The sequence below is a fragment of the Roseofilum sp. genome, assembly GCF_982964205.1.
The window spans coordinates 11,203-68,873 of the sequence record NZ_CEZBFX010000002.1 but is presented as its reverse complement, the minus strand read 5'-3'; the positions used below and the strand labels follow the sequence as shown (position 1 = coordinate 68,873).

Sequence of the window (57,671 nt, the reverse complement as noted above, 5' to 3'; positions counted from 1 at the left end):
TTAGAACCCATGGCCCTAAAGCTATTGTAAGTCCTTACGATCGCAGGTATTGGCTTTGAATCGGATGAGCAGAAGGCAGGAGTCACCGTTCCTGTCTATAGGAAAGGAAAAGCCAAGGGGTTGACAAGGGTAGGTGAGTTTTAAGCTAAACTAATGGCAATGGGCAATCAACCTTTAATCATCCCTTAAAAAGGCTAGACCCTACCCGAGTATGCCCTGCCCCAATGAGCTGCTCGATCATACTGCATCTGAGCTTGGGAGAGTAAACCATTCACCCAAACAGTAATAAATTTTGTAAAGTGGGTTGGGGCTGAAATCAGGATAGGGATTGAATCAAAAGCCAGGTTCAATGGACTGTATAAGATGGCTAAATACCTAAATCTGATGCTCAGTTCAGGTGCGATCGGTAAAACTAACCCAGGTAGGGGTTTCCCTAAATTGCCTAGAGCAGTCAAAATAAAATAAAGATCAGGGAGAGTTTACCCCAGGATCGGTTGATTGATGGACGCATAAACGAGGACTATCAGCGTGCTTTATCTAGCGGAAGTACAAATCCAGAAGGGGTTCATGGGCAATAAAGCCATGATTAAACTGCTGGCGTGTCAGCGCAGTGAACAAAATTGGAGTTCGGTCTCAGAAGAACTGATTGAATTGGCAGAACCAGGAACCTTAAAAGATGGAGCGCTGGTTTTGGTTGAGGTTTCCAATAAGAAGATTCAACGACCCCCTCAAGATGCGGCTCGTCCTTTGATTGGGATTTTGCAGAAGTTTTCCACCCTTCAGGGAAAATTTGAAGGCCAAGAAGAGGAAATTGAACAATGGAAACAGTCCTTGACGTTTCAGGCTCAAGAGTTGAATCGTCGGGAAATGGAGTTGGTGGCGCGAGAAGATGAATTGGCCCAGTTAGAGGAAGAGGCGGAGAAATTAGAGGAGAAGCGGCAAGAAATTGAGTCGTTGTCGGGGGAAGCTCAACGACAACGGGAAGAGTTTGAGCGCAAAAGCCAGGAGTTGGAAGGAGCTTGGGCCCATTTACGGGGTGAGCAACAACGACTAGAGGAGCAACAGGGGGAACTCTCGGCAGCAACGGTGCTTGATGAGGAGAAAGCGGGCCAAATTCGACAGTCTTTGCAGTCTTTGTCGGAGGCTCTAGCGCCTACGGAAACTCTCCGAGAAGCGGTGGAGCAAATGTCTGGGACAATTTCTGAAGAGCAAAAAGTTCTTGACCAACATTGGCAAAAACTTGAGGAGTCGAGAGGGCAAACGAGTCAACAGGAAGGGGAGATTAACCAATTAAAGACGACGATTAATAGCCGTTGGCAAGAGTGGAATGAGGCGCAAGGGGTTCTGGAAAAGGCGCAGATTGATTTGAAAACTCAAGAGAGTCTTTTACAAGTCAAGCAAGATTTACTGCAACCGATGCAAAGTCATTTGAGTCAGACGGAGCAGTTGTGTCAACAGCTTCAGGAGTTGGCGGAAGGCTCGGGAAAACCTACGGTGAGTATCGATCGCCAGGCTTTGGAAAATCTGCCGATTGATGAGCTACAACAACAGGTTGGCCAATTGGAAGAAGACTTGAAACGCGCCTCGGGGTTTGTGAAGGATCAGGAAGAGGAATTAGGGTATCAGTTAGAGGCGATCGAGGAACTTAAGCAGAAGATTGAACAAGCAAGTGAATACGATCGCCTCAGTTTAGAAACGGAATTATCAAGTGAGCAAGAAAGTTATGATTTCTTGAATGAATCGCTGGTGGGTTCTCGCCGGAATTTAGCTGAACGAGAATTTGTGTTTAAAGTCCATGAAAGTATTCTTCGCCAACGGCAAGGCTATCCAGCCGAACCGGGACAGGAGGGACTGCTCGATTTTGGGCCAGTTCTAGAAGCGGCTGAGAGCCAACGGCACTTGCAAAGCGAACAAGTGCAACGGATGGAAGCGGAAATTAGCCAGATCCAGGCGGCGATTGGGCAAGCTCAGGAATTGGTCAATAGCCAAATGTCCGCTCAAGAAACAAAGCGCAATGAAATTAAGCAGTTGGAAGAAACCTTCGCTCAACAAGAGCAACAGTGGGTTGAAGCCAGAGGTAAACTTGGGGTTTATGAGCAGATGCTCCAACCCCTGCAAGACCAATTAGCCCAATATCGGGAGAAAATAGAGCAACTCCAACAGGGAATTGTGGGGATTCAATCAACCAACGATCGGCAGTTACAGGCGATCGCTCAACTTCAGCAAACTGTTACGGAATTAACTCAGTAAGTCTAGCCTTTAACCTTGTCTCCTTTTTATCTCCACCTCTTAGCCTTCCCAAGAGGTCGCCCAATACCACCAACAAAACCTCCATGAACTTATGGCCAATAAACTCCTTTGCTATGTCCAAGGTTTACAGCACTGAAGATTTAATTGCCATATTGGCCCAAGAGCGTCAAGCTTGTATGAGAGGAGAGCGTCTAAATCTAAATAGCCAGCTCTCTGGTCATCCCATTATTGACCAATTTGTAGCTGTTGAAGGGGTTCAGAACTTTATTGCCTACAAAGATTTTCAATCCACCATTCATCAGTATCAGAGAGAGTACCAAGTTTCAGGAATTATCTGGCAAGAAATCCTCATTCATCAACAAACGTTGCACTATCCAACAATTCACGACCAACTGATTGCCTTACCCCAAGATTTAGATATCCTGCAACAGGCCAAATCTAACATTCTCAATTTTTGGCATCAAGTAACAGTTGCTATGGATATCTTTATTGCTGATGGTCGCCGATATCAAAAGATTACCCATCAAGATATTGAGCCGATTTCCCAGCGCACCCAATGGGCCCTCATTTACAAATGGGAAAATCCTTCCTATTTAGAGATAGTGTTGCAACTCGGTTGGGGACAACCTACAGAAGCATCCTATCAACGTAGTCTACCCCACTCTGGAAGTCGCTCTATTCATGCCGTTTATCCTGGAACTCACCCCATTGGTTGAAAGGCTTGAATAAATTTTAAATTTAGAGTTTAACTTAACTTGCTTCTTCCCGATGAACAGGGATTTGAATGGTAAATTGACTGCCCCCCTCAGGTAATGCAGAATAAGTCAGTTGCCCTTGATGTTGCTCTACAATAATTTGATAACAAATAGAAAGACCTAATCCACTGCCTTGTCCCACAGATTTAGTAGTAAAAAATGGATTAAAAATTTGGTTTTTTATATCATCAATAATGCCAACTCCATTATCTTGGAAACAAACGATGACTTGACGATCGTCAGTAGATTCTGTATGAATTTCTATCGTTGGAATGAAGTCCTCAGAAAATGAGGGATCAAAACTTTTATCTTCTATCGCATCAATGGCATTTTCGATCAGATGAAGAAAAACTTGATGAATTTGCCCGGAATAGCAGGTAACACTAGGTAATTCACCATAGTGTTTAAGCACTTGAATAGGAGGATGACGATCTGTCTCTTGCAATCGATGTTGCACAATCAATAAGGTACTCTCAATTCCTTCATGTAAATCTACAGATTTAATGTCTGCTTCATCGAGTCGAGAAAACGTCCGCAACCCCAAAACAATAGCATGAATTCTTTCTACACCGGTTTTCATAGAATCCATCATACTCTTGAGATCATCAATAACAAAATCCAGATCAATATCTTCCGTAAAGTCTTTAATATTCTCAGTCGGATTTGGATAATTTTTTTGATACATTTTAATCGTACTGACTAAATTATCCAAATAATCATTCACATAATGAACATTACCGTAAATGAAGCTAATTGGATTATTTATTTCATGGGCAATTCCGGCAACAAGCTGTCCCAAACTTGCCATTTTTTCACTTTGAATCAGTTGCAATTGAGTGTTTTGTATTTTGGTCAAAGCAGCTTCTAATCGTTCGGTTTGTTGTTTGAGCTGCATTTCGCGCTCTTCCAGGGAACTCTGAATTTTTTTGCGATCGCAGATTTCCTGCTCTAAAACCACATTCTGCTCGGCCAGCATTTGTTGGGCTTTGCGAAGCTGTAGCTGATTTTGTACCCGCACAATCACTTCTTCAATTTGAAAGGGTTTAGTAATATAATCCGATCCACCGACACGGAAGGCTTTGACCTTATCAAGAACATCATCCAGGGCACTCAAAAAAATTACCGGTATTTCCTGAGTCACTTCATGGGCTTTGAGTTTTGTACACACTTCATAGCCATTGAGATCGGGCATATTAATATCGAGTAAAATTAAATCGGGTGGTTTAGCTTGAGCTGCTTTTAATCCCATGGCTCCATTAATCACACTTCTGACTTTATACCCTTGCTTGGTTAACAAACTCGACAGCAAGCGGAGATTGTTGGGCATATCATCAATTAGCAAAATATTGGCGGGTTCTGGATGATCAGTAGGGTGATTCATTGGAGGGCAAGGAAGTTAGGCGGCACGATGAACTTGAAAAACTGTATAAATTAGCGAGCAATAAACTGGTTACTTTCTTGGAGAATGCACTCTTCTGTTATCTCACAAATTACTTCAAACTGGAAATTATCAACCCAAGCAACTAACTGTTGTCTTAATTGTAATTGAGAGGTTGACAGTTGGTCGATCAAGGGCAACATCAGATCGGCATCGGCTTCAGTGGCTGCTTTCTGTAAGGCGGCAATCCATTCTATGGGCTGTTGAGCCATGGCATCTGAGAGAAGGGATCTGGGGTTTTCAGAGGAAAGGGGAGGGGGTTTAGAGAGAGGATAATCTTCGGTATCATTGAGGGAATCATAGGGCTGATTGTTGAGGCGATCGCGTTCAGATTCTGATTCATAAGTATATTCCAATTCTAAATACTGGGCAATTTTCTCTAAAATCACGGCTTCGAGAAAGGGTTTATGCACTAAGTCATTACATCCTGTGGCTAACATCTGTTGGCGCTCTTCTTCAAAGGTACTGGCAGTGGTGACAATGATCGGTACATGGGGAATACCACGTTGTTGTTCTCGTTCACGGATACTGATTGTCATGCTATAACCATCCCGGACCGGCATCCGAATATCCGTTAAAATCAGATTGATTGTTTCTTGTTCCCAGAGAGTCAGGGCTTCTTCCCCTTGGGTGGCTTCTAGCACTTCAAACCCCAAAGGGGTGAGTAAAGAGCGGAGAATTTCACGGTTTTCCCATTTATCATCGACCACTAAAATACGGTAGGTTTTCTCTGTGGAGGCAATTCCAGTCACCCTACGCTCAACCTCAGATAGCGCTTCTGCTTCTCTTGGGACAGGGAGCAGGGGTAGGTCAAAGGTAAACATACTCCCTTGGTTGACTTCACTCGATACACTCAGCGCTCCACCCAGAAGATTGACTAACTGTTGGCTAATGGTTAATCCGAGTCCAGTGCCTTCCTGAGATTGTTTGCCACTTTGGGTTTGTTCAAAGGGCTGAAAGAGTTGGTCTAATTCTTCGCTGGCTATACCGATACCGGTATCGGTGACGGTAAATTGTAGAGTGTCGGGTCGATCCGCAACCGTGATGGTTAGGGAAACATTGCCTTGACGGGTGAATTTGATGGCATTACTGAGTAAATTAAGTAAGATTTGGCGCAGTTTTTGTTCGTCGGTGTAGAGGGACTGGGGAACATTTTCTTGCACTTCCATGCTCAGATGGAGGCCTTTCTTTTTGGCTTTGAACTCTACCATGCTTTCTAAATGATGAACGAAGGTGAGTAAATTAAAGTCTTGGGGTAAAAGTTCGGATTTTCCAGCTTCGATTTTGGATAAATCTAAAATGTCATTAATTAGGCCGAGCAAATGTTGGCTACTGCTGTAGATGATCTGGAGTTGTTCCTGGTGTTTATCGGTTAAAGTATTGTCCTTGACCATAATTTGCGTAAATCCGAGAATGGCATGTAGAGGGGTACGCAATTCATGGCTCATTTTGGCTAGGAATGTGCTTTTAGCTTGATTAGCCCGTTCTGCGGATTCTTTGGCTTCCAAGAGCTGATCGGTACGTTGGTGAACTCGTTCCATGAGGGAGTTGAGAGTTTTACTTAAAGAGGCGATTTCGTCTTGGGTACTGATGGGCATTCGCAGTTGCCAATTTTCTTCTTCGGTAACGGTGGCAGCTAGGTCGGTGAGTTGTTCTAGGGGGCCGATAATATCTTCGGTTGTGCCCAGGGCAATCCAACCGGCGATCGCTACAGCGAATAAACTACTGAAAATAATGATACCTTTTTCTAGACCTTGGGCATTTTCCAACTCGACTTCTGCTTGTCGAGCTTGTTGTTGAGCTGTGGCTAGGATTTGATCGAGAGTTGCCCCTAATTGGTCTAATTCTCGTTGTCTCTCGGATAGCACCAGGGATCTGAGTTGATTTTGCTGTTCTTCTAAGCCAATATTCGGTTGATTAATAATCTGTTGGATACGATCGCTATATTCAACTAAGGCTTGAGTATAGCGATCTAGAAATGGCTCGAAGGTGTCTACAGAAATGGCTAACCAGGCTGGATTTCCTGTGATAAAAGTTTGTAGATCTTCTTGGGTCGCTTTGATCTCAACCAGGTTATCATCAAGCTTCTTTTGATACAATTGTGAAGCTTGGCGATCGCCAACGACTGTCCCTAGCACAACGCCCAATCGTTCCGCTCGTTCGATCTCCACCTGAAAGTGAACCAACAATTGAGCTTGAATATTGGCATCCGCTAATTGGACAATACCCTGTCCTTGATAATAATCAGCCACGACCAACCCGATCAACGAACCCGCCAAGCCCGTACCAATAGCGAATGCATAACCCGATCCAATTTTGTGTCGGATACGCCCCGATCGAATTCGTTCCCACCCTTTCTTGATCTTATGAGTTATGTGGCCCAGTTTCATCATCAATTAACCTTTTCAGAGAGTTTCTCACTAATTAATTGATGCACTCGATCGAATTGAAAATCATGAACCCATTCTGTGAGACACTCTCGCATTCGCGAATTAGAGGGAAAAACTTCGTCAATCAGTTTGAGCAGTAATTCCTCTTCCGCAGCTAGGGTTGCCTGTTGAAGTTTGACCCAATCTGAGGACTGAACATAGCTGAGATCTTCCGGTTCAACGTCTTGCGGTTTAATGGCTAACGGAGCATTTAGGAGTTTTAGATCCGCTGGTATAGTATATTGCCTTGATTCTGAAGTCAGAGTAGGCTGAGAACCAACGTCTAGCTTTACGGGTAAGGTAAACTGGAACTTACTCCCTTTACCTACCTCTGATTCTACCATTAGCTTACCTCCCATTAGTTCTACAACTTGTTGACTAATGGGTAAGCCTAAACCTGTACCTTCTTGAAACCCGCGATCGCTCGCACTTTGCACAAACGGTTCAAACAAGCGAGACAATTCATTGGGGGCAATCCCAATTCCGGTATCCTGAACTTCACAGATTAAAGTCGCATTATTTTCTGACCAGTGATTAGCACAATCAACCTGAACTTGAATTCCCCCTTGGGGGGTAAACTTTAAGGCATTTCCTAATAAATTAATAAAAACTTGGCGTAATTTCCCCGAATCCGCTTCAATAAAAGGGGGAACCTTGGCAGAAACATCAAAAGATAGACTTAATCCTTGATGCTCTGCTTTGAGCTTGAACATTTGATAGAGGCTACTGAGCATATCGTACAGATTAAAGCGATTCTGATGGAGTTCCATTTTTCCGGCCTCTATTTTTGACCAATTCAACAAATCGTTAATCAGATCTAATAGATGTTCGCCACTATGATGAATCACTTTCAGATAACCAAAATGCTCTTCAATTTGAGCTGGAGTTACAGAGGAAGACGTATCGCTCAGATGGCGGATCATCACCTGAGTAAAGCCTAGAATAGCGTTGAGAGGAGTACGCAGTTCATGGCTCATTTTGGCTAAAAAAGTACTTTTGGCCTGATTCGCATTTTCTGCGGCTTCCTTAGCCGCAGAGAGGGCTTCCATTGCCTCTTTACGCTCCGTAATATCACGGGCAATCCAAATCACAGAATCTCCCATTCCAGACACATCCGTAATGGGGGCAATGGTAGCAGCAAACCAAAAACTCTGATCCTCTATGGTGAGTTGATATTCTGTTTGTAGGGTTGTTTGAGTATTGAGGCTTTGCCAGATCAAATGGATAAAGGTTGTGGATTGCTCGGGTTCAAAGATGTCTTGTACACTTTTACCAATCAACTCTGATGGCATCTGGTAGAGGGGTTTGGGGGTAGTGGGTGCAATATTGACAATGTAGCCTTGGGCATCAAAGATCAGAATCAGATCGGAGATCGCACTAAAGAGCGTTTTAAATTCTGTGGTCACTTGTTTTTGATGCAGAATTCGACCAAAGTCAAGGGCGCGATAGGAGAGTTGTTGTACCCAGTATTGATCTTGAACGGAAGAATAATGGGTAAAGAAGACTAAAATCCCCAAGCTGGCTGAACGTCTCGGAATTAGGTTAGGGGTTAAGGATTCTTCGGCGGGGATGGGGATGGGTAGCCCAAAGGCAGCCCCTAGATCAACTTTATGAGCTAGAGTTCCCCTGGAAAAAATATCGTTGTCTTGGGCAAGGTTACCAAACCACTGAGGTTTGTTGCTATACCAGACTCGTCCAGGGATATCTTCGTCAGGTAGGAGGATGAGTCCTTCGGTGTAGTGGCGGAAGTCTTGTAGCGCACTCATCTGCTCTGGGGAAAGAGTTTGGGAATTTTTATACCAGATGGGACTACATTGGAGGGCACTTTTGTCAGCAGTGGGAATCCAGGCTTCTGCATAACTCCAACCCGTCAGTTGACAAATTTGCTCTAGGATCAGGTGCAGGGCACTGGAGAAGTCAGAGGTTGTATTTAAGGCCTGTTCTAGGGCTAGAAGGAGGTTAGGAGAGGGATCGGGGAGCTGATAGTTTAGGAAGGGTTGTTCGGTTGGCTCGCTTTCAGGGAGTGTTTGAGATTTCTGGCGAAGTTGACGGTGAAGACTATAGGCGCTTTTAATTCCCAAAGTTGTCGTTAAGAGTAAGACGATCCAGATGAAGCCGATGACGGGAGGGATGGGGAGTCCAGTTCTTGAATACACCCATGCGGTTACTCCGATGGCGATCGCACTTGAGGCGCATAACGGAGTGACTAAAAGAATGGGTAAGAAGGAAGATCTGGACATGCTTTTAGGGAATTCACGCTAGGAATGAGGGGGCATGATTACGGTTCTAGCTTATCCTAATTTTACCATTGGGGATTGGATTGCAGGAGGGCAGTGGCTTCTCTGATGTTCAGAGGTTTGGCAAACCAATAGCCTTGGCCAAAATCACAGTTGAGCTGTCTGAGGATTTCCAATTGTTTTGGGGTTTCTATCCCTTCGGCAACCACTTGCATGTTCAGGGTTTGGCTGATTTGGATGATGGGGGGAATGAGACCGAGATCTAATGGATCTTGACTGAGAGTGTTGATAAAGGAGCGATCGATTTTGAGGATATCGATGGGTAGGGTATGGAGATAGGAGAGGGAAGAGTAGCCTGTACCAAAGTCATCTAGGGAAATGTGAATGTTTTGATCTCGGATTTGATGGAGGAGAGTGCGAGCATGTACAGGGTTTTCAATCAGGGCGCTTTCGGTAATCTCCATGGTTAAGGATTGGGGGACAACCTGGGTTTTAGCAATAGTTTCGAGGACTTTTTCCATCAGGTTCATTTGGGAGAATTGACGGACGGAAAGGTTAATGCTGATTTTGAGGCTGTCGTTTTTGAGGGTTTGTTGCCAGATTTTGAGTTGATTGCAGGCTTGCTGGAAGACCCAATAGCCAATATCGTTGATCAATCCGGTTTCTTCGCAAACGGGGATAAAGTCTGCTGGACTGACGAGTCCTCTTTGGGGATGTTGCCAGCGTACAAGGGCTTCAAATCCACTGATTTTGCCGGTTTGCAGGTTGATAATGGGTTGGTAGTGAACGAGGAATTCTTGGTGTTCTATGGCTTTGCGGAGTTCGGTTTCTAGGGTGAGTCGTTTAAGGGCGAGTTGGTGCATGGTGGGGTCAAAGACATGGTATTGTCCTTTACCCATGGATTTGGCTTTGTACATGGCAGTGTCGGCATCCCGAAGGACGTATTCGGGTTTGTGATAGTCGGGATGACTGAGGACAATACCAATGCTGGCGTTGATAAAGACTTCGTGAAGTTCGAGTTGAAAGGAATAGGAGAGGCTATTGAGGATGGTTGCTGCCAGTTTTTTGGTATCTTCTAGGTTGGCACAAGATTCTACGAGGATGGTAAATTCGTCTCCTCCTAGGCGAGCGAGGAGCATGTTTGCGTCAAGGAGAGAGTTAATGCGTTTAGCGATCGCCTTGAGCAATTGATCGCCCACGAGGTGGCCAAGGGAATCATTGATCACTTTAAAGCGATCGCAATCTAAAAAGAGGACAGCAAAGGATTCATCCGCACTAACTTTGAGCTTTTGAATAACTGATTCTAGTCGTTCCATAAATAGAGCCCTGTTGGGCAACCCGGTTAAGGAATCATGCAGGGCCATATCCAGAAGTTTTTGCTGAATTCGCTTGCGTTCTTGAATTTCTTGGGTTAAGACTTGATTGGTAGTTTGGAGTTCTTGGGTGCGTTCTTGAACTCGTGCTTCTAGTTGTAAGTTTAAATCTTTAAGTTGGGTTTGGGCAGCTTTCAGTTGTAATTGATGCTTGACGCGGGCTAAAACTTCTTCGATTTGAAAGGGTTTACTGATATAGTCACATCCCCCTACTCTAAAGGCTTTTACTTTGTCGAACACTTCATTTAATGCGCTGATAAATATAATCGGTATTTCTTGAGTTCGGTCGAGGGTTTTGAGTTCCTGACAGACTTGATAACCATTCATTTGGGGCATATTAATATCCAGTAAGATCAAGTCAGGAGGTTTAGCTTGAGATGCTTTAATAGCTGTTCTGCCATTCATAACACTGCGAACTTTATAGCCCTGCTGACTGAGCAAATCCGACAGAAGACGTAAATTTTCTGGGGTGTCATCAACCAGCAATATATTGTATTTTCCTGAAAGAGATTCAAGCATAAGCTTCGCTACTATTATTGATTGTGACTTATTATCTAGATTTAATATAACACTGAATTTAAGTTTTGAGTGATCGCTTCAAATTCAAAATTATCGACTAAATCATTTAAATGTTTTGCTAGATTTCTTTGATCGTTGGGAATTTTTTCGATCAACTCTAAAATCAGTTCAGCATCAGCTTCTAAGGCAGCTTGGTAGAGATTGTGTAACCAGGGTTTGGGCATCAACTCCCAATTGATAGAAGCCTCACCTACCAATTCTAGGGAATTAGAGATTGAGGGCGATAATGGCAAAGCCGGATCGAGATAATCACAGACATAGGTGACCCCTAAATGTTGGGTCATTTTCTCAAATAACTCTTGATCTTGGAAAGGTTTACTGAGAAAATCATCGCACCCTACAGCCAGGATTTGTTCGCGTTCTTCCGTAAAGGCACTTGCAGTTAGAGCAATAACTCGAGTGGATTGACCTTGGGGATGGGATTTAATGTATTGAGTGGCTTGAAGTCCATCCATAACAGACATCCGAATATCCATCCAGATCAAATGGGGATTCCAGGTTTCCCAAATGGAAATAGCCTCTTCTCCATTGCTGGCTTGTTTGACCTCGAAGCCGACACTGTTTAATAAGGAGTCTAAAAGCAGGCGATTATCTAATGAGTCATCAACGACTAAAATTCGGTAGTTAGGTTGATTGGGGGCTAAATGAATCACTCGACTGGAGCTTCTGATTGTTTGAGGTTGATGTAAGACTTCTTCGAGAGGCAAATCAAAGGTAAATTGAGTGCCGACATCCACTTGAGAGGACACTTGAATATCTCCTCCCATTAATTGTACAAACTGACGACTGATAGGTAATCCGAGACCGGTTCCTTGTTGAGATTGTCGGCCGACTGCGGTTTGCACAAAGGGTTCAAATAAAGTGTCTAGGTCTTCTTGGGCAATTCCCGGCCCCGTATCGCTCACTTCAAAGGCGAGTCTAAGGGTGTTGTTTTCTGGGGCAGCGATCGCCGAAATGGATAATTTGACTCCTCCTTGTTCTGTAAATTTAATGGCATTGCCTAAAAGATTTAACAAAACTTGACGTAATTTACTTTCATCTCCTTCCACATATTCTGGTACTTGGGGACTACACACCAAAGCCAAACTTAACCCTTTACTTTCTGCTTTGATTTGTAGCATTTCTTTGAGGGTATCTAACAGCATCCATAAATTAAATTCACTCTCATTAAGTGTGATCTTGCCGGCCTCAATTTTCGACATTTCTAAAATATCATTAATCAAGGATAATAAATGCTCACCACTACGATTAATGATCCCCAATTGCTCGCGATGGACAGAGTCCAGGTTAGAACTGCGGTCAATTAACTGAGTAAATCCTAAAATTGCATTTAATGGTGTTCTTAACTCATGGCTCATATTAGCTAAAAAGTTGCTTTTGGCTTGGTTGGCGGATTCAGCAGCTTCTTTAGCCTGAATTAAAGCAACTTCTGCTTCCTTTCGCACGGTAATATCCGCAATCATGGAAGCATATCCGATCACATGATTTTGTCTATCCATTAACACGGTATTATACCATTCACAGACAATTTTTTCCCCGGAGTCCCTGATATTATCACAAATGGCATAGGTGGTATCTTCTTCCGATTCCAAGGCTTGCATTAACTCATAAACTTTGTTCTTTTGAGTATCAGAAAATAAGATTTCAAAGCTATGGGGAGAAGATAAGACATCTAGGCGACGATAACCAAAAATACGTTCAGCCGCTTTATTCCATTCTACAATATTCCAATCAACCGACCATTCAATCACACCTAAAGGCGTTTGATCGACTAAAAACTCCAAGCGCTTCTGAGATTCTCTCAGTTTTTCTTCAGATTCTTTTCGCTCTGTAATATCAGTGTATGATCCAATAATCCGAATTTCTTCCCCCTGATTATCATACAAGATCTGACCTCGATCTAAAATCCACTTATAGCGACCATCTTTACAGCGCATTCGATATTCAATCGTAAATAAAGGATTATTTTGACTGTGCTGATATCGAAGATTGGTAAACATCACTTGTTCAAAGTCATCCGGATGTAAACGGGTCATCCATTCGCTGGGTTTATCACTAATTTCTGACTCCGAAAATCCCAACATTTCTTTCCATCGAGCAGAATAAAAGATCCGATTATTTTCCAAATCCCAGTCATAGATGCCATCATTATTACTTTTGAGTGCAAGTTGCCAGCGTTTTTCACTCTTTTTCAAGGCTTGTTCTGCTGAGATGCGCTCTGTAATATCAGACTGAAGGATGACATAATGAGTCAGTTCTCCGGTTCTATCTCGTAAGGGAGACAACGATAAGTGACTCCAGAAAAGCTGATTATCTTGACGATAGCTTGGACAACTAAACTGAAAGTTTTTGCCTTGACGAATGTGTCTTTTTATGGATTCATAGGGATGTTGATAAAATTTGTTTTTATAGAACCGCAACAGTCCTTGTCCTATGACTTCTTGGGGTGAATAGCCCGTAATTTTTTCAAAGGCAGGATTAACATAAATAATCGGTATATCGGCTTGTTGAGCGTCACTAATAATGATGCCGTCATCCGAGATTTCTACGGATCTCTTGAGCAGTCTGAGTTGTTCTTCATTTTGTTTTCTTTCCGTGATATCGCGAGCGACTAAAATAACTTTTTTATCTGGCATAGGAGAGAGAGTCGCTAAAAACCAAAACGTCTGTTGAGGGAGGATTAAATAGTATTCAAAATTAAGGCTTTTTTTCTGATGGATGACATTTTGTAAATGTTGCATCAATTCCGAACGATAATCTCCGTAAATAATTTGATTAATGGTTTCTCCAATGAGATCGTAGCCGTCTTGCTGATATATGGCTGGACAAGTGGGAGAAAGTTTGATCATTTCTGCTTCCCGATCCATCACTAAGACGATCTCAGTCATCGCCGCAAAAACCGATCGCAGTTCTGCTTCGGAAGTATGTAACTTTTGTTCTAAAAGTTTGCGATCGCTAATATCTTGGATAACACTGAGAAAGTATGCGGGTTCTCCAGATGGATTACGCACTAAAGATATCATTATATTTACCCAATTTTGTAGTCCAGTTTGGGTGAAATAATTGTTTTCAATGTTAATAAACGGTAATGTGCCATTGAGAAGTCGATCTAAGTAACGGCGAGTAACGTCTTGGTAATTGTGATTTTCTAAACTCTGGAGATTTTGAGGAACCATGAGTTCAAAAAAAGAGTGATTAATCAAGCCTGAACTGCAATACCCGACTAAATCACAAAATTTCTGATTGACTTGAATAAAGTTTCCTTCTAGGTCAATATGAGCCATACCAATGACCGCCTGGGCAAAGGTTTGATCGAAAGTTGTCTGAGAGGGTCGAGTTTGTTGTGTCCCGCGATCGTTACTCAGATTTTGTAATAAAGTTGACAGATGAACTAGACCAATTAATTCATGAGTTGAGGAGACTAAAGGAAGAGAAGTCAGTTGATGATGCTCGACAAATTCAAGGAGGGTTGCAAGCTTATCCTGAGTGCTGAACATTTCCCACTCAGTAATTTCTAGGGTAATACCTTCCGGTTGCATGACTTGCTCAACAGTCATCTTCTCAGCACTCTCTGGCGAAGTAAGATAAGGTAAAAAACGAGACAAATGCACGCGGCCAACTAACTGTTGCTGTTTAACAACTAATGCTAAGGAAGGCTGAACTTGCCCAGTTTGAGACTGCTGATAGAGTTGCCAGTGGGCGATCGCCTCTGACAATAGCATCTGAGGCTCTAGAGTTAGAGGATGATAATCAATCCACCGCTCCTCTGCAAGAGTCACGATTTGAGAATTAGACTGGTGCATAATAGCCAGGGAGTCCGGGGCTTACGCCACGTTTACTATTCAAAATGAATCCTATAGAATCAAGTGTTTGTGCAATTTGGCGCTTGCTTTCTGTTATATCAAATTTAAGTCAGTTTTCCTACCCAGGCTGATTTTGGGAAACCTCAGTCATTTTAACCACTCAAGAATACTGGCAACAGAAGACGATCTATGGGGGTAAAATTCCGATCTTATTCAGATACTCCAATCAAGGTAAATGCTGCCCAATTCCGAGGTTCAGGGAACTGTTTTTGGGTCAGTAACATGGCTTCACGGAGGGCACTGGCTTTATCTTGTTTTTGTTGCATTTGTTGATAAAAGTTAGTCATCACCGTCACGGTGGGTTCATCGGGAATTGCCCATAAGGAGACTAATACCCCTTCGGCTCCCGCACTGACAAAGGCTCGCGAGAGTCCAATTACACCATCACCGTTAATGTTGCCCCGTCCTGTATCACAAGCGCTCAGTACTGCCAATTCTGCTCTCAGGGAGAGTTGAGATATTTCTTTTGCCGTGAGAAAACCGGGATCGCCAGCGGTTGGAGCTAGAGCTAAAGAACTCAAAAATCCTCCTAGATCATTGAGCAGTCCATGGGTTGCCAAATGGATCGTGGGACTAGATTCCATTTGAGAGACTACCACAGCTTTAGTTGCTCGATCGCCAATTAACGGTTCTGTATTGAGTAAAGTGGCGATCGCCTCTGCTTCAAGTTCTGCTCCCGGTAAATCCTCCAGTTGCAGCGTACTTTTACCCCCTTCTAACTCAATTTCGGGCATCGTGGGATTACCCACCACTAAAGGAGGATTAACGCTAGAGCCTTGATTTTGATTGCGCTGTTGATTTTGACGAGTTAAATCTAACACTTGAATCGAAGGAGAAGTCATCAACGTATGTTTCTCGACTAAGTAAGTTCCCTGTCCATCCTGGAGAGCCGGAAACGGTACTAAAAGCAACGAGTCTTGGGGAATAAACGTTACGCGCTCCTGCGGATTGTTGGGCAGTAAATCAGCAATCGGTTCAATCAAATACTCATGCAATTCTTTCAAGGGTTCTCCTGGAGGCAGGTGGCGACGGGATAACCCCGTTAACGTAATAAAATCCCGTGCATTTTTCACCAATTGATCTAAATCAAAATTCAGAGGAACCTGGCGAAATTCAATATTTCCTTGGGGAGAAATTACCCAAACATATAATTGAGTTGCTTTTCTTTCTGATGCATGAGAAGTCAACCATTCTCCCGGCCCACTTTGATAAAACCGTCCGTATTCATATTGCACCGTATACGTGACTAAAGTCGTCTTCTCCCGTTGAGCAATTTGCTTGATCTGGTTTATATTTGGAGGTTCAGTCTCCATCGAATTGGGATTAGTCCCTAATTTACTCACCAACAAATCAACCAAGGCTCTAGCCCGACCCGCTTCCGAAAGCTCTAAGGCTTCAAGGATTTGATTTTGCTCAATTGCAATTTGCTGTAAGAGGCGATAAACATCCGTAGATTGATCGTAGCTAAATATTTTAAATTCATCTTCAGATAAGTTGGTAAAACTCAGATTCGATAGCGTCACTTTTCGCTGGCTATCATAACCTTCTATCGCTTTATAAAATCTAGATTTTGCGGCTTCTAATTGTTGGGATTGCAGGAGTAAAAAACCCAGCTTTTCTTGACCAATCGCTTGGGAAGCCACACGAGAAAATTCCAAGGATTCAGTGGCATTGGGAGACTCTTGTTGTCGTTGTTTAAATCCCTGGTCTAGAATATCGAGAGCTTCAGTCTGAAGGGCGATCGCCTGCTCTAAGTTCCCTGACCAGTAGTAAACTCTACTCAGATCTTGCAGGGCAAAAGACTCAGTTGTAAAATTACCTTGTTCCCGAATAGTATTTAAGCGTTTTTCTTGTAAGGAGATGGCTTGCTCATAGTCTTCCTGAATCGTATAATATTCACTCAGTCCGTTCAAGGCTTGATTCACTTGGAATAGATTATCCGTTGCCTCCCCCAAGGCTAAAAGCTCCTCGAGTGTTTTTAAGGCTTTTTCCTGTTGTTTGGCCCAACTGTAACTAATGCTCAGGTGAAACAAAACATCCCCTTTAAGCTGAAATTCACCAATAGAATTAGCTAAAGATAAGGCTTCTTCCTGGATTTCAATAGCTTGACGATAGTTGCGGTTAGCAAAGTAAGCTAATCCCAAATCATTTAGAACTTCAATCTCTTCGGTTTGGGTGCCAATTTCACGGACAATTTCTAGGTGATTTTGGCGCAGAAAAATCGCCTTTTCATAATCAACGGCTTGTAGATAAGCCAAGCTCAAATATTTGAGAATAACTTTACGGCCCGAAGGGGTGCGGGCTGCTTGCAACTGGGATTCTAAAAAGTCAATACCATAGGGATCTCCGAGTTGACTATGGGCAGTAGCCAAACTCCAAAGAATACTCCCTTCAAGGTCTTCATCTTGTAATTGACGGGCTAATCGAAGTGCCCGCTTATAGAGAGGTATAGCTTCCTCAAGTTGACCCAAATATTGATAGGCAATAGCTGCTTTATTGAGTACACTTAATTCAAACAACGGGTTGCCTAATTGCTGGGCTTGCTCCAACTCCTGGGGATAGGTTTGTAAAATATTTTCATAAACTGGGCGCAATTGATCCACCGGATTAGCCCAACTGACGGAAGCTAGAAAAGTTAGAGCATTGAAAAATAAAATAGTTAGGATAGATTTTATCATAGTTTATCGAATCTCTAGAAGAGAAAATTGTGTCTCAATTTGAGTTGTTCCCAGCCGTGATGATGCTACCCTGAAGAGGCAATTGGCTCTAAGCGAATTGTCAGTCAATCGTGAATTGCACAGTTTCTGAGAATTAGTATTAGAATGCAGAAGATATTGTTATCTTCACCCATCATAGATCAATGACCAATCGTTTGGCCCAATCCCGAAGTCTCTACCTCCGCAAACATGCTGAAAATCCGATAGACTGGTGGCCATGGTGTGATGAAGCACACCAAACGGCAAAAAAAGACAATAAACCGATTTTTCTCTCGATTGGCTATTCAAGCTGTCATTGGTGTACGGTGATGGAAGGGGAAGCTTTTAGTAATGCAGAAATTGCTGAATATATGAATGCTAATTTTCTGCCTATTAAAGTGGATCGAGAAGAGCGTCCCGATGTGGATAGTATTTATATGCAAGCGTTGCAAATGATGACGGGACAAGGGGGATGGCCTTTAAATATTGTCCTTACTCCAGACGATCGTATTCCCTTTTATGGCGGCACTTATTTTCCCGTGGAACCTCGGTATGGTCGGCCCGGATTTTTACAAGTGTTACAAGCCTTGCGAATGTTTTACGATCGGGAGCGGGAAAAATTAGCCAGTCGCAAACAGGCGATCGCCGAAGCTCTGCACCAAGCAGCGACTATCCCCGCAACCGGAGAATTGGGCGAAGATCTCTTGCACCAAGGCTTACAAACCAGCGTCGGTATCCTCACGGCACGGGATATGGGGCCCAATTTTCCCATGATTCCCTACGCTGAAACTGCCCTCAGAGCCACCCGTTTCACCGCGATAGATCCCCCCTACGATGCCCTGGAAAGCTGCGCTCAGAGGGGCTATGACCTGGTGCTGGGGGGCATTTTTGATCAGGTAGCTGGAGGGTTCCATCGCTATACGGTGGATGGGACTTGGACGGTTCCCCACTTTGAAAAGATGCTCTACGATAATGGTCAGATTATGGAATATCTAGCCCATTTGTGGGATGCGGGGGTACAGGATAAGGCGATAGAAAGGGCGATCGCCACCACTGTCACCTGGTTAAAGCGCGAAATGACCGATCCCAAAGGCTATTTTTGGGCGGCTCAAGATGCCGATAATTTCACCTCATCCACAGCTTTAGAACCGGAAGAAGGGGATTTTTATATCTGGGACTATGGCATATTAGAGCGTCAACTCACCCCAGAAGAATTTCAAGACCTTCAGCAACAGTTTGATATTACCGAATCCGGGAACTTTGAAGGTAAGCTTGTATTGCAGCGCACCCAAAAAGGGCAACTTCCCGATCGCTTAGAAACTGGATTAAGTAAACTTTTCACTTTGCGCTATGGCAGCGATCGCGACTCCCTCCCCACATTCCCCCCTGCTCGCAATAATCAGGAAGCAAAACAACAAACTTGGCCCGGACGAATTCCACCAGTTACCGATACTAAAATGATCTTATCCTGGAATAGTTTACTATTATCTGGGTTAGCCGCAGCCGCGAAAGTTTGGCAACGTCCCGATTATCTGGATTTAGCTATTCAGGGAGCTAATTTTATTCTAGAGAATCAATGGGTTAAGGGTCGCTATCATCGTCTCAACTATGAGGGGGAACCCGATGTTTTAGCCCAAGCTGAAGATTATGCACTGTTGATTAAGGCTCTGTTAGATATTCAGCAGGCGAGTTTGTGGTGTTCTCCGAGTTTAGAACTGCCCAATCTACAGGAAAAAGCGATCCAGATTCAAGCGGAATTTGATGAATTGCTCTGGAGTGTAGAATTAGGCGGATACTATAACAGTGTCAAAAGTGATGATTTAATTATCCAAGAACGGAGCTATTTGGATAATGCAACTCCCGCAGCCAACGGCATTGCGATGGCGAATTTAGTGCGCTTGTTTTTGTTAACTGAAAATTTGGATTATTTCGATCGCGCGGAACAAGGTTTACTGGCGTTCAGCACTATTCTATCGAAATCTCCTCAAGCCTGTCCTAGCTTGTTTGCAGCGTTAGACTGGTATCGTAATTGTACCCTAGTGCGAATTGTGGAGGGGCAACTCGAGCAGCTACGGGGGTTATATTTACCGACTGTTCTGATCCAGAAAGTTCCCGAATTACCCGAAGGAGCGATCGCCTTAGTTTGCCAAGGTCTTTCTTGCAAGAAACCGGCAACCTCTGTGGAGGAATTGCACCGTCAATTACAGCAATGTCAAACCCGAGCTTAGTGAGTAAATACCCTCTCCTTAACCCGTGCTAAAGCTCAAGTGAATTGTTCTGTCCACTCACAGTGGGAGCGCTCTGGCGGTTGGAAAAGGGTCTTGAAAAATTTTCGTTTACTGATTTAGCCGACCCTTTTGTTCGGGTCAATTGTTCCGTGGTTATATGTTGTTCCGAGTTCTTAATTTATTACGAGGATTTAATAAATTGATAAACACCGTTAATCCATTTAAATCCTTTTATCCTTCCGGATAATTAGCGAATTTCCTATTAATTGAACTCGGAAAGTGACAGAAGAGGGATAGTCTATCTTTGTGTCCCCGCGTCTCCCATTCCCTATTCCTCTTTCGCCTCTGCCAACCAAGCGTCAAATTGTGCTTGATTCTCACTCACCCATTCCTGAGCTAAACGGCGAATATCTTCTGGAGTATCAGCCCCCTCTTTAATTTTTAAACTCACTTCATTCATATCTGCTACTGGAATACTCAGCAATTCAAACCAACGTTTAGCCCTCGAATTTTTAGATGCAAACTTTCGATTTACCACAAAACGTTGCCCCACAGCCGGCCATCCCAAATTTTTTCCCTCAAACGTCGTATCCGTTTCCATTATCCCTACCATATGCTCAGGTAAAGAGGTGAAAGAAACTTCTAAAGCCATCACCTCTCGATCGGGTTTCAAAACAGCAAATATCCAATGTGGATTATAAGCGTAATAGAAAATAGGCTTTCCTTGCTCGTAACGATCTATGGTATCCGCCAAAAGTGAAGTATAATTTCCCTGCTCTTGTTCTACCGTATCCTCGAGTCCATAAACTTTGAGATGATGATTAATCACCGATTCACAAACCCAACCCGGATTACATCCAACTAAGTTTGCTTTGCCATTGGCATCCGTATCAAAGAGATTGGCAATTTTGGGATCTTTCAACTGTTCAATATTAGAAATCCCATATTCATCAGCCGTTTTTTTATCCATGTGATAGCCTTGAGAGCCGGGCGGTATCACTTTGCCAACTTTCTCTAACTCATTATTGCCATTAGCCTGATTAAATAAAGATTCATGACCCGCATCGTAAGACACCACACTATAATCGAGATCTTGAGTTGCCAGAGATAGATAAATGGCTGGATAATCTAGTGTTTTTGGACTCTCAATGGGGTAACCCAATTTGGCTAAACCAATATTGACCACTTCCGTTTGAAAGCTCTCCTCAACCCAACTACTATGGGCGGAACGCACTAGCGTATCTTCAGTCGAGTCTGAATTAGCTCGACAGCTCATCAAGCCCACCGCGATCGCTAACAACACACCGGACGAAAACAACCGACGATATGATTTTCCAGGCATACATTTAGGGATCATAAAAAAATAGTATAAGTCCGGTATATATCGTAATCCAATAAATGAGGGCAATAGGGAATAGAAAATTCCCCTATTGCCTTATCTACCCACTCCCCCATCTCCTCATTCCCCCACACTTGACAAATTTGCTTTACACTATTGACGATTGAGGGTCACTTAGGGAATGATAAGTAACCATAATCTATGCTTAAGTAACCAGACCCTCATTTAAACGGGGTTTGCATACAGTTTATCTTCAATTTCAGTGTCTAAAGCGATCGCGTGAGGAGAGCAATGAAAAAGTATCAATTTGGACTAAGTGGGGCACTGCTCGGTGGAGCCGCCGTGATTGTAGCCAATACTTCGGCTTGGGCGGCTCCGACCCGAATAACCAACGTCTCCCTAAACCCCAAGAATGACGGAATTGAAGTCATCCTAGATACTCAAGAAGGCGATCGCCCCCAAATATTTGCCGTGCCCAACGGCAACGAATGGGTTGCCAACATCTCAAACATGCAGCTCAACATTCCCAGCGGCGAATTCATGCAAGCCAACCCCGCCCCAGGCATTGCCGCCGTTCGCATCAACTCCATAGATGGCAACAGCGTTCGCGTCACCGTCACCGGTAACCAAGGTAGTCTCAGCGGCCGCATCAGCATCCAAGACGGCTCTAACTTCATTCTCTCCCTCAAGCAAGACGACCCTAAACCCACTGCCAACACTGCACCCCAGGCCCCTGCACCCCAGTCGGTCGCTCAAACGCCGCCCCAACCCATTGCCCAGGGCGCTCCCAACAACAATGTACCCCTACCAAGCTTGCAAAACGGCATCCCCAGCCTACCCCCCGGAACAGGTGTCGCGCCTCCCTTCCGGCAAAGAGCGATCGCCCCACCCCTCGGTGAAATCTCCGTATCCACCATCGACGCATCCGGGCGCACCATCAACCTCGGCTCCTCCGAAAACGTCCCCCGTCTCGTTCTCCGGGATGCCCCCGTGCGCGATGTTCTCGCCCTGCTCGCACGGGTTGCAGGCATGAACCTCGCCTTCACCGATAGTGCAGGAGGGGGTGAAATTCCCGAAGGTCAAGCCGGAGCCTCCACATCTGTTGCAGGATCAACTATTTCTCTCGACATCGAAAATGAACCCGTGCAAAACGTCTTTAACAGCGTCCTGCAACTGAGCGGCTTGCAAGCCAACCGCGTTGGCCGCACTATTTTCGTCGGGACCAACCTACCTCTCGAATCAAGTCCCGTCATCACCCGCACTCTCCGCCTCAACCAAGCCGAAGCCGAAGCCTCCGCCACCCTCCTCGCCTCCCAAGGAGCAGACTATCAACGAGTCGTTACCAACACCACGCGCGTAGTGGAAGGCGACGGGGTAGACCGACGGGAAACAGAAGAAACAACGACTAGCATTGAAAATTTCACCGTTCAAGAAGCCAACGGTCCCCTCCTACTGCGCGGCCTATCCATTATTGCCGACGAGCGTCTCAACTCCATCACCCTCGTCGGTGACCCTCGCAAAGTAGAAATTGCTACCGGCTTGCTCTCCCAACAAGACCTACGCCGCCGTCAAGTCTCCGTCAATGTCAAAGTCATTGACATTAACCTTGATGCTGAAGAATTTTCTAACAGTAGTTTTTCCTTTGGTTCCGGGGATTCTTTCTTCGTGGTTAATGGCGGTCGAGGCATCGCCAACTTTGGACGCTTAAGACCACCTACAGCCGATCAAGCCCGCACTAATCAGTTTGGTCGTCCCGTTGTCGCCAACCCCCTTGCGGGCAACACTCCCTTTATCAACCCCAATGGAACCCAACTGGTGCGCGACCCCGCCACCGGCCAACTGGTTCCCTCAGGGCAAAACCGACCCGGTTCTGTTTTCGCCCCTGGTGGCTCGCCCACGACTGCCGGAGTTACTGGATTTGACGGTTCTGTTGGGATTCCTGGTGCTGCCGGTCGTCAGGTATCCCCTGCTTCTGGAACACCACCCTTGTACTATGACCGTAATGGGATTCCTCGCAGTTTGAACGAACTCACCGTTGGGGGAGGCGCATTCCAACCCTTAGTCGATCAAACTAATAATCTCGTTACTGCACCCACTGCTGGCACTCAAGCCCCTCGATTTTTTGATAATACTGGTCAACCTAGGCTCTTGAGTGAGCTGCAACTTGGTGGAGGGCAAATTCCAGCCCTCACCACTCCTAACGGTTCTCTCATTTCTGCTGGAACCGGAGCAGATCCCGCGCCTCGGTTCTTTGATGCCACAGGTCAACCGAGACTCTTTAATGACTTGACTATTGGTGGAGGGCAATTTCAGCCCTTACGCAGTCCTGACGGAAATGTCGTCACAGCCGGTGTTGGGGCACAGTTCTTCTTAGATTCCACAGGTACACCTCGACTGTTGAGTGAATTAAATGTCCCTGGGGTTTCCAATGGCCCCTTACAACCGTTGCGAGACGCTTCAGGTAACTTAACTCTAGCAGGAGACCAATCACCAGTGTTTTTTGATGTGAATGGTGTTCCCAGAAACTTTAACGATCTGACCATTGGAGGAGGAGTCTTTCAACCTCTTCTCGATCCAGAAAGTGATTTAGTCGAAGTTACCCAAGGTGCATCTGCCCCTCAATTCTTTGATGCAGCAGGAACCCCCCGCCTATTAAGTCAAATTCTAGATGGTACATTTCAACCCTTAATTAATGGCCAAGATTTAGTCTCAGCGACTCAAGCCATTGCTCCTCAATTCTTTGATGCCAATGGCGTTCCCCGACTACTGAGTCAACTTGTCCCAGGCGGCGGAAACATTCCTGCCTTAACTAACCCCACTGGAGAACTTATTTCTGCTGCCACCGGAGCAGCGGTTAACGGCTTACCCGCTATTATTGGCCAAGCCGCCCAACTCACCTACCAACTGCCACAAGTTTTCCAATATCCCAACCAGTTCCTAGCGCAACTGGAAGCGAATATTGAAGAAGGAACTGCTAAGATCCTTACTGACCCAACTCTTACCATTCAAGAAGGGGAAACTTCAACTATTAACCTCACAGACCGCATCCCTGTTAACGTGGAACAAGAAACGACTATTAATGCCAATACTACCACCACCACAGTTAACACTGAGTTTGAAGATGTAGGTCTATTAATGCCAATTGTCGTAGATCGAATTGATGATAATGGCTTTATTACCATGACCATTAATCCTCGTATCTCTACCCCAACAGGCACTTTTAATATCCTTATAGATGGACTGCAACAACAAGTAGCATTGGTTTCGAGACGGGAGTTAAGTTCGGGTAAAATTCGCCTGCGTGATGGTCAAACCCTTTTGATTGCTGGAGTCATTCAAGACCAAGAACGAGAAACTGTTTCTAAACTACCCATTCTTGGAGACCTACCCATTATCGGCCGCATGTTCCGTCGAACGGAAAAGAACTCTGAGCGTGCAGAAGTGGTGATTGTGGTTACTCCCAATATCATCCAAGATGTAGAAGATGCAAACTGGGGATATGGCTACGCCCCCAGCCCCAACGTCCAGCAACAACTTCGTAACCGAGGCTTCCGCTATCCTGGCAGATAACTACAGGGAATAGGGAATAAGGAATAGGAAACAGCCCCTTCCCTTATCTCCCTACCCCTCCAACCCATGCCCAACCATGAACCAACCCACAGTCATCGGCATCGATATCGGCGGAACCGGCATAAAACTGGGCCGGTTTACTCAAGATGGCAGTTGCCAAAACACTCTCACCATTGCCACCCCCCAACCCGCAACGCCAGAAGCCGTCCTTACTGCTCTACTCCAAACTCTTGCCGAACTTGACCCAGAGCAAACCGCCTTAGGCTTGGGAGTTGGAGTCCCCGGCCCCGTAGACGAAAGTGATAAAATTGCTCGCATTGCCATCAACCTATGTGACTGGCAAGATGTACCCCTAGCCTCGTGGTTAGAAGGCAAAACGGGTAAACCCACTGTCCTCGCTAATGACGCAAACTGTGCTGGATTAGGTGAATCCTGGATTGGAGCCGGCCGCAACTTCCAAGACCTGATCTTGCTCACCCTCGGAACCGGAGTTGGGGGAGCTATCATCATAAATGGAAAATTATTTACCGGTCGTCATGGCGCAGCCGGAGAACTGGGCTTAATCACCATTGACCTCTACGGCCATCCTTGCAACAGTGGTAACCGAGGCTCCTTAGAACAACAAGTGTCTATTCCTGCTATCCGCCGTCAAGGGCATCTTGAACCTCAAGAACTTGGCCACCTTGCCGAAAGTGGGAACCGACAAGCCTTAGATTTTTGGGAAAACTACGGTCACCGTTTAGGGGCAGGAATCGCCAATTTGATCTATATTTTAACCCCAGAAGCAGTTATTCTTGGTGGTGGAATTAGTCAAAGTGCCCCTTACTTCCTCCCTGCTACCCTAGCAGAAATTGAACAGCGGGTTCTACCGACTTCGCGCGAAGGACTCCAGGTTTTAGTCGCTGAATTAGGCAATCAAGCGGGAATGGTGGGCGCAGCTAAACTAGCCTGGCAACATTATACAGCGCTTTGCGCTGGGGAATAGGGAATAGGGAATAGGGTTGTGGTAAATGGAGAGAGAGGATTCAAGCTTGTGTTTCATAACGCAAGCAAAGTGCTGTATGAGTCATGAGTAGGGGCAAAAAAATGTGCCCCTACAACGCCTTTCTCACAGTTATTTAAATCTACTCTAAGTATTAGAACTCTTGCCTGATTGAGCAGACAATGAATCGTAATCCAAAAATCCTGGATTCTGATGTCTATTTCCTATTGCCTGACTTATGCAAGAAGTCTATTCATTAGGACTGACCAATGGCAAAACTCGAGTAACCTAACTCACTCACTGCGTGCCAACTAAAAATATCTGCTTGGAACTGTTTCCAAGAGTCATAAACTTCCTTAAAAGAAGGCTCTTCACTGGCTTGTTGTGCAAGCAACTCCTGAGTTGCTTGGCGACAAGCAGTTAAAATTTCTGGGCTGAAGGGTTGTAATTGGGTTCCCCGATCTTTAAGCCGTTTGAGAGCTTGGGGATTGAGGGTATCATAGCGAGCTAAACAATGAATATTGGCATCAGCCGCCGCACTCCTGAGAACATCCTGATATTCTTTGGGCAATTGATTCCACTGGTCTATATTTACCTGTAACTCAAAGGTTGAACCGGGTTCCCACCAACCGGGATAATAATAATATTGGGCCGCCTTATTCAATCCCAATTTTTCATCATCATAGGGGCCAACCCATTCGGCTGCATCAATAGCCCCCCGCTCTAAAGCGAGGAAGATTTCTCCTCCAGGTAATACCTGTACGTTAACGCCTAAACTGGCTAGGACTTTACCCCCAAATCCAGGGATTCTCATTTTCAAACCGTTTAAGTCGGCGACGGTATTCACCTGACGCTTAAACCAGCCGCCCATTTGTACGCCACTATTGCCGGCAGGAAAGGCAATTACATTAAAATCTGTATAGAGCTTATTCATCATTTCTTGACCACCACCATAGTAGAGCCAAGCATTTTGCTGTTGGGCATTGAGGCCAAAGGGAACGGTGGTTCCAAATACGAGGGCTGGATTTTTACCGATGTAGTAATAACTGGCACTATGGCCACATTCAACGGTTCCCGCTTGCACGGCATCCAAGACTTGCAGTCCAGGGACAATTTCTCCACCAGCAAAGACTTCGATAATAAATCGCCCATCGGTCATGGCTTCGACTTTATCGGCAACCATTTTAGCTGACCCATAGAGGGTATCGAGGGAGGTTGGCCAACTGGTGGCCATTTTCCAGCGGATATTAGGGAGGGCGCTATTGGTGGGACGGGTGCTAGTGTTTTGTGAAGTGGTGGTTTGGGCACTACAGGCTGCTAGGGCTAAGGTAGTAGCTGCTCCTGTTGTGGTATAGGCTAACAATTTACGGCGTTTCATAGGTTAAGTTCATATTAAAAAGCAGATTGAAGAGTCAATCATACCTCTGAAACTGGGTCACTACAATAGAAGTGTTGAGGTGGTTTCACTTAATGAGGGTTAATCTAGAGTTCTGAGACTCTCGAGAAAGTCTTGGACAACTTCTTGGGGGTTATTTTGGCATTGTTCGATGACGTAGGAGTCAATGAGAACAATGCCAGATTGCTGTAGCAGGCGATCGCGCTTAAGATCGAGAGTGCAGGATTGTTCTTCAATTTGAAGAATGCCACATTTACCACCATCGATGACCAGAAAATAAGGTTGAGACTCTGGTTTTCCCTCTAAAATGGTTCGCACATGGGGATAAAACAAGACCTTTTGTTGATGTAGGGCTTGGGCAATGTCTAATTCGACTTGGGAAAAAAACTGTAATCCTTGCCACTGATAGGGGCTGATTTCTGATTCATTTAACGATTGCTCTAAGCCTTCTGCATGAACCAAATGGGTATCGGTTAAATTCGTTGCACTCAAATCTGAACCCCGAAAAATAGCATAGGCGGCATTACAACGGCCTAAATTGGTCTGATTTAAATTCGTGTCACTTAAATCGGCTTTAATGAGATTGGCCCCACTCACATTGGCTCGACTTAAATCTGCGCCACTTAAATTAGCCCCACTTAAATTGGCCTGAGCTAAAGAAGCTTGAAGCAAACACGTTCCATTCAAATCTGCTTGTACTAAATTAGCAAAAATCAGATTGGCCCCACTCAAATCTGCATGGCTGAGATTAATATTAAATAAAGAAGCGCTACTCAGATTGGCTAACGTTAAATTCGAGCCACTGAGCAACGCCAAAAACAAATTAGCGCAACTTAAATCTGCATAAGAAAGATTAGTGTGGCTAAGATTAGCATGGGAAAAATTCACATAAAATAAATTGGCACGGGTCAGATTACTCTGACTTAAATCAATGCCACTTAAATCGGTGTAACTGAGATCAATCCCAGCTAAATCAAGACCTCGAAAATCCCGTTGCCCGCCACGATAAAGGTCTAAAAGGGTTTGTTTATCCATGGATAAGCACCCAAACTTTTCAGATGATGTACGCACGATCGACTCTAGTTTAGAGTTTAACTTTGGGTTTGTTGGGCTAGCACTTCTAGCGCAGCTTGATATTGGGAGTCAGAAGCGGTGGCGATTTGATGACGGGCGATCGCCTGGGCAGGAACGATTCGATCGGGTTCAATGCCTAACTGATTAATATCATGATGATCGGGGGTTTCATACTTGGCAATGGTTACGGCTAACCCAGAGCCATCTGATAAATCAAACAGGGATTGAATTAATCCCTTACCAAACGTCTTTTCTCCCAGTAATTGAGCGCGATGGTTATCCTGGAGTGCCCCCGCTAGAATTTCACTAGCACTGGCTGTTCCATGATTGACCAAAACTACCAGCGGATCGTTGGTTAGTGCGCCTCCAGTCGCCTCAAAGCTCTCCAAAACCCCTTGACGGTTGACCACATAAACAATCGTACCCCGATCGATCCATTGGCGAGCAATTTCAATGCCAGCGGTTAATAATCCGCCTGGATTATTGCGTAAATCCAGAATATATGCTGCGGCTCCTTGCTCTTCTAAATGAGCGATCGCCTGGCTCAGTTCTTGGGAGGCATAGGCATTAAACTGGGTTAAGCGCAGATAGCCAATCGGAATGGAGCCAGAGTCAGACTCAAGCGATCGCAGGTCCGAAATCACGGGATTGAGCGTAATACGATCGCGGGTAATCTCCACCCTGTGCTGTTCTGTGCGGTCTCGTTCAATGGTTAAGGTGACTACTGTTCCAGTCGGTCCCCGCATCCGGTTAGCTGCCTCTTCAATGGTTAACTCGCGAGTCGGAATACCATCAATAGCCATAATGCGATCGCGCGGTTGAAGTCCTGCGGTTTCTGCTGGCGATCCGGCGATCGGTGCAATCACCGTCAGCAGACCGGTTTGAGCATCTAAAGCAATCTGCAGTCCCACCCCACTCAACTCTCCTGAAGTCGTCACCTGCAAGCTGCGATAGGACTGGGGAGGCAAAAAGCGGGTAAAAGGATCGCCCAAACTCTTCAGCATTTGGTCAATGGCCACATAGGTCTCTTCGCGACTCTTGAGCGGCTTTTTCAGGGCTTTCTGGCGCACAAACCACCAATTTTGATGATTAAAGGTCTCATCTAAATAAGACCGATTCACAATGCGCCACACCTCGTTGTAGAGCTTCTGTTCCTGTGTCAGAGCATAGGCTGGAGAGATCCAACCCCCAAGGGCGATCGCCACATACAACACCAAAAAACACGCCACCCAAAAAATTCGCTTTACCATCACCTGTTTTATCATTACTTTGGCTATGTTACATTTCTATAAGAGCGCATTAATCTTTCATAGGATCGTTAACCGCATGTTTACCAAGCAGGTAAGAGAGTCAAAAACCTTTCAATGGTTTCAAGAACGTCTGGAGATCCAAGGCATCTCCGACGACATCACCAGTAAATACGTCCCTCCTCACGTTAATATCTTCTACTGTCTCGGTGGAATTACCCTCGTGTGCTTCCTCATCCAGTTTGCCACTGGATTCGCCATGACCTTCTACTACAAACCCACGGTAGCTGAAGCCTTCACCTCCATTCAATACATCATGAATGAAGTCAGCTTTGGATGGTTAATCCGCTCCATCCACCGTTGGTCTGCCAGTATGATGGTACTGATGATGATTCTGCACATCTTCCGAGTGTACCTTACCGGAGGCTTCAAAAAACCCCGCGAGCTAACTTGGGTTACCGGAGTTGTTCTAGCGGTCATCACCGTAACCTTCGGAGTTACCGGGTATTCTCTGCCTTGGGATCAGGTCGGATATTGGGCCGTTAAAATTGTAAGTGGCGTTCCTGCTGCTGTTCCTGTGGTTGGAGACCTTGTAGTTGAACTAATGCGAGGCGGTGAAAGTGTAGGTCAAGCCACCTTAACCCGCTTCTATAGCCTACACATCTTCGTCCTTCCTTGGTCGATCGCCGTCTTTATGTTGGCTCACTTCTTAATGATTCGTAAGCAAGGAATCTCTGGCCCCTTGTAAAGTGCGTAGCGTTAGGAAATAGGGAGATAAATCCCGACTGCTTCACTGCCGACTCCCTCTATATAATTGTTCCATTCATTATATTGATTGAACCATGTCCATTCAAAAGCCACCGGCCTTATCCGATCCCAAACTCCGGGAAAAACTCGCCCAAGGCATGGGCCATAATTACTATGGTGAACCTGCCTGGCCCAATGACCTGTTGTATACTTTCCCGGTCGTAATTGTGGGAACCCTCGGCTGCATCGTTGCCCTAGCGGTACTCGATCCTGCCTTTATCGGCGAACCTGCCGATCCCTTTGCCACTCCTCTGGAAATTCTGCCAGAGTGGTACTTCTATCCTGTATTCCAAATTCTGAGAACAGTTCCCAATAAACTGTTGGGCGTTCTGATGATGGCTTCCATTCCCCTAGGCTTAATCCTGGTTCCTTTTATCGAAAATGTGAACAAATTCCAAAATCCTTTCCGCCGTCCCGTCGCGACTGCGGTTTTCTTGTTTGGAACCCTGGTTACTCTCTGGTTAGGTATTGGAGCGGCTTTACCCATCGATAAATCTCTGACCTTGGGATTATTCTAAAGAGCGCTGGTAATGGGTAATCGGAAGTTCAACCCCTGTTAAGACCCAAACAGCATTGCTATAGAGCAGATTAGAATCATAATTTTCTAAGCACCGGTAAGGGAGGCGATCGCTCGATCTTTAGCTCTCCTGCCGGTGCTTATATCAATTAAAAAATAAATCGCTGGTTCATTCAATCACTCTATTATGGGAATTCAACTTAATTCGGGTTGGGACTTGGCAGTCGAGAACCGTAACGGTCAACTCACTCTTGTCGTAGAAGTCAAACGCAAAACCCATACCTCTCCTCAGTGGGTAGCACAATTGCGCCGCAATATTTTTGCCCATGGTACATTTCCGAAAGCTCCATACTTTCTAATGGTTTTTCCCGATCGATTTTACCTATGGTCGCTTATCAGGAGGAGAGCGAACCCACCTACACCATTAAGGCCACTCCTATAATGTCGCGAGCGCTTATTGCAGATTAAAGACTTCGATCTCTGTGATATTATTGATAAACTAAGAACATTCATACTGTCATACTGTAGAATGATCCCCAAGTTTGATCATGAGTATCGTTTTGTGCTCTCTACAATCTTCAAGTAAAATTAAGCTTATCTTTCCTAACTCAGAATGGGGAACCGTTTCAAGACCCAGAGGAGGAGGTGGTGAAGCGAGATCAGATGCAGCAAGAGTGCGATCCCGCATGGGCTAAACCACGCATTTGCTAAACTCAGAGAACTCAGTATCGATCCTAATCAATTTTAAATGGAACAGTAACAAAACAAGAGGAGGGGGAGATGTTCAGAAAAATTCAGCACTGGTTAGAGCAACTTTGGCAGTGGTTCAAGGGTTTATGGTCTTCGTCCCCTAGCTCCTTAGCCGATACCGCTACGACTTGGCCAACCGATACGGACTATGAAATGCGGTTTATGTCTTTTCTAGAGGGAATTCATCAAGGGAAAAGCCAAGTTCTCAAAGACTGGGAAAACCTACAGCAGGAGTATTCAGAAGATCAATGGATAGCCTGGTTAAAACGCTTTGGCCAGAAGGTCACCCAAAATTCAGAACCCAATGAAAAATTGGCAGAGCGCCTGATCCGGTTAGGGGAAGTGGGTTGTGGTGAATTGGGAGAAGTAGCGAAAGAGATTGGCGAACAGCTACACCCACCCATTTCTTTAGATGAGGATAATCCTCAAGTTTGGTTCGATCGCGGTAAACAATTACTCGATGAAGAGGATCAAAAAGCCCTAGAAGCCTTCGATCGCACTCTGGAACTTGACCCTAATCATTATCGCGCTGCCATTAATCGCGGAAATGCGCTGATGAACTTAGGCCAACATCAAGAGGCAATTTTAGCCTATGACCATGCCCTAGAATTAAACCCGGATGCCGATCTAGCTTGGGCCAATCGCGGTAATGTATTCTTTGATCTCGAAGACTATGAACAAGCGATCGCCAATTGGGACAGAGCAATAGAACTCAATCCAAAAGATCTCGAAACTTGGCATAATAAAGGGATTGTTTTAGGGGTCAAACTCAATCGGTTTGAAGAGGCGCTCGCTTGTTTTGACCAAACCCTGGCACTGCAAGCTGATGATGTACAAGCCTGGTTTCATCGAGGTATTGTCTTAGCCGCTCTAAATCGATGGGAAGATGCTCTAGAGAGTTGGAACCAAGTCACCGATCTGCAACCCGATTTTCAGGATGCTTGGATTAACAAAGGGGTCGCTCTGCAAAAATTAGGTCGCTATGCAGAAGCGATCGCAGCCAATCAACGGGCCATTAATCCCAGCTAATCCCTAGGGATTTTGATAAAATGCCCGTATTTACCAGTAAGTTTGCGGCTTTACTGGAAAATCACCCTAATTGCAGCCCCATCTCCATGAATGACTCGGTATTAGATGTTTGTAACCTCACTGTTCAATTCCAAACGGATGAGAAAGTGATTCAAGCGGTCGATCGGATTACTTTCTCGGTTAAACGAGGACAAACCCTAGGCATTGTGGGAGAATCTGGCTCGGGAAAATCGGTGACTTCCCTAGCCATTATGGATCTGGTTCCTCAACCTCCAGGAAATATAGCGAGTGGAGAAATTTGGTTTCATCCCCCTGAACAGGATCGCCTGAATTTACGCGACCTTTCTCCACAAAAGATGCAACAGTATCGAGGGAGTCAAATCTCGATGATTTTTCAGGAACCGATGAGTTCCTTAAATCCGGTGTATACCATTGGATTTCAATTGGTTGAAGCGCTACGATTTCATCAATCAATTTCCCCTTCAGAAGCAAGACGACAGGCGATCGCCCTCTTGCAAGAAGTGCAATTACTACCCAAGGATGAAATTTTACAACAACAGATATCAGAGGAATTTCCAGAAGTAACGAGCGATCGCCAACAGCAATCTTCGATCAATCGTCAAAAACAAGCCATCCTCGATCGCTATCCCCATGAACTCTCTGGCGGCCAACTGCAACGGGTCATGATTGCCATGGCCATTTCTTGCAATCCTACCCTCCTGATTGCCGATGAACCAACCACAGCCTTAGATGTGACCGTGCAAGCGACCATCCTGAATCTGTTGCGCGATTTGCAAAAAGCCAGGGGCATGTCCCTGATTTTTATTACCCATGACTTGGGCGTTATTGCTGAAATTGCCGATAGCGTCGTGGTCATGTATCAAGGAAAAATCGTGGAATCTGGCTCAGTTCTCGATATTTTTTCCCGTCCTCAACATCCCTACACCCAAGGCCTGTTAGCCTGTCGCCCCCAACCCGATTTACACTTAAAATATTTGCCCACAGTAGCCGATTTTCTCGAACAAGAATCTATAGTTACTTTAGACAAAACGGCCGAAGTTCAACCCCAAGATATCGAAGAGCGCCTAGAAAAACTCTATGAACAATCTCCTCTAATGGTGGTGAAAGACTTAAAGGTAGGTTTTCCCAGTAAAGGGATTTGGGGACAAACTCAGCGCTACACCATGGCCGTCAATGGAGTATCCTTTCAAGTCTATCCAGGGGAAACATTGGGATTGGTGGGAGAATCAGGTTGTGGTAAAACCACCTTAGCACGGACACTCCTCCAGTTGGTTCCCTCCATGGGTGGCATGATTGCCTTTGAAGGCGAACAACTGCAAACTTTAAGTATCAAGGCCTTGCGTTATTTTCGCCGACAGATGCAGATTGTGTTTCAAGACCCCTATAGCTCTCTAGATCCGAGGATGTCCATTGGTGATGCAGTCATGGAACCGTTGGTGATTCATCAGGAATTAGAATCTGGATCTGAACGACGCGACCGCGTACGTTATCTTCTAGAAAGAGTCGGTCTCGATCCGAGTTGGATGAGCCGCTATCCCCATGAGTTTTCCGGAGGACAGCGCCAACGAGTCTGTATTGCCCGCGCTCTGGCTCTGAATCCTAAGTTTATTATTTGTGATGAGTCCGTGTCTGCGTTGGATGTGTCGGTGCAAGCTCAGGTTTTGAACCTATTGAAAGAGCTACAAGAAGAGTTTAAGTTGACCTATATTTTCATTTCCCATGATTTGAGTGTGGTCAAGTTTATGAGCGATCGCATCATGGTCATGAATCGCGGTAAAGTAGAAGAAATTGGCTTCTCCGAGCAGATTTACAACTATCCCACCCAAGAATACACCCGCCAACTGATTGCGGCCATTCCCACAGGGACATTAGAGGAAATTAAACAGCGTCAGAGACAACCTCGTTAACTCCACTCTCCTTGCTTTATGAAGCACGTTCCGATATCCCCAAACCCCATTAAAAAAGCAGGGGGATTTTCCCTATTCCCTAGCGCGAAGCGCTACAACCCATGAGTGTTGCGCGTACCATTTGTCTGGGTTTTTTAGCCGTCATTGCGATCGGTACAGTATTGTTAATGTTACCGTTTGCCATTACCCCAGAAGGATTCGCCACCATTAACGGGCCCCTGGATTATGTGATGAAGGCCCTATTTACTGCCACCTCCTCCGTCTGCGTCACCGGATTATCCATCGTCGATGTCGGTCAATTCTATTCCTTTTGGGGGCAGTTGTTCCTATGCTTACTCTTTCAAGTCGGTGGTTTAGGCTACATGACTGCCACCACCTTTTTACTGCTCCTGTTGGGACGACAATTAGGATTGAGAGATAAACTCGCCATTCAACAATCCCTGGATACTCAAGGTATGGAAGGAGTAGGTCAGTTGGTGCGATCGATTATTGGCATGACCTTAATTTTTGAGATTACCGGAATTTTCTTATTAATCAGGGTGTTTCAACCTGATTATGGCAATGCTCAAGGACTATGGTTCGCCATTTTCCACAGCATTAGCGCCTTCAACAATGCCGGATTTAGCTTATTTAGTGATAGTCTCTCGTCCTACGCTACTTCCACCCCATTAGTGGCGATCGTTACCGCCTTAATTATTATTGGGGGCATTGGCTATCAAGTCATAATGGAACTCTACACTTGGTTTTATCGGCGCGTAGTTAAACGCAATCAAGGATTTACTTTTTCTCTCCATTTTAAGATTGTTACCAGCACCAATATCGTCCTTTTTGTTCTTGGTTTCTTAGCATTTTTGCAGACGGAATTTTCTAATCCGGCAACCTTAGAATCGCTGAATTTATGGCAAAAATGTTTAGCAGCTTGGTTCCAATCTGTGACAACGAGAACTGCTGGATTTAATAGCATTGATATTGGTAAAATGACCACCACCTCCTTATTTATTACCATTCCCTTAATGTTCATTGGCGCTAGTCCAGGCAGTACCGGGGGAGGAATTAAAACCACAACCTTTAGAATTTTGCTCAGTGCCACCAGAGCCGCGTTGCAAGAGCGAGAGGAAGTCCTATGTTATAAACGGCAAATTCCCAATCTTTTACTCATTAAGGCCGTAGGAGTAATTATTGCATCTCTATTTGTAATTATTTGCGGCACGGTTTTAGTGAGCATAAGTTCTGTAAAAATCGAGTTTTTAGCCATCTTTTTTGAGGTAGTTTCTGCCTTTAGCACCGTCGGTTTATCCACGGGAATTACGGATAGTTTGTCTCAATTTTCTAAGCTAGTGATTATCTTGATTATGTATATCGGTAGAGTTGGTATTTTATTGCTCATGGCTGCATTTTATCAAAATACCAAGCCCAAGGTTATTCGTTATTCTGAAGAGGATTTATTAATTGGATGACTAGCTTCTGGAAGTAATATCAAGTCCGTTGGATCAGTTATAATATGTCATTGCGAACGGAACGCAGTGGAGTGAAGCAATCTCTTTTAGCTCGGTAGTTTTAGCGATTGCTTTCCTCCGGTCGCAATGACAAGTGTTTAACCGGACTTGATATAAGAAAAGGGGAGAAAATATCTAAGGAGTTGATATTATAGTGAATTCGATGAACAGTGTCTCATTATTAATGGAATTCACTATTACTCCCCACGAAACCATGTTAAAGTTTCTAATAGTCCATCTGAGAGCGATCGCTCGAAGGAAAAGCCAGTACCGAGTAATTTTTTATTGCAACCAATCCAGTGGATGGGATCGCCGCTTCTACGATCGCCCGTAAACACAATGCGATCGGGATTGCGATCGGCTAAGGTAACGATTAGGATGGCTAGGTCGCGGATAGTCATTCCTTTAGCAGAGCAAACATTGAATATTGGCGCACCGATTTCGGCTCTGTCTGCCAACCATAGCAGCGCGCGAGCGGCATCCTTGACATGAACGAAATCGCGCATTTCGCCCCCATCTCCAAACAGCTCTATCGGCTTGTCAGAAAGTAGAGTTTTACACAGAATATCAAATATAACTTGTTTTTTTTGCCTCGGCCCGTAGAGAGAAAAGATCCGGGCGATCGCGCTTTGAAAGCCGTAGCACTGGGAAAAGACATGAATGTATTCCTCGGCAGCCAACTTGCTTGCGCCGTAAGGAGAAATCGGTCGAGTCGCTGTCTCTTCGTCAATGGGAACTTGTCGGGGTTCCCCATAGACGGCTGCCGTTGAAGCATAGACCAAGCGACCGGAAAATCCACTGCTGCGGAGGGCTTCAAGCAGGTTAAAGGTTACTACCAAATTTTGGTTAAAATCCAGAGCTGGAGTTTTGACGGAATGGGCAGAATAATCTCTTTGCCATCAAGCACTAAATATTTGGCAATCTCATCCACTTTTAGCAGATAAGCTCCTGGTTGGATTTGACTGAACCAGTCCTCATAGACCGGTTCTATGAGGCGATCGCTCACAGGGCCGACAGAAATGCGGACATCAAAATCCGAGTCATTGCCAGAGTAGGGGCGCAATTCAGGACAGACTAGCTCAGAAGCAATATTCAAGCCACAAGCCGTATATCGATAGAGAGTGTTAAATTCTTTCATAGCAATCCGCTCGTTGAATGTGATGGCTTAGAAACCCGGTTTTTTCAAAAAACCGGGTTTCTAGTTCCGGTAATATCTGCGCTATCCATTTTTACCTACCTCTCCATTTTCTTGGGTTCTCCAGGACTTTTACCATACCGAAAGGAAGTTTATGTCTGTCCAAAATGCTTTACAATTTATCCAACACTTGCGGGCAGATGACAAGCTAAAAAAGTCACTCTTAGCCCTCAATCAAACTCCTAGCTTAGAATGCTTTGTTAACCTGGGTTCTAACGTTGGACTGAGCTTCACAGTAGCCCAACTGGAAACAGCGCACAAGCATGATTGGGCGATGCGTGGGTTACTGTATTCAAAAGACGACGGGTAATGATTTCAAACCGCGTGCTAGAAAAGTATCTTCCCATTCAAGGGATTCGGTTGCTATGGATAATTCAGGCAAGCGGTTTACCAGCGTACCCACGGCAATTTCTGCCAATAATTTACCCAAATGCCTCCCCAGACAAATATGAATTCCTCGACCGAAAGAAAGATAGGGATTGGGTTGGCGCTGAATATCAAACTTCTCTGGGTTGGGAAACTTGGCAGGGTCTCGATTACCAGCAGCTAACATGCAATTGACGATTTCACCCCGATGAATGGTTGTATTTGAGAGTTGAATATCGGACAGTGCCGTGCGCGAGACGACTTGAAACGGGCCTTCATAGCGCAAAACTTCAGATATAGTCGTTTCTATTAAAGACGGATTTGCTTGTAGCTGTCTTAGCTGCTGGGGATGATCGAGCAAAGTTAAGATGCTGTTGCCAATTAAATGCTTAGTTGTTGAATCTCCAGCAAAAAATAGGAGGATGCAATTGGCAATCAGTTCTTCTTCGCTCAATTGACCCTCAGCTTGTGCTTGAACTAGGGTGCTAATTAGATTCTCTTGCGGTTGGCGATCGCTGTAGTGTTTAGCAATTAAGCTGCGGAAATATTGGGCCAAACCAGCGATCGCCAGCAAACCTTTCTCGTTAGCGATCACATTTGTGTCCAAGTCTCCGACTGCGGACAAACCTTCTGACCATTGCTTAAAGCGCGGATGCCATTCTGATTTTGGAATTCCCAATATCTCGCAATTTACATCAAGGGTAAGCGGATAAGCGAAATCGTGGATAATATCCATTGTCCTCTGCTCTTTCACCCGCTCAATGAGGTCGTCAACTTTCTCCTGAATGCGCGATCGCCATATTTTAATTCGCGCTGGACTGAAAGGAGCCACTAACCATTGACGGATTCTCGTATGATCTGGCGGATTGCGAAGCACCAACCACAGCGCCATCAGTCTTTGGCTATCCTGACGCAAAGACAAAAAAGGGTGAATTGCTTCTTGGTTAGCAGTTGTTAGTCCTGCTAGTCCCGACTCCGCTCTCCCAAAGCTAGGGCTTGTCAGAGCTTCCACAATATCAGCGTAGCGCGTCAGCACCCAATCTTTTGGTTCGGGTCGATAGTAGATAGGATGATGAGTTCGCAGGTAATCATAGGTAGGATAGGGGTTGGCGCGAAACTCTGGCGATCGCGGATTAAAGGGTAAAGGCATTTTTTCACTCATCTTTTATTTTTCAATAGTCGTTTATCAAATTATGTATTCTTTCTTCTCGAACCAAAGATACCCAATCTATTTCAGGTAATCGTTCTTGAGTTTTAATCACGAAAAGACCATCAACACAAATAAATGGACTTTCATCTGTATGGGGGTCTGTTGCTGAGGTCAGAGACCCAGATTGGAGCAGGTGCAGAAAGTTTAGTAACTGCAAGGCGATCTCTTCTGGGGCTTGCTCAATTTCGTGAATGAGTTGTTCTTTGATAGTCATAGATTTATAGATTTCTTCCTCAATCTGCCACAATGTCGATTAGGGGAAATGACTGGCACCAGCCCACTGGATCTCGCAGTGCTGTATCTACAAGAGAACGAAGGATAGCGAGCTGTCCGGGAGGCTGGAGATCGCCATAAACGCGATCTAGATTTTCTTTCCACAGTGAGATCGTCCGCAATGATTGAAATCGCTTGTTTTTCATAGATTCAATTCGCCAGCCAGCTTGCTCGAGATATTGGGTCAATTCTGAAACTGTACAAAGTTCCATTGATTCGCCAAAAGTCGTCCTTTCTCCCCAATAGTTATCTGTAATACAGTTGACTGAAAGGAGCAGGCGTGGGGCTAACGATCGCAGCCGCTCCAGCAGTCTCGCTTTGTTTCTGATATGAGACATCATTTCCAGGGAAAATATTAGATCGTATTGCCCTCTGATTTCCTCTGTTTCTAGCTCCAAGTCTTGCTGCCAAACATTTAAACCCAGGCTCTGGCAATACTCGACTTGGGTTCTACTCAATGATATTGCGGTTACGGAGCAATTGCGATCGCTAATTAGCATTTTGGCGGGCCCTCCCCAACCACAGCCGATCTCTAAAACCTGTGTGCCAGTAGGGATATAAGGATAAAAATTTCTCACGGTTTGCCTTAAACCGGTTTCTAAATCTTCGGAGCCGCGAAAATAGCCAAAATGGTAATGTAGATCTCCACCAATAATTTCTTTCCATTCAGCAACCGATTCGGCAGAATAAAACCGATCTAAATCGCAATTTGTTTCAGAACTGCTATTCATTGTTTGCTTTTCCCAGATAACCACTGATGTTCAAACCACAGATAAGCTTTAGCTTCTAAGGAATCTGGCGATCGCCAAACCACCTTAATATGACTTAAGCGGCGATCGAATATCGTAAAACGATCCCTAGGCTGCAAAAGAGAAGCGGCAATTAAGTCACTCGGCCAAGATACTTTAGCATTTAGAGGATTCGTTTGACCTGGCCAGCTTAATAAAGCCTCTTGTTTTTCAGGCAAGCATAACCCTCGTTCTACTAAATAATCTAAGAAAATAGCCCAACGGGTTTCGTCTGGAGGCTGTTGGACGAGAATACATTCTAAGCCAATTTGGGGATAAACGATCTGACCGACATCCAAGCATACCGTTAGGCGATCGACTAACCCGAATAATTGTATCATCAAAGCTTCTAGTTCCTTTGTTTGCTCCTGCCAGCCAATCTCTTGCAAATAGGGAATTAACAAATCGGGTTGCAAACGTTTAACATTAACTCGCAAAGCGGGTGAGTTTCGAGAGAGCATCACACCAATATGACTGATAAATACTCCATTGGGGCAAGCTCGAAAGCACTGTTCCAAATTATCTTGCCACTCGTGCCAACCCGAAGAACCTAGAAGTAAATCCAGAGATTGGGTAGCAATAGCATAGGTTTCAATGGCTGGGGATACCTCTTGCGGCAACCCGAAGAAAATAGAAGGGAGGGGCAGAAAAACTGAGGAGTCGTCAATATCGTACTCTAACCAAATGTCTCCAATGGCATGAAGGGATAATTGCCATTGTGCCAGAAAATCTTGCAGTTGCAGCCACCCCGCATGAGTGACTCCATCCTCTGAAGTAACAGCAGATATCTGTTCTTGCAACAACGCTAACTCATTCTCGTTGGGTACAATGCACTGCTGGAAATCGACTTGAGCAGTGTTGAAATTGAGGCGACATTCAAAACCACCTCGCAGAATGGGAGCGAGACGATCTGCTAATCCTTTTAATCCCAAAACTCGATCGGGTGCAACTAATTTGGGCACTAGATCGGGTAAAAGTAGCTCAATGGACTCTGCTAAAGTTGAGGGCATGGCTACAGCTAGACATCTTTTTCCAGAGGTGGGATTTTATCGCTGGAAATGGTAACAACTTTTCCATCTTGCCAAATACTAATGGATTCGCCCAGTTTGCGATGTCTCTCGATCGCCTCGGCAATCGCTTCTTTTATACCAGCATAAATTTTTTGATGCAGTGGCGAAAGGGGGGGATTTTTAGGATTCATCTATATCTCCAGTAATTGAGTTCCATATTTCGGATGGAATGACCTCATTTCGTTTCTAGTAAATTCCTTGCTCTCTGTCGTCGTTCAACATTAATTGGACTATTGCGAATATCAGCTTCGGCAAGGGCGATCGCTTCATCTAATAGCATATTAAGATCGTCAAACATTAGACACACTTCTCGCCAGCGAGCAATAGACCTTGTTCTTGTTTCCGGATCGGGGATTTGGGGTTGGCTATTCATGGCAGATTCCAATTCCTTTTTGTTTCTTGGATAGTTGCTTCTATAGCATCTGCTGTTGCTTCTGCTATTTCTATAGATTGCTCCAATAACTTCAGAGTAGCAGAATTAGCTATTGGTTGAGATTCGGCAACTAACAGTAGTAGTTTGCCAAGACGAGTATAAGAAGTCCTGGCCCGCTCTAGGGCATTATCGATTTGTTCTAGTTCGGGAAGTGTTGCCTCTCTCTCACCATACTGTTGCAATAAATTAAATTCGGCTGCTTTCGCCCGATCTATAATTTGGAACAGTCGCCGCTGCAAGTGAAAAATAGTGGTTAATATGTCATCAGGTAAATTAGCCATCGGCTGTTTTGGAAAGTTGAGTGCTGTTCTCTGATGGGGTAAGACTCGCTAAATCTTCTAAAATAGCGTCGCACAACTGGGGCAATGCGTCTAAACTATCGCCGCGAGTTACTTTTCTGATCGGCACTTTCATTGCTACACGACTAAAACCAGTAAACTCCCGCTCTTGCCTATCCTTCTCTAATTTTAAATGGCTCACCGATCGCTGCTCCATCAACTTCATCAGTGCCATTGCTGAGGGAATGGATTCAATCTGCGGTGCTGCTAATTCTGGCTGGCGTTTTCCAAGAATGTAAATTGCTGCTAAGGGGAGGGGTTCCTGATAGAACTGCCATTGAGTCTCGCCCTCGTTATCCCTAACACTTCCACTTAAGTCCAGAAACCGTTTGTCCATAAAGTCAAATACCCGATTTAAGCCAACTTCTGAACCGTACAGAGCTGTAATTGATTCCGGCCACAATCGCAGGCGTGGATAACCTGGATGTACAACAAAATGGGATGAGCGATCGCCGATCGCCGCAATATCATCAGCGAGAATGGGGTATCCCCGTTTAGCCAGGGCTGCTGCTGTCGTTGATTTTCCCGCTCCTGTTTCCCCGGCGATCGCGATCGCCTGCTGACCCATTTTCACCACACAAGCATGAAGAGAAAGGACACCCTGCAAGCGTAAAGTACAGCCCAACACCGATCCCACTAACAGGGTTGTCACTTCTTCTAAAACCGAACGAGTCCAGGTTACTCCGATATGACGGCCATCCGCATCGACCTGAAAATCGATTTGTCCGTCACCGCGAAACCACAAATGGAAATGAGTGCGATCGCCCTTGTATATGGGTTTCACTCCATTAGAGTAAACTTTCGGTCTCGATGATGAAACCGCTTCTGGCGATCGCGCTTCCTCTTCGTCCTCTGTCATCAACTCTACCCAGACATCGACCGGAGCATTTTTCCTGGCAGAAGTTAAAAACGGTACAGGTTTATTCGCCTGTACCGTTAAGCCATAAGCTGTATACTTAAACGAGTGACCTAATTCATTCAAGACAATTATTCTATCCCTACTATTCCTGGTTAAGCACAATTCACCCAGAAGCTGACTCTAGAGTTTTTAGAACGCTCGCCAGAGTAAAATCCTGGATGAATTGCGACATTCAAAGTACACAACTGAGAAGTTAGCAATTACGAGGCATATTGACTAAAGCCTCCCCCACCATCGGTGGGATCGCCAGGAGCACCAGGCCCGGTCAACGTCAGATCGCTGACATTGCCAAATTTCCGCAGTTTGGGAGTGTTGTACTTCTTTTGATTGGTACTATTACCTGGGTTGGAAGTCATTTGGGACATTGTTTTTCTCCTCATTATTCAAGATTGAGTTAGGGATAAGATGAGTTGGAGTCTAAGCTATCAATGCTGCTGATGACGAAACCAGTATCCCAATTGCATCACCGTCGCGCACTGATTATAGCTGGCAGGAGTTAGTTCGGCAACGGCTTGCAGTCTTTCTAACAGACCTTTGCTATTGACAGAGCTGGACAATTTTGGATGTTCTGCCAACTCTACCATCCAGGGCTGGATTCCGCGCTCCTGCATGAGATTATAGTGGGGAAACCCCCGCAGCGTTGTTTTGGGTCGCTGTAGTACAGATTCTGGCAACATACCTTTCATCGCTTGCCTGAGCAAGAATTTATTGTCTAACCAGGGTGTTGACGGTACTGACAGCAAGTACAGCACTAAGCGCAAATCGAAAAAGGGAAAGCGCACTTTAATGGGAAAACCGGTGAAGCCCGGATCGGACCAAGCAAATATATTCGACCACAAGGGAGCAGAAGTCATGCCGTAGCGGTCTCTCTGTCCTGGCGCAGTCAATTGTTCTTCCAGTCGCGCTTTCAATTGCATTCGTTCGGCAAAATCTGGGTTAAACCAGTCAGGAAAATCAATCTTTTGCTGCTCGCGGTGAGCGGAGCCGAACCGTTCTTCTTGCCCTCTTTTCAGGCACTGGCGCAACCGGGTACGCAACCTCAGTTGGGCACGCAGAGAGCGGATGTAACCCAATAGGGACTTATCCGGGGAAGACGGCCTTGGATAGAGGGCAGGATCGCCACCAAAGCCAGCCAGCAGAACCCGACTATACCCAGCTATGCGCCGCATAATTTCTACTTCGGCAGTTTGATCGGGAATCAATAGCGGTTCGGGATAGATGTATTCTGGATGTTCCCCTGGGGCCTGTCCAATGTAGTCTTCCACCACCAGGTACTCAATGGGAAAACCAGCCATTTCAGCAACTTGTGTGGCATAGTCTCCTTCTTCGTCGGGAATTAGATGTTTGTAAACAATGGCATAAGCTCGAAAATCAACCGGTGAAGCGGTTGCTGTGATTAATTTATAGGCAGTGGCAGCAATACTCGTCGAGTCCATTCCCCCGCTTAAATGGGTTCCCACACTGTGGGTTCGGAGTCTATCGGCAACTGAGCGTTCAAACAACTCCCGAAATTGCTCGACATATTTTTCCGGGCGCTGATACTGTAGGTATTCCACATCTTCGGGCAATTGCCAGTAACGCTGAATGTTAATTCTCCCTTCGGAGTAAATTAAAGTATGAGCGGGGGGCAATTTTTGGATATCGGCAAACGTGGTGGTGGCCATATCCATGTTCATGCTAAAGAGGAGGAAATCGGCGATCGCACTCTCATTCAGGCGATTCGATACTCCAGGATGGAATAGCACGGTGTTGAGATGATTGCTAAACACCAGAGTTTGACCCATTTCTGCATAATAAAAGGGGACAATCCCAAACTGGTCTCTAGCACAAAATAAACGTTGTTTGTGGCTATCCCAAATCGCAAACGCAAAATCCCCGCTCAGTCGTTCTAAACAAGCGTCTCCCCAAACCTGATAGGCATGTAAAACCAAGTCAACATCAGGTATATCGTTCTCTAGATTGCATCCCGAAGCACGCAAGCGTTCGATTAGCTCCTGACGGCGATCCAAGCGGATATCCCCAGTAATCCAAATCTTCCCATTTAAACCCAGAGGTTGCTGTTCATTTTCCGATTCCCAGGTTGTCCGCAAGAGAGAATGACCTAAACCCACATGACTCTCACTCCATATATTCTGAGCATCAGGAGCTTGAGGTCTCATCAAATCGGTCATTTGCTGTAAAAGATTGGCATCAATGGGTTGACCGTCCCCATTGAAAATACCGACAATACCACTCATAAAGTCATATACTGCATTTGACTTGCTATTCAATTAAACCAAAATCTGTCAATGTTCGATCAATTAACCCTGTTTGAGCGCTTGGGTGTCTTCGTAGTACGAGACTTCCTCGATCGCCAACTTTGTCAGCAAATCCTAGCAGCCACTCGTCAAGCTCAGAAAATTGATCTCGGTGGTGTGGTGAACGATAAAGGCGAATCTGTAGTGGATGAAACCCTTCGCAAAGTTCAACAAACCCAGTTATCCCAATCCATTGTTGAAACCGTCGGTCATAAGCTCAGAGCGATCGCCCCACAACTGGAAGCCAAATTTCAAGTAAAATTAGTGGATTGTCAAGGGCTTAACTTTTTGTTTTACCGAGAAGGTGGCTTTTATTTGCCCCACCAAGATCGTAATTTTAACGAGAATTACCAACATATTAACCAAAGGCGACGGATTTCTGTCGTCATTTTCGTGAATGGTGAAGAACAGACCGAAAAATCAGACAGTAGCAGTCTCGATACTTATAAAGGTGGAGAATTAATGTTTTATGGTTTATTGAAAGATGAGAAAGCAAATAAGTTAGGCTTGTCGCTCAATGGCCAACCCGGCTTGTTTGTGGCGTTTGAGAGCGATCTGATGCATGAAGTGAAGCCAGTCACAGCCGGAGAGAGATTGACGATTGTCAGTTGGTTCTTGGGAGAAGAATAACACAGATGCAATCTCAAGTACAACTGCTCAAAAACCTCAACAGAGCGATCGGTTTAGTTTGGCAAAGTACACGATTTTGGACATCTTGCACGATCATTCTGGTGTTTTTGCAAGGTTTATTGCCATTAGCCTCACTGTATTTAATGAAGTTACTGATCGATACAGTGACTGCGGGTATTGGCAATGGCATGGCTGCTTTTTATGATGTCCTGATAATTGTGCTTCTGGTGGGGATAACAGCACTGATTACCAATCTACTACGGGCTTTCTCCGGGTATGCCACCCAAGCTCAATCGCAAATTGTTACTGATTTTGTCAATGATATTTTACATAGCAAATCCATTGAGCTTGACCTAGAATATTACGAAAATGCTAATTTTTATAATTCTCTGCATCGCGCTCAACAGGAAGCCAGTTATCGACCGCAAAACCTACTGAATAGTTTGCTACCGTTAGCCCAAAATGCGATTTCTCTGGTGGCGATCGCCGGATTGCTACTTTCCCTACACTGGTCGATTAGTACCGTCTTATTAGCCGCAGCACTGCCAGTTTTATTCGTTCGCTTACAACATAGTAAAATACTGTACCGACAGCAAAAGACTTGGACGGGAAAAGAACGGATTGCTTGGTACTTTCATTGGATGCTCACCTTAGATACCTATGCCAAAGAAATCCGGTTATTCGATCTTGGAACGCTGTTTCGTAGCCGGTATTATGACCTACGCCAGGAGATTCGTCAAGAAAAATTAGGTTTAGCGAGAAAACGGGCGATCGCCGATTTTTTGACTCAATTGAGTGGTATTTTCGCGATTTTTGCCGTATTTAGTTTTATTGCCTATCAAACCATCCAAGGAGAAATCACGCTCGGAAGTTTGGTCATGTATTACCAAGGCTTTCAACGAGGTCAAGCCTGTTTAGGACAGCTCTTGGCTAATGTAGCAAGTTTATACGAAAATAGTTTATTTCTCTCCCATCTTTACGAATTTCTAGACTTAAAACCCACGATTGCTAATCCTATCCATCCTCAATGGGTTCCCCAACCCCTCAAAAAAGGTTTAAGATTTGAAAATGTTTCTTTCCAATATCCCCATAGTCGTCGTCCCTTACTCGAAGATATAAACCTCACGATTCCCGCAGGAGAAACAGTCGCTTTAGTGGGAGAAAATGGCGCAGGAAAAACCACGTTAATTAAATTATTATGTCGTCTCTACGATCCGACAAATGGACGAATTACAATTGATGGCATTGACTTGCGCGAACTTTCTGTCATCGATTGGCGGCAAAACATAAGTGTAGTCTTTCAAGATTACGGGCGCTACAATTTAACAGTTCGAGAAAATATTGGTTTTGGTAATATTGACCATATTGATAATCATCAAGATATTATCCAAGCCGCCCAAAAATCAGGAGCAGAAGGAATTATTTCTCGACTGCCAAGAGGCTATGATACCATGTTAGGAACGCAATTTGAAGAAGGAGAAGAATTGAGCATTGGCGAATGGCAAAAAGTGGCGATCGCTCGCGCATTCCTGCGTCCTGCTCAACTGCTGATTCTCGACGAACCCACCAGCGCACTTGATGCTGAAGCAGAATATGAGGTATTTGAACAATTCCGTCAACTGATTCAAGGAAAAACAGCCATTCTCATCAGCCATCGTCTCTCTACAGTCAAGATGGTCGATCGCATCTTTGTCCTAGAAAATGGTAGAATTGTGGAAACGGGTTCCCACCAAGAGTTATTAAAACTAGGTGGGACTTATGCGCGTTTGTTTTCTATTCAAGCCAAGTATTATCAATAATATCAACCTTTGAATAAATTCCAGAGAGACGATATTTTTTCTTTGCTGATTTTATGCTTTCCGATTAACCTGACAATTCTCAGGGGATAATAGACAAAAAACAAAAGATCGGGCAGGGGAAATAATTCTCGATCGCTTGCATTCACACGAAAAATAATCTTTAGCAAATATTGCAACCTACTCCATAAAGTGTTTTCTCTTCTCTCCCACAAACTGATAATAAAGAAGATATAGCCATATTCCATGTTTTTATGATACATATACTCTTTATGTTGTCTGGCAACTTTCAAGACTTCTGGAAACTGCTTCAGCTTGTCTGAAAATATCTCTGGAAGGGAAATCTGTAGATAGGTTTGGGCGATCGCAATTCCTAGCAAAAATACGCGATCGTTCTCATCTGTTTGGCATCGAGCGATAACTTCTTGCCAATTTGCCTCCGGATAAGTCTGAATTAATCTTCCAAAATCACAGATTCTTTTCAATGAATTCCAACTATCTTTTGTGCCCTGGAGATAACTAATTGCGAGAGAGTTTTCTGGAGAAAATGTTGCTATTTTTTTGCCCAAAAGAGATAAAGTTTGCAAGTCTTCAAAAAAGGATTCCGTCTCGACCTGTAGATAAAAATCTCGTGGTGTTAATTTATAGTGTACGTCGATGTTCGTTCGGCGATCGGGTAATACCATTTGAGCCTCTCCAAGACTCTTTTCATTGGCACCAAAGTTTTTGTCATAATACCCTTGCTCAATGAGTACATCTTTTGCTTTAGAAAAATCTTGAGGACGCACTAAGACATCCAAGTCAGAAAACTCTCTCAATCCCATATTACCATAGGCTAATTGTGCCCATATTGGCCCCTTAAAAGGAATAGCTTGGATATTATGTTCTGCAAATAAGTTGAGCACTTGAAAAAGTTTATGAGTTAAAAATAAATTATACGTCATCCGTTTTTGAGCTTCGATTTCCATCCTCTCAAATACAGATGAAGGAATGAATTTTGAATTATTTATTTTCAAAGTCTTATAAACTAGCATAAATACATTCTGTCGAACTGCATTTGAAACCAGAATATCCCAATGTAAATCTCTTTTCAGCAAATCTCTAACATCAGAAGCTGTTGCCGAATTAAGTTGATAACGAATACAGGACAACAGCAATTTGTTTTCAGGCGAATAATGTTTAGTGAGGCTGGATATTGGCAAGTCCAAGGATTGTTTTTCTTTTTCTTTCATCATGAGTTAAGCGGGAAAGTTTGATGGCTACTCTTGAATAGTATTGAATCGAACAAGTGCTGTTAACTTTTTTAGCATTATACATTAGAATTTAAATTTAGAGTTTAATTCAGGGGAGATCGTGCAGTGAAAAAAGAGTCATTTGGGTGGTTTCGTCGCCTACGTCAAAATAATCAACAGTTTGCGGTGATTGGGTTAGGACGGTTTGGGCGAGCAGTTTCTGCAACCCTGTATAATATGGGCTATGAAGTCATGGGGATTGATTCGAGCGAACAGCAAGTGAATCAAGTGATTAATAGTCAGATTGCTACCCATGTTTTGCAGTTAGACTCTACCGATCCGATGGCGCTGAAACAGGCAGGGGTGTTTGAGTTTGATACAGTAATTGTGAGTATTGGAAATTATGTGGAAGAGAGTGTGATTACGACGTTGAACTTGAAAGAGGCTGGGGTCAAATTTGTGGTGGCAAAAGCTTCTTCTAAAATTCATGAGAAACTGCTTAATAAGGTGGGAGCCGATTGGGTGGTGTTCCCAGAATATGAGATGGGTTGTAATTTAGCGATTTCTCTGACGAAGCCGAATATTTTAGAGCGGGTAGAACTCGATCCAGATAATAGTATGGTAGAATTGTTAGTGCCTGAAGAGTTTGCGGGTAAAACTCTGTTAGAGTTGGATTTAAGGAACGAGTATGGGTTGACGATGATTGCGATTAATCATCAGGGGAATAAATTGGAGGTAAATCCCAGGCCAAATCAACGGATGGAAAAGGGGGATTCCATGGTGTTAATTGGGGATAATAAGGCAATTAATCGGTTGCCGATCTAGCAGAAAAAAGGTTGTCACAGGATGTATATTATTGGCTTGATTAGTGGAACATCAGCAGATGGAATTGATGCGGCGCTGGTGGAAATTTCTGGAGAAGGATATGAGTTAAAAGTGGATTTAATCGCTGGGGAAACCTATGCTTATCCGGAGGAGTTGCAGAGGGAAATATTGGCGATCGCCGCTGGCGCATCTCTCTCCCTTCCCCAACTTGCTGCTGTTGACGACAAAATAGCACAAGCTTTTAGCCAAGCTGCTCTCAAGGTACAGCAAGGCCATCCTCCCGCCCAACGAATTGCCTCCCATGGGCAAACCGTCTTTCACCGTCCCCCCAATGGAGGACTGGGTTATAGCCTGCAACTCGGACGCGGAGAAGCGATCGCCTACAATACCCGTATCCCCACCATTAGTAATTTTCGCCAAGCGGATATCGCCGCAGGTGGACATGGGGCCCCCCTCGTTTCCCCCATAGATGCCTGCATCCTCAGCCATCCCACTCAAAGCCAATGTATCCAAAATCTAGGTGGCATTGGCAATCTAACGTATCTTCCGGTCAACAGTCATCAGCATCTAGATCGAGTCCGGGGATGGGATACCGGCCCGGGAAATAGCCTGCTGGATCTAGCCGTTGAGCAGTTAACCCAGGGCACTCAACGGCTAGATCTCAACGGCGCTTGGGCAGCCAGTGGAACCCCCTGCCAACCCTTAGTAGACCAATGGATGCAAGACCCCTATTTTCAGCAACCTCCCCCCAAATCTACGGGAAGGGAATATTTTGGGTTGGAATTCTGGCAGCGCTGTTGGCGAGAGTGCCAAGCTTATGACCTCTCCAATGCTGATGTGTTAGCTACTCTCACGGAATTTACCGCCGTTTCCGTTAAGCAAAACTATCACCAATTTCTGCCTCAGATGCCCGATCGCATCCTACTGTGTGGGGGTGGCAGTCGTAACCGGTACCTCAAAGAGCGCATTCAACACCACCTAAGCCCCATTCAAGTCCTGACGACGGAAGAGATGGGCTTAAATGCCGAATTTAAAGAAGCGATCGCCTTTGCCGTCTTAGGCTATTGGCATCATCTCGGTATTCCCGGTAATCTTCCCCAAGTCACGGGGGCCAACTCTAGTCAAATTCTGGGACACCTACACCCAGTTGGAAGCCATCGGACAACAATGTTATGATCGCTAACTAGATCATTAAGCACGGTTGCTTAAGACTCGAAACAATCTGAGACAAGAATTTAGAGGCGATCGAAGTGGCTCATACATTCTTAATGGAACCTGGACGCTGGACTCTGGAAGGAAACTGGCTAGAGAAAGATGGTCTACCGATCGCCATCCGAGGAGCAAGCTTAGTACGGTGGTCCACCGATAACTGGTTTACCATGGTCATGAAACTGACCTTTAGCAACGGCGATCGCGACCCCATATCCTTTCAATATAAAGGCCGCCTCGACAGTGGCGAACGCCGATATACCTTCGTTCTCCAACACAGTCTCCTCGGAAAAAAAGCCGAAGGAGAAGGTTGGGTAGCTCCAGACTCCATCATTCAGCGCTATTGGGTTCTTGGAGATAAAGAACGTCGCAGTAGTTTTGAAACCCTCTATCGCATTGACTACGACACCTATCATCTCTCTAGCGCAGTGATGGCAGGACATTACTTAACCAGTGCCATGGAAGCTCGCCTAGAGAGGCAAACAGAAAGCTAAAGTGCGTAAACCCCTGCGAACTCAAGCTACAATGAAAGGATAATGATCAACTGTACCGATCATGGAAACCCTTACAATTAAATATCCAAACCATCCTCTAGAATGGATAGCCTCTATCTGAGCTAGTCATTCATAGTTTGGATCGGACGGTAAAACGCAAGAGGACTAGCAGAATTTGGATGAGGTGCATTTGCTCTCCTTACCCCATACCGTCGTTAACAATAGGAAGAATTCCAGTTGATTCCAGTATTCTGGTGTAACATCCAATGAGTGACCCCAATATTGGCCGCATTCTATTTAATCGCTATGAGCTTGTCGAACTACTTGGTAAGGGAGCAATGGGGAAAGTCTACCTGGCCAAAGATGCGAGAGTCGGCGGAGTATTGGTCGCGGTTAAATTTCTCTCTCAAGCCCTGCTGAATAAAAAAATGCGCGATCGCTTCGAGCGAGAAGCCACCACCTGTGCCCTCCTCGGACAACATAGCCTCCACATTGTCCGCGTCATGGACTATGGGGTAACCGACGAAATCCCCTTTTACGTCATGGAATATCTTCAAGGAGACAGCCTCAGCGATGTGATCCGCGAAGACAACATTAACCTAGAGCGTTTCCTAAGTCTAACCCGACAAATTGCTCTTGGCTTACAATGTGCCCATGAAGGCATTCAAAAAGATGGTAAAATCGTTCCCATCGTCCATCGAGACATCAAACCCAGTAATATCCTCGTTACCCAAGATTCCAGTTTTGGAGAACTGGTGAAAGTTCTCGATTTTGGGATTGCTAAACTCCTCCAAGAAGAGACCGCCGGACAAACCAACTGTTTTATGGGCACTTTAGCCTATTCCTCCCCCGAACAAATGGAAGGCAAAGAACTCACCAGCAGTTCTGACCTCTACAGCTTAGGGGTGATGATGTTCCAAATGCTCACCAGCCATATGCCCTTGACAGCGGAAACCCATACCTTTGGAGCCTGGTATAAAACACATCATTTTCAAACCCCCCGCTCCTTTGAATCCGTTGCTCCTTACCTCAAACTCCCTTCAGAGATAAAACACTTAATCTTCCGATGTTTAGCCAAAAAGCCCAAAGAACGTCCCCAAAGTGCAGGAGACATTGTTAAAACCCTAGAGCAGTTAGAAAAAAATCTCCATGCCTCCCCAACTCCTGCGGAAAATGGCAGTAAATCCTCGCCTGCTTCTGAACCCGCTCAAAAAAAATCTTCCCCAGTTTCCATTAATTCTCCCCCCTCTGCAAAAACAACCCCTCCAACCCAAGTTTCTCCAGGATCAAGCCCGACAAAAGCCCCTGGGAAACTACAACTGATTGAGGCAAAACCTGCCATTGATATGGTCTGTTGGGAACAAACTTGGCCCAAAGGCAAGCCCCTAGCTCAAATTGTCTTTCCGCAAGTCTTGCAAACCCAAACCAAAGAATCTGTGGTGACATTGTGGGCAATGCTTAAGAAACAGGAAATTGAACAACGACAAATTAGCCGATTGTATAATAAAACCTATAAGAACTTTTTGTATTCTGTTTCTCCTCATCCGATGATTTTGTGGCTCACCGTTTTGTACGATCCTAAACAGGGGCCAAGATGGTTGAGGTATTATATGGATCTCAAAAGCAATAAGGGTAAGCATCTAGCTAATCTATTAGCACATACAGGACGTTACTGCTTATTATTTTTTCCCTTAGAAGAACCCGGCCGTTGTGCAGATGTCATTAGCATTAGTGTTAACCTTTCGCAACGGAAAAGGCTACAAGATTGGGCTACAGGCAGTGATTCTATTGCTGGAGGTCAACCCACTCGTAGTAAAGAACTTCTGCAAAAAGAATTTGAAAAACTCCAACCCCAAATCCTGATGAAATTGGAAGCTGGAGTCCCGGATTCTTCTTTTTAGTGATATAGCAAGGAACTCATTAAGTTAGGAGAGCTAAAATGTGGTTTTGAACTCTAGTGACTAGGAGAGAAGTAAAGAATTGGATGCCAACTGCGCCGCAAGATTTTGTTACTGATACTCGGTGAAGACCATTCTAGAATTTTATTTTTTCGACTCGACGAAACCGCGATCGCACTAATATCATGCATCAAGGCAGACTCAAAAATCTGGGGAATAACTTCCCCTTGACGCACTTCAACTTCGACCTCTAAATCGAGACTCGATAAATCTTCCTTCACTTTCTGGAGTTCAGTGTTCGCTTTTTCTAATTCATAATTGACATCTTTATATTCTCGGCGACTACCTTCTTCAACAACCCAAACAAGCAGTACTTTTTCTAGGGAGTTAGCGGGCCGGTTTTGGGCATAATCTTTAACTCGTTTTAACAAGTATTGGGCGCTGGGACTGCCATCATAGGTTAGCATTAAATATCGAAATAGATAACGACACCGCAGGTTTAATTCTTCAGACGTATAGGTAGAAATTAGTTGGGGTCGTAAAACCATGATCGGAATCTCCGTATGTTCGGCTAAACTCCGACTGGTACTGCCAAAAACTTGTTCATCCATGAACGTATGGATATTCGCTCCCATGATAATCACATCGGAATGATGTTTTTTTGCTACATCTAGAATAGTTTCATGGGGTTTCACTGAGGAAACAACTTCACCTTTGACTTCCAAGCTATCGGGGATATTTGGACGCAGGACAGATAAGCGAGATCTTGCCCATTCAATCTTTTCATTATCTGCTTTGGGAATTATTCCTTCTAAGGCTACACAATGGGTAAATACAACTTGCTCTAAACCACTTTGAGCTAGAGCGGGAACTGAATTGACTAGACGGTATAATCCATCGGATAAATCGGTGGAGATTAAAGCACGCTTGAACATAAGGGGTAAGTGTAATACTGAGGGGTGAATCTACTCTTACCCTAACACTCTAAAGTGGAAGTTAGACCCACAACCCAACAAATCTTGAGCTTCTAGTTCTCAATAGATACGATAAGGTGTGCTTAATTTAATCTAAACCCCACTCGTGTTTGATAAATTGTTGATACATGGTTTCTCGTAACATCATTTGTTCATACAGCTTAACGAGGAATTCTTGTGCTTGCTCGCGACTCATTTTTTCGACTTGGGTTTGAAAAGATCGAAGATTAAATTCTTGTTCTAGGGTGAGTTGCATGGGTTCGTTCATCAAAGACTCCTCCATTTGGGTTCAGTAGGACTGAGAATAGTGTGACGTAGGTTGGTCATGGGTTGTGATGGGTAATAGCATGGAGACATTTGTCTCTAAAGATGTTTGGGCTATTTCCTCTCTGTCCCATGTCCTCATACCTAAGCATGTCTAGTAATATTACAAAATATAACAAATGTTTGACAGATTGACCACATTGGCTTTTCTTGAGGATGTTTTAGCAAGTTTACAAAGCTAAAAATGCTCATGATGAACAAATCTCTAGTTTTTTGTCTAGAGATTTTGGGACAGAAGTGGGGAGATACGGGGAAATTATCTCCTGCCTATTGCCTGTTGCCTACTCCTCACTGGCTGCCTAGTCACTTTCCATGGCAACAATAATCACCGTGATATTGTCTCGTCCCCCTTTTTCTTTAGCCAATTGGATTAATTTCTCTCCAGCAGACTTACAGGCTCGAATAGATTTGAGGGTAGAAGCGATGGTTCCGTCGGGGAGTTCTTCGGTTAAACCGTCGCTACAGAGCAAGAGGCGATCGCCTCCTTGTAACTCGATCAAATCTACATCAATATCCTCATCTTGGGTATCTTCGCGTCCCAAGCATTGGGATAACACATGCCTCCAGGGATGGGTACGTCCCTGTTCTTGATCGAGGACTCCAGAAGCCATCGCCTTAGCCACCCAAGTATGATCGACGGTCATCTGCTCCAGATTATGCCCGCGCAGCCGATAGAGACGAGAGTCACCAATGTGAGCCACCCAAGATTCCTCCACGTTCTGATCTTGGGATTCACGGAACAAAACGACTACTGCTGTGGTTCCCATATCGGAGCGTTCAGGATACTGGCGCTGGTCTTCAACAATTGCATCATTGGCTTTCAAGAGAGCTGCCTTCAACAACTCACCGGAAGACTTCTCCGAGTCCCAATGAGCTAATAAATACTCTTCAATGGTTTTGGTGGCTAATTTACTGGCTTCTTCTCCACCAGCATGGCCACCCATACCATCGGCAACAATAAAAAATCGACCTTCCGGGTCATAATAGAAGGCATCTTGGTTGACAAAACGGACTAGCCCCGTATCAGTTAGACCCGTGAAGATGCGTTTCATAAGTTTTCTGACCAAAACAGTAACTAAGGGATGGCTATGAAGAGATTTCTCCCCTCTAATTGTAACCTCTGGTGGTTTAATTGTAACCTCTGGTGGGTCACTTTGGACTAAGGCATTCGATCAAAACGATTAATTCGCCGCATCAGACGGAACAATATAACCGCTAAGGCGATCGCCAATACAGCAACGACTACGGCCAATCCTAGTTTATCCGCACTAATCAAAATTGCTGCAGCAATAGTCAAGCCGCTAATTAGGATACCATAGGTGTTCACCAAACTCATACTACTGATCCGTCTGAGGATGCGATCGCTCTCTGTCGCTCTCACCCGCACCCGGATATCACCCTGCTCCAACTTATCCAAAGCATCCTCTAAACGACGGGGCAACCCCAAAGCCGTATTACTCATCTGAGTGGCTTGGCGACTGAGTTCCCCCAACAAATTATTTCCTGCCGATCCGTTTCCACTATTCATAAGCTCTGTTGCAAAGGGTTTCGCTACTTCCATAAAACTAAATTCTGGGTCAAGACCTTTCCCTACCCCTTCTAAGGTAGAAAAGGCACGCATCACAAACGTAAACGTTGCCGGAAACCGGAACGGTTGATCGTAGGCAATCTCATAAAGATCGTCACTAATTTCACTCACAGACTGAGTTTCAAAAGGTTGATCCATAAAATGATCCAACATGTATTGAATCGATCGCCTCACCGGCCCCATATCTCCTGTGGGAGCCAGTGCGCCCAAGGCAATCAACGAATTCATCACCCGATTGCCATCTTTTTGGGCAATTCCAAAAAAGGTATCTAAAAGTTTTTCACGGGTCACTGCTTGAATTTGGCCCATCATGCCAAAATCATAAAAAATGAGTGACCCTTCAGCACTGACGGCAATATTCCCTGGATGGGGGTCAGCATGGAAAAACCCGCTGTAGAGAATTTGCATTAAATAGGCTTTTGCCCCCAAATGAGCCAAATTTTTACGGTCTAATCCGGCTGCTTCTAGGGCATCGTACTGACTTATTTTGATCCCTGGAGCATATTCAAGAGTTAAGACACGGGGAGAGGTATAGCGCCAATAGACTCTGGGCACTTTCACCCAATTTTCTTGGCGGAAGTTGCGCCGAAAGGTATCTGCATTGCGCCCTTCATTGAGATAATCAATTTCTTCCCATAAAATGCGGCAACATTCCTCATAGATGCCGAGCCAGTCCCGTCCCTTTCCCCAGTCAGGATGATTTTGGAAATAGTGGGCAATACCTTTGAGAATCTCTAAATCAATGGTAAATAATTGCCTGAGACCGGGTCGTTGGATTTTCACCACCACTTCTTCACCGCTATGGAGTTGGGCCCGGTGAACCTGGCCTAAACTAGCAGCCGCCATGGGGATGGGGTCAAAACTGCTATAGAGGTCTTGAACGGACTTTCCTAGGTCTTCCTTGATAATGCTTTCCGCTTTTTCATAGCTAAAGGCGGGTACGCGGTCTTGCAGTTTGGAGAGTTCTTCTACATATTCGATGGGAAATAAGTCTGCACGGGTGGAGAAGAGTTGGCCGAGTTTAATAAAGGTAGGCCCTAGATCTAGGAAGGTATCCCGAATCCAAATCGCTTGCTGTCGCCGTCTTTTTTGGATTTTTTCCTCGGTCATACCGCCTCGGTAACTCCAGGCTTTACCATTGAGCCACGCAGATCCTAGGAAGAGCCAGAAGAAACTCCAGATATCGACAAAACGGCGGTTTCGGGAATATTTGGGACGATTCCAGCGATAGGATTTACTGCTATAGCCTTGTTCCAGGGTACTGGAGGGGGAAAGGGCTGATGGATCGTTGGATACGTCGGAGAGCGCAGATACAGAGGTCATCAGTGGGTCATGAATGGATTGGGTTAAGGAAAGTCTGGGATTGAGGTTTAGGTGGAACGGGAGCGATATTTTTGCAGTTCAGAGCGCAGTTGGGCAATTTCGGCCCGCAAATCATCAAGTGTTTCTTGGAGGTCGCGCGCTGGAGGATTGGCTACTGGGGAAGCGGGGGAGGGGTTTCCCGTGCGGGCGGCTGATTCTGCGGCTGCAGCTCGATCTAAGACCATTTGCGGGAAGTTTTTGAGCCGTTCTTGTTGTTCTGCATCAGCTTTACCGAAGTTGCTGAGGGCATGAGTTAGGGTGTATTCTACTTCTTCGGCGATCGCCTCGGATAGGGCACGACCGACAAAGAAGGCATGGAGAGGGCTGTTACTCATGGAAGGATTGGGATTAGAGTTTGTTTACAAAAATTATAATAACGTTGCTTCCTTTCAGAATACAGAAGATCGGGCAGAATTGTTAGATGGAGGATAGGGGGATAGGGGGATAGGGGGATAGGGAGATAGGGA

Annotated in this window: 45 protein-coding genes and 1 pseudogene; 18 read left to right on the top strand and 28 right to left on the bottom strand. The window is 44.9% G+C overall.

All coding sequences use genetic code 11. The features are described 5' to 3' along the window. Window positions 1–528 precede the first annotated feature (528 nt). Together hmpF and AC3A14_RS00950 are read left to right on the top strand one after the other, a co-directional pair. On the top strand, window positions 529–2,250 hold the full coding sequence (gene hmpF / locus AC3A14_RS00955) for a pilus motility taxis protein HmpF (RefSeq protein ID WP_318723141.1): 1,722 nt from the start codon (window positions 529–531) through the stop codon (window positions 2,248–2,250). A 113-nt stretch (window positions 2,251–2,363) separates the two neighbouring features. Continuing rightward, entirely contained in the window at window positions 2,364–2,966 is a 603-nt protein-coding gene (locus AC3A14_RS00950) for a hypothetical protein (RefSeq protein ID WP_318701051.1), read from the top strand. A gap of 34 nt (window positions 2,967–3,000) precedes the next feature. On the opposite strand, the gene AC3A14_RS00945 is transcribed toward AC3A14_RS00950, so the two are convergent. The 6 genes from AC3A14_RS00945 to AC3A14_RS00920 all read right to left on the bottom strand — a co-directional run bounded on the left by AC3A14_RS00945 (window position 3,001) and on the right by AC3A14_RS00920 (window position 17,602). After that, window positions 3,001–4,386 (bottom strand): hybrid sensor histidine kinase/response regulator, encoded by a 1,386-nt coding sequence (locus AC3A14_RS00945; protein WP_318734913.1) that lies wholly within the window; start codon window positions 4,384–4,386, stop codon window positions 3,001–3,003. A gap of 50 nt (window positions 4,387–4,436) precedes the next feature. Continuing rightward, complete coding sequence (locus AC3A14_RS00940; protein ID WP_318735059.1) at window positions 4,437–6,836, bottom strand: ATP-binding protein; 2,400 nt, start codon at window positions 6,834–6,836, stop codon at window positions 4,437–4,439. Next, window positions 6,836–9,112 carry an ATP-binding protein gene (locus AC3A14_RS00935; RefSeq protein WP_318735056.1) on the bottom strand — a complete coding sequence of 759 codons (2,277 nt, stop codon included), beginning with the start codon at window positions 9,110–9,112 and terminating at the stop codon, window positions 6,836–6,838. Before AC3A14_RS00935 ends, AC3A14_RS00940 begins: the two co-directional genes overlap by 1 nt. A 62-nt stretch (window positions 9,113–9,174) precedes the next feature. Continuing rightward, window positions 9,175–11,001: a two-component system response regulator gene (locus tag AC3A14_RS00930; RefSeq protein WP_318698008.1), complete on the bottom strand. Its 1,827-nt coding sequence runs from the start codon at window positions 10,999–11,001 to the stop codon at window positions 9,175–9,177. Window positions 11,002–11,042: 41 nt separating this feature from the next. Next, window positions 11,043–14,840 carry a PAS domain S-box protein gene (locus tag AC3A14_RS00925; RefSeq protein WP_318732007.1) on the bottom strand — a complete coding sequence of 1,266 codons (3,798 nt, stop codon included), beginning with the start codon at window positions 14,838–14,840 and terminating at the stop codon, window positions 11,043–11,045. 233 nt (window positions 14,841–15,073) lie between these two features. Next, window positions 15,074–17,602: a CHAT domain-containing protein gene (locus tag AC3A14_RS00920; protein WP_318732008.1), complete on the bottom strand. Its 2,529-nt coding sequence runs from the start codon at window positions 17,600–17,602 to the stop codon at window positions 15,074–15,076. Between the two features lie 182 nt (window positions 17,603–17,784). Between AC3A14_RS00920 and AC3A14_RS00915 the strand changes: the two genes are divergently transcribed. After that, complete coding sequence (locus AC3A14_RS00915) at window positions 17,785–19,848, top strand: thioredoxin domain-containing protein (protein ID WP_318732009.1); 2,064 nt, start codon at window positions 17,785–17,787, stop codon at window positions 19,846–19,848. 328 nt (window positions 19,849–20,176) lie between these two features. Here AC3A14_RS00915 and proX read toward each other — a convergent pair whose 3' ends face one another. Continuing rightward, window positions 20,177–21,190 carry a glycine betaine/L-proline ABC transporter substrate-binding protein ProX gene (proX, locus tag AC3A14_RS00910; protein ID WP_318732010.1) on the bottom strand — a complete coding sequence of 338 codons (1,014 nt, stop codon included), beginning with the start codon at window positions 21,188–21,190 and terminating at the stop codon, window positions 20,177–20,179. Between the two features lie 288 nt (window positions 21,191–21,478). On the opposite strand from proX, the gene AC3A14_RS00905 reads away from it, so the two are divergent. After that, window positions 21,479–24,757, top strand: coding sequence for an AMIN domain-containing protein (locus AC3A14_RS00905; protein ID WP_318732011.1), 3,279 nt, complete (start codon window positions 21,479–21,481; stop codon window positions 24,755–24,757). A gap of 76 nt (window positions 24,758–24,833) precedes the next feature. Further along, window positions 24,834–25,742, top strand: a complete 909-nt coding sequence (locus AC3A14_RS00900; protein WP_318732012.1) for an ROK family protein — start codon at window positions 24,834–24,836, stop codon at window positions 25,740–25,742. A gap of 253 nt (window positions 25,743–25,995) precedes the next feature. Here the strand turns inward: AC3A14_RS00900 and AC3A14_RS00895 are convergent, their stop codons facing one another. The 3 genes from AC3A14_RS00895 to ctpA form a co-directional block, all read right to left on the bottom strand. Beyond that, window positions 25,996–27,117, bottom strand: a complete 1,122-nt coding sequence (locus AC3A14_RS00895) for a TRAP transporter substrate-binding protein (RefSeq protein ID WP_318732013.1) — start codon at window positions 27,115–27,117, stop codon at window positions 25,996–25,998. Between the two features lie 99 nt (window positions 27,118–27,216). After that, complete coding sequence (locus AC3A14_RS00890; protein ID WP_318697950.1) at window positions 27,217–28,170, bottom strand: pentapeptide repeat-containing protein; 954 nt, start codon at window positions 28,168–28,170, stop codon at window positions 27,217–27,219. A 56-nt stretch (window positions 28,171–28,226) separates the two neighbouring features. Continuing rightward, a complete protein-coding gene (ctpA, locus tag AC3A14_RS00885; protein ID WP_318732015.1) occupies window positions 28,227–29,459 on the bottom strand; it encodes a carboxyl-terminal processing protease CtpA in 1,233 nt (410 codons plus the stop codon). Between the two features lie 76 nt (window positions 29,460–29,535). Between ctpA and petB the strand changes: the two genes are divergently transcribed. The 6 genes and pseudogenes from petB (at window position 29,536) to AC3A14_RS00855 (ending at window position 35,944) form a co-directional block, all read left to right on the top strand. Next, window positions 29,536–30,204, top strand: a complete 669-nt coding sequence (gene petB, locus AC3A14_RS00880) for a cytochrome b6 (RefSeq protein WP_271944269.1) — start codon at window positions 29,536–29,538, stop codon at window positions 30,202–30,204. A gap of 94 nt (window positions 30,205–30,298) precedes the next feature. Then, entirely contained in the window at window positions 30,299–30,781 is a 483-nt protein-coding gene (gene petD / locus AC3A14_RS00875) for a cytochrome b6-f complex subunit IV (protein ID WP_271944267.1), read from the top strand. Window positions 30,782–30,967: 186 nt separating this feature from the next. After that, window positions 30,968–31,224 (top strand): annotated as a pseudogene (locus AC3A14_RS00870) (hypothetical protein); the annotation flags it as partial. A gap of 336 nt (window positions 31,225–31,560) precedes the next feature. Then, a complete protein-coding gene (locus tag AC3A14_RS00865) occupies window positions 31,561–32,559 on the top strand; it encodes a tetratricopeptide repeat protein (RefSeq protein ID WP_318732016.1) in 999 nt (332 codons plus the stop codon). An 86-nt stretch (window positions 32,560–32,645) separates the two neighbouring features. Next, window positions 32,646–34,487: an ABC transporter ATP-binding protein gene (locus tag AC3A14_RS00860; RefSeq protein WP_413038572.1), complete on the top strand. Its 1,842-nt coding sequence runs from the start codon at window positions 32,646–32,648 to the stop codon at window positions 34,485–34,487. Window positions 34,488–34,588: 101 nt separating this feature from the next. Continuing rightward, the gene (locus AC3A14_RS00855) at window positions 34,589–35,944 is read left to right on the top strand and encodes a TrkH family potassium uptake protein (RefSeq protein ID WP_318732017.1); all 1,356 of its coding nucleotides are present in this window, start codon (window positions 34,589–34,591) and stop codon (window positions 35,942–35,944) included. A 236-nt stretch (window positions 35,945–36,180) separates the two neighbouring features. Here AC3A14_RS00855 and AC3A14_RS00850 read toward each other — a convergent pair whose 3' ends face one another. Continuing rightward, the gene (locus AC3A14_RS00850) at window positions 36,181–36,822 is read right to left on the bottom strand and encodes an NAD-dependent epimerase/dehydratase family protein (RefSeq protein WP_318732018.1); all 642 of its coding nucleotides are present in this window, start codon (window positions 36,820–36,822) and stop codon (window positions 36,181–36,183) included. Then, window positions 36,816–37,121 (bottom strand): hypothetical protein, encoded by a 306-nt coding sequence (locus tag AC3A14_RS00845; RefSeq protein ID WP_318732019.1) that lies wholly within the window; start codon window positions 37,119–37,121, stop codon window positions 36,816–36,818. The genes AC3A14_RS00850 and AC3A14_RS00845 overlap by 7 nt, the downstream gene beginning before the upstream one ends. A gap of 151 nt (window positions 37,122–37,272) precedes the next feature. Here AC3A14_RS00845 and AC3A14_RS00840 point away from each other — a divergent pair, with 151 nt between their 5' ends. Continuing rightward, complete coding sequence (locus tag AC3A14_RS00840; RefSeq protein WP_318732020.1) at window positions 37,273–37,488, top strand: Nif11 family protein; 216 nt, start codon at window positions 37,273–37,275, stop codon at window positions 37,486–37,488. On the opposite strand, the gene AC3A14_RS00835 is transcribed toward AC3A14_RS00840, so the two are convergent. The 10 genes from AC3A14_RS00835 to AC3A14_RS00790 all read right to left on the bottom strand — a co-directional run bounded on the left by AC3A14_RS00835 (window position 37,471) and on the right by AC3A14_RS00790 (window position 44,845). After that, window positions 37,471–38,706: a cytochrome P450 gene (locus tag AC3A14_RS00835; protein ID WP_318732021.1), complete on the bottom strand. Its 1,236-nt coding sequence runs from the start codon at window positions 38,704–38,706 to the stop codon at window positions 37,471–37,473. The two genes, AC3A14_RS00840 and AC3A14_RS00835, sit on opposite strands and share 18 nt — an antisense overlap. A 10-nt stretch (window positions 38,707–38,716) precedes the next feature. After that, window positions 38,717–38,968, bottom strand: coding sequence for a hypothetical protein (locus AC3A14_RS00830; RefSeq protein ID WP_318732022.1), 252 nt, complete (start codon window positions 38,966–38,968; stop codon window positions 38,717–38,719). Between the two features lie 19 nt (window positions 38,969–38,987). Further along, a complete protein-coding gene (locus AC3A14_RS00825; RefSeq protein ID WP_318732023.1) occupies window positions 38,988–39,758 on the bottom strand; it encodes an SAM-dependent methyltransferase in 771 nt (256 codons plus the stop codon). Continuing rightward, complete coding sequence (locus tag AC3A14_RS00820; protein ID WP_318732024.1) at window positions 39,755–40,825, bottom strand: hypothetical protein; 1,071 nt, start codon at window positions 40,823–40,825, stop codon at window positions 39,755–39,757. Before AC3A14_RS00820 ends, AC3A14_RS00825 begins: the two co-directional genes overlap by 4 nt. A gap of 8 nt (window positions 40,826–40,833) precedes the next feature. After that, window positions 40,834–41,016 carry a hypothetical protein gene (locus AC3A14_RS00815; RefSeq protein WP_318727721.1) on the bottom strand — a complete coding sequence of 61 codons (183 nt, stop codon included), beginning with the start codon at window positions 41,014–41,016 and terminating at the stop codon, window positions 40,834–40,836. A 44-nt stretch (window positions 41,017–41,060) separates the two neighbouring features. Further along, window positions 41,061–41,258, bottom strand: a complete 198-nt coding sequence (locus AC3A14_RS00810; protein ID WP_318727720.1) for a hypothetical protein — start codon at window positions 41,256–41,258, stop codon at window positions 41,061–41,063. After that, on the bottom strand, window positions 41,255–41,599 hold the full coding sequence (locus tag AC3A14_RS00805) for a hypothetical protein (protein ID WP_318727719.1): 345 nt from the start codon (window positions 41,597–41,599) through the stop codon (window positions 41,255–41,257). Before AC3A14_RS00805 ends, AC3A14_RS00810 begins: the two co-directional genes overlap by 4 nt. Beyond that, a complete protein-coding gene (locus AC3A14_RS00800; protein ID WP_318732025.1) occupies window positions 41,592–42,638 on the bottom strand; it encodes a hypothetical protein in 1,047 nt (348 codons plus the stop codon). The genes AC3A14_RS00805 and AC3A14_RS00800 overlap by 8 nt, the downstream gene beginning before the upstream one ends. A 137-nt stretch (window positions 42,639–42,775) precedes the next feature. After that, the gene (locus AC3A14_RS00795) at window positions 42,776–42,940 is read right to left on the bottom strand and encodes a lasso RiPP family leader peptide-containing protein (RefSeq protein ID WP_318732026.1); all 165 of its coding nucleotides are present in this window, start codon (window positions 42,938–42,940) and stop codon (window positions 42,776–42,778) included. A gap of 60 nt (window positions 42,941–43,000) precedes the next feature. Further along, window positions 43,001–44,845 carry an asparagine synthetase B family protein gene (locus AC3A14_RS00790; protein WP_318732027.1) on the bottom strand — a complete coding sequence of 615 codons (1,845 nt, stop codon included), beginning with the start codon at window positions 44,843–44,845 and terminating at the stop codon, window positions 43,001–43,003. An 18-nt stretch (window positions 44,846–44,863) separates the two neighbouring features. Between AC3A14_RS00790 and AC3A14_RS00785 the strand changes: the two genes are divergently transcribed. Together AC3A14_RS00785 and AC3A14_RS00780 are read left to right on the top strand one after the other, a co-directional pair. After that, window positions 44,864–45,502 (top strand): 2OG-Fe(II) oxygenase, encoded by a 639-nt coding sequence (locus tag AC3A14_RS00785; RefSeq protein ID WP_318732028.1) that lies wholly within the window; start codon window positions 44,864–44,866, stop codon window positions 45,500–45,502. 5 nt (window positions 45,503–45,507) lie between these two features. Continuing rightward, entirely contained in the window at window positions 45,508–47,301 is a 1,794-nt protein-coding gene (locus AC3A14_RS00780) for an ABC transporter ATP-binding protein (RefSeq protein WP_318732029.1), read from the top strand. Window positions 47,302–47,303: 2 nt separating this feature from the next. On the opposite strand, the gene AC3A14_RS00775 is transcribed toward AC3A14_RS00780, so the two are convergent. After that, entirely contained in the window at window positions 47,304–48,533 is a 1,230-nt protein-coding gene (locus AC3A14_RS00775) for a nucleotidyltransferase domain-containing protein (RefSeq protein WP_318732030.1), read from the bottom strand. A gap of 123 nt (window positions 48,534–48,656) precedes the next feature. Between AC3A14_RS00775 and AC3A14_RS00770 the strand changes: the two genes are divergently transcribed. The 4 genes from AC3A14_RS00770 (at window position 48,657) to AC3A14_RS00755 (ending at window position 52,959) form a co-directional block, all read left to right on the top strand. Next, complete coding sequence (locus tag AC3A14_RS00770; protein ID WP_318697969.1) at window positions 48,657–49,355, top strand: potassium channel family protein; 699 nt, start codon at window positions 48,657–48,659, stop codon at window positions 49,353–49,355. Window positions 49,356–49,376: 21 nt separating this feature from the next. Further along, entirely contained in the window at window positions 49,377–50,531 is a 1,155-nt protein-coding gene (locus tag AC3A14_RS00765; RefSeq protein WP_318732031.1) for an anhydro-N-acetylmuramic acid kinase, read from the top strand. A gap of 74 nt (window positions 50,532–50,605) precedes the next feature. Further along, window positions 50,606–51,058, top strand: a complete 453-nt coding sequence (locus AC3A14_RS00760) for a hypothetical protein (RefSeq protein WP_318697971.1) — start codon at window positions 50,606–50,608, stop codon at window positions 51,056–51,058. Window positions 51,059–51,324: 266 nt separating this feature from the next. Then, entirely contained in the window at window positions 51,325–52,959 is a 1,635-nt protein-coding gene (locus AC3A14_RS00755) for a serine/threonine protein kinase (RefSeq protein ID WP_318732032.1), read from the top strand. A 53-nt stretch (window positions 52,960–53,012) separates the two neighbouring features. Here the strand turns inward: AC3A14_RS00755 and AC3A14_RS00750 are convergent, their stop codons facing one another. From AC3A14_RS00750 to AC3A14_RS00730, 5 genes are all read right to left on the bottom strand, one after another. Further along, a complete protein-coding gene (locus tag AC3A14_RS00750) occupies window positions 53,013–53,891 on the bottom strand; it encodes a universal stress protein (protein ID WP_318697973.1) in 879 nt (292 codons plus the stop codon). A 127-nt stretch (window positions 53,892–54,018) separates the two neighbouring features. Further along, a complete protein-coding gene (locus tag AC3A14_RS00745; protein WP_271944232.1) occupies window positions 54,019–54,198 on the bottom strand; it encodes an NblA/ycf18 family protein in 180 nt (59 codons plus the stop codon). A 355-nt stretch (window positions 54,199–54,553) separates the two neighbouring features. Further along, window positions 54,554–55,306, bottom strand: a complete 753-nt coding sequence (locus tag AC3A14_RS00740; RefSeq protein ID WP_318732033.1) for a PP2C family protein-serine/threonine phosphatase — start codon at window positions 55,304–55,306, stop codon at window positions 54,554–54,556. 107 nt (window positions 55,307–55,413) lie between these two features. Continuing rightward, window positions 55,414–57,099, bottom strand: coding sequence for an ABC1 kinase family protein (locus AC3A14_RS00735; RefSeq protein WP_487778896.1), 1,686 nt, complete (start codon window positions 57,097–57,099; stop codon window positions 55,414–55,416). A gap of 113 nt (window positions 57,100–57,212) precedes the next feature. Further along, entirely contained in the window at window positions 57,213–57,539 is a 327-nt protein-coding gene (locus AC3A14_RS00730) for a DUF6825 family protein (protein ID WP_318701257.1), read from the bottom strand. Between the last annotated feature and the right edge of the window lie 132 nt (window positions 57,540–57,671).

What these genes read in the sequence shown, in the direction of transcription:
- AC3A14_RS00950 (WP_318701051.1), top strand. Translation starts at nt 2,364, where the DNA reads ATGTCCAAGGTTTACAGCACTGAAGATTTAATTGCCATATTGGCCCAA.
- AC3A14_RS00945 (WP_318734913.1), bottom strand. Translation starts at nt 4,386, where the DNA reads ATGAATCACCCTACTGATCATCCAGAACCCGCCAATATTTTGCTAATT.
- AC3A14_RS00940 (WP_318735059.1), bottom strand. Translation starts at nt 6,836, where the DNA reads ATGATGAAACTGGGCCACATAACTCATAAGATCAAGAAAGGGTGGGAA.
- AC3A14_RS00935 (WP_318735056.1), bottom strand. Translation starts at nt 9,112, where the DNA reads ATGTCCAGATCTTCCTTCTTACCCATTCTTTTAGTCACTCCGTTATGC.
- AC3A14_RS00930 (WP_318698008.1), bottom strand. Translation starts at nt 11,001, where the DNA reads ATGCTTGAATCTCTTTCAGGAAAATACAATATATTGCTGGTTGATGAC.
- AC3A14_RS00920 (WP_318732008.1), bottom strand. Translation starts at nt 17,602, where the DNA reads ATGATAAAATCTATCCTAACTATTTTATTTTTCAATGCTCTAACTTTT.
- AC3A14_RS00915 (WP_318732009.1), top strand. Translation starts at nt 17,785, where the DNA reads ATGACCAATCGTTTGGCCCAATCCCGAAGTCTCTACCTCCGCAAACAT.
- proX (WP_318732010.1), bottom strand. Translation starts at nt 21,190, where the DNA reads ATGCCTGGAAAATCATATCGTCGGTTGTTTTCGTCCGGTGTGTTGTTA.
- AC3A14_RS00905 (WP_318732011.1), top strand. Translation starts at nt 21,479, where the DNA reads ATGAAAAAGTATCAATTTGGACTAAGTGGGGCACTGCTCGGTGGAGCC.
- AC3A14_RS00900 (WP_318732012.1), top strand. Translation starts at nt 24,834, where the DNA reads ATGAACCAACCCACAGTCATCGGCATCGATATCGGCGGAACCGGCATA.
- AC3A14_RS00895 (WP_318732013.1), bottom strand. Translation starts at nt 27,117, where the DNA reads ATGAAACGCCGTAAATTGTTAGCCTATACCACAACAGGAGCAGCTACT.
- AC3A14_RS00890 (WP_318697950.1), bottom strand. Translation starts at nt 28,170, where the DNA reads ATGGATAAACAAACCCTTTTAGACCTTTATCGTGGCGGGCAACGGGAT.
- ctpA (WP_318732015.1), bottom strand. Translation starts at nt 29,459, where the DNA reads ATGGTAAAGCGAATTTTTTGGGTGGCGTGTTTTTTGGTGTTGTATGTG.
- petB (WP_271944269.1), top strand. Translation starts at nt 29,536, where the DNA reads ATGTTTACCAAGCAGGTAAGAGAGTCAAAAACCTTTCAATGGTTTCAA.
- petD (WP_271944267.1), top strand. Translation starts at nt 30,299, where the DNA reads ATGTCCATTCAAAAGCCACCGGCCTTATCCGATCCCAAACTCCGGGAA.
- AC3A14_RS00865 (WP_318732016.1), top strand. Translation starts at nt 31,561, where the DNA reads ATGTTCAGAAAAATTCAGCACTGGTTAGAGCAACTTTGGCAGTGGTTC.
- AC3A14_RS00860 (WP_413038572.1), top strand. Translation starts at nt 32,646, where the DNA reads ATGAATGACTCGGTATTAGATGTTTGTAACCTCACTGTTCAATTCCAA.
- AC3A14_RS00855 (WP_318732017.1), top strand. Translation starts at nt 34,589, where the DNA reads ATGAGTGTTGCGCGTACCATTTGTCTGGGTTTTTTAGCCGTCATTGCG.
- AC3A14_RS00845 (WP_318732019.1), bottom strand. Translation starts at nt 37,121, where the DNA reads ATGAAAGAATTTAACACTCTCTATCGATATACGGCTTGTGGCTTGAAT.
- AC3A14_RS00840 (WP_318732020.1), top strand. Translation starts at nt 37,273, where the DNA reads ATGTCTGTCCAAAATGCTTTACAATTTATCCAACACTTGCGGGCAGAT.
- AC3A14_RS00835 (WP_318732021.1), bottom strand. Translation starts at nt 38,706, where the DNA reads ATGAGTGAAAAAATGCCTTTACCCTTTAATCCGCGATCGCCAGAGTTT.
- AC3A14_RS00830 (WP_318732022.1), bottom strand. Translation starts at nt 38,968, where the DNA reads ATGACTATCAAAGAACAACTCATTCACGAAATTGAGCAAGCCCCAGAA.
- AC3A14_RS00825 (WP_318732023.1), bottom strand. Translation starts at nt 39,758, where the DNA reads ATGAATAGCAGTTCTGAAACAAATTGCGATTTAGATCGGTTTTATTCT.
- AC3A14_RS00820 (WP_318732024.1), bottom strand. Translation starts at nt 40,825, where the DNA reads ATGCCCTCAACTTTAGCAGAGTCCATTGAGCTACTTTTACCCGATCTA.
- AC3A14_RS00815 (WP_318727721.1), bottom strand. Translation starts at nt 41,016, where the DNA reads ATGAATCCTAAAAATCCCCCCCTTTCGCCACTGCATCAAAAAATTTAT.
- AC3A14_RS00810 (WP_318727720.1), bottom strand. Translation starts at nt 41,258, where the DNA reads ATGAATAGCCAACCCCAAATCCCCGATCCGGAAACAAGAACAAGGTCT.
- AC3A14_RS00805 (WP_318727719.1), bottom strand. Translation starts at nt 41,599, where the DNA reads ATGGCTAATTTACCTGATGACATATTAACCACTATTTTTCACTTGCAG.
- AC3A14_RS00795 (WP_318732026.1), bottom strand. Translation starts at nt 42,940, where the DNA reads ATGTCCCAAATGACTTCCAACCCAGGTAATAGTACCAATCAAAAGAAG.
- AC3A14_RS00785 (WP_318732028.1), top strand. Translation starts at nt 44,864, where the DNA reads ATGTTCGATCAATTAACCCTGTTTGAGCGCTTGGGTGTCTTCGTAGTA.
- AC3A14_RS00780 (WP_318732029.1), top strand. Translation starts at nt 45,508, where the DNA reads ATGCAATCTCAAGTACAACTGCTCAAAAACCTCAACAGAGCGATCGGT.
- AC3A14_RS00775 (WP_318732030.1), bottom strand. Translation starts at nt 48,533, where the DNA reads ATGATGAAAGAAAAAGAAAAACAATCCTTGGACTTGCCAATATCCAGC.
- AC3A14_RS00765 (WP_318732031.1), top strand. Translation starts at nt 49,377, where the DNA reads ATGTATATTATTGGCTTGATTAGTGGAACATCAGCAGATGGAATTGAT.
- AC3A14_RS00755 (WP_318732032.1), top strand. Translation starts at nt 51,325, where the DNA reads ATGAGTGACCCCAATATTGGCCGCATTCTATTTAATCGCTATGAGCTT.
- AC3A14_RS00750 (WP_318697973.1), bottom strand. Translation starts at nt 53,891, where the DNA reads ATGTTCAAGCGTGCTTTAATCTCCACCGATTTATCCGATGGATTATAC.
- AC3A14_RS00745 (WP_271944232.1), bottom strand. Translation starts at nt 54,198, where the DNA reads ATGAACGAACCCATGCAACTCACCCTAGAACAAGAATTTAATCTTCGA.
- AC3A14_RS00740 (WP_318732033.1), bottom strand. Translation starts at nt 55,306, where the DNA reads ATGAAACGCATCTTCACGGGTCTAACTGATACGGGGCTAGTCCGTTTT.
- AC3A14_RS00730 (WP_318701257.1), bottom strand. Translation starts at nt 57,539, where the DNA reads ATGAGTAACAGCCCTCTCCATGCCTTCTTTGTCGGTCGTGCCCTATCC.